Source organism: Neobacillus sp. NPDC093127, from assembly GCF_044754175.1.
Taxonomy (GTDB): domain Bacteria; phylum Bacillota; class Bacilli; order Bacillales; family Cytobacillaceae; genus Neobacillus.
In genome coordinates this window covers 115,343-173,013 of record NZ_JBIVOP010000008.1, presented here as the reverse complement: position 1 = coordinate 173,013, position 57,671 = coordinate 115,343, and the positions used below count along the sequence as shown (strand labels likewise).

Below are 57,671 nucleotides of genomic sequence, written 5' to 3'. Positions count from 1 at the left end.
TCCGAGAAGCTCCCGTTTTCGTGTCAACGCCTATCATCAAAGAAAAAGTGTATCTATAGCCCTTAGGGTTGTCGCCTCAATGGTTCCGTCGATTGAGGAATTGGACCTTCCGGAAATTATTCCCAAGTTAGTGGAGAAACCTCAAGGTCTAATTCTCGTCACAGGGCCAACAGGGAGCGGGAAATCAACCACACTTGCATCGATGATTGACTATATGAATCGTACGATGCGTAAGCATATCATTACTTTAGAAGATCCAATCGAATATCTCCATCGACATGGAAATTCGATAATTGATCAACGTGAGGTTGGTTTTGATACTAATACTTATGCAAGCGGCTTAAAGGCAGCACTTCGTCAGGACCCTGATGTCATTCTTGTTGGCGAGATGCGTGACCTAGAAACAATGTCGATTGCGATTACAGCAGCTGAAACAGGCCACCTTGTGTTAGGGACGCTTCACACTTCAAGTGCCCCGACAACTATCAATCGGATTATCGATGTGTTCCCATCAGGTCAGCAGCCGCAAATACGAATCCAGTTAGCATCTGTCTTAGTCGGGGTCATTTCACAGCGTTTATTTCCTACCGCTGATAAAAAAGGCCGAAAAGCGGCCACCGAAATTTTGGTTAATAATGCCGCCATCGCCAATTTGATTAGAAATGAAAAGATTCATCAAATTCAAAGCACGATGCAAACGTCCCGCGCCCAAGGGATGCATACGCTTGAAATGAGTATTCGAGACCTAATAGACAGAAACCTGATTCAAAAGGAATCGGCAGTGCAATATTTACAAGAAAAGATGTTGATGAATGGCTAGATTTAAATATGCTGGACGAGACCGAAAAGGAAAACGGCAGGGCACCGTTAATGCAGGTTCAAAGCGTGAAGCAATGGTCAAGCTTAAAGAAGAGGGTATTCGGGTAATTGAAATGACTGAAGTTCCTGAGACCCTAATGACCAAAGATATATCATTAGGGAATCCAGTGAAACTGCAGCATTTTGTCATTTATTTAAGACAATTTTCGACATTAATTAAAGCAGGGGTAACGGTTGTCGAAGCTACAGAGATTCTCGCATTTCAAACAGAGAGTAAGGCCCTTAAGAAGGCATTGCTCAATGTGGAGCAGGAACTACGAGAAGGAAATCCACTATCTGAAGCCGTTGCTAAGCATAAGAAAATATTCACACCAATGTTTATTAATATGGTCAAAGCGGGAGAAGTCAGCGGTAATTTAGATGAGACTCTTGATCGCTTGGCTGAACATTTTGAAAAACAGCATTACACTAAGCAGAAAATAGTATCTGCTCTAGCATATCCTTCTGTTGTAGGAATCATTGCGATAGCAGTTGTTATCTTTTTGCTGGTTGCTGTTGTCCCAACATTTGTTACAATGTTTGCTGATTTGGGTGGACAACTGCCTGCAATCACAAGGTTTGTCCTTGCAGCTAGTACTTTTATGCAATCATTCTGGTGGTTAGTAATTGGTTTTATTTTTGCAATAATATTTTTAATTACGTATCTAAAAAGTAACAAGCAAACAAAATACTATTTAGATTACATGTTATTAAGAATGCCGATTTTCGGAAATTTGCTACAAAAAGCGGCATTAGCTCGAATGATGCGCACTTTAAGCTCTTTATTTTCAAGCACCGTACCAATTCTTCAAGCAATGGCCATTGTCGAAAAAGTTGTTGAAAATGAGGTCTTGGCCAAAGTTATTCGTGAGTCTCGCGATTCACTTGAAAAAGGACGATCAATGACGGAACCGATGCAAAAACATTGGGCATTCCCACCGCTTGTTACACAAATGATTGCGATCGGTGAAGAGACAGGTGCATTAGATGCGATGCTTTCAAAAATTGCCGAGTTCTATGAAAAAGAAGTTGAAACAGGCACTGATAGACTTAAATCATTAATAGAGCCATTAATGATTGTGGTGTTAGCAGGACTCGTTGGTACGATAGTTACAGCAATTATGGTACCTATGTTCGACATGTTCAATCAATTTCAACAACATAACCAGTAAACCGTCAATAAAACAAAATAATTGATGAAAAGTGACAAAATACCAAAAATTCCTCTGTTCTTTTACATGTAAATTCTTGTATAATAAAAATGACTATATTACTAGGTTCAAGAATTATAAAGGAGATGAAGGAATGCTTCAAAGTCTAAAAAACAAAATAAAAGACCAACGTGGATTAACATTAATTGAATTACTCGCAGTAATTGTAATTTTGGGAATAATAGCCGCAATTGCAATACCATCAATCATGGGTTTAATCGATAATTCAAAAAAAGATGCACACGTTTCTAATGCTATTCAAATGGTGAATTCAGTAAAAACTGCTGTTTCAGCTGATAAAAGTTTAATACCAGCAGATGAAAGTAACCCAGTTTATTTGTCCTTAGATTATTTATTGCAAAAAGGGTATATAGAAGATTTTAAAGATCCTGATACAGATGGTAATTACGTAAAAGGAACTTATACTGAAAGTGGAAATGATAAAACCGTTTTAACAGTAAAACCAACTGATGTCTCTTACGTTAAAATCGAGAAAGTGGATAAAACCCTTGTTTATAGTGTTCAACTAATAGGAAATGAAAGAAAAATACTCGAAATTCCTTCTACTGATTTAGAAAGATCTAAAGTTGAGTAAGTTCAAATATAAAGATACTACCACACCATCTGTTAAGGGCACGTCATAAAGCTTAGTTGATTCAAAGATTTATTAATTAGAATAATATTCATAGATTGAATTATTTACAAAGGAGATGAAAATATTGTTACAAAAATTAAAGAATAAAATAAAAGATCAACGTGGTTTAACTTTGATTGAATTACTGGCGGTTATCGTAATTTTAGGAATTATTGCAGCAATTGCAATACCATCAATTATGGGTTTAATTGATAATTCTAAAAAAGATGCTCATGTAGCAAATGCACAACAAATGATTAATTCTACCAAGATTGCTGTTACATCGGATAAGTCTCTATTACCAGCTTCAAATAAGACTAAATTAATTAACCTTGCTTACTTAGAAGAGGAAGGTTTTGTAGAAGTAATAAAAGATCCAGATAATACTACTGGATATAAAAAACAGGCTAAAAGTGCTGCAGATATAACAACTGAACCAACAAATGATTCCTATGTTTTAATAATAAATACTAATGATAAACTGTCGTATAAAGTAAAGCTTGTAAACCAAAAAAGAGGTGTACAAACAACAGATAAGGCAGCTTCAGGCGAATCAACTTTATCTAGAAAAGATGTAATTGACAATTAAATGATTAATTTTTTATTAGTAACTTATGGTTTATTCTTCGGATCCTTTTATAATGTAGTCGGCCTCCGAGTGCCATTGAAAAAATCAATCATCGCCCCACGTTCGGCTTGTCCAACCTGCGGGCACCAATTAACACCATTAGAACTCATCCCAGTGGTTTCATATATGTTTCAAAGGGGAAAATGCCGCGGCTGCAAGTCGCGGATTTCTCCTATCTATCCAATTATGGAATTGCTTACTGGTATACTATTTGTAACATCATCCTATGTGGTTGGCTGGTCAGGGGAGTTAGTTGTAGCATTAACGCTAGTTTCGATGTTTATGATTATCGTTGTTTCGGATATTCACTATATGCTCATCCCTGATAAAATTCTGATTTGGTTTGCAGGGATTTTTTTATTGGAGCGTTTTGTTTGGCCGCTTAACCCATGGTGGGACAGTCTAATAGGGGCTGTAACAGGTTTCACACTGCTCTTACTCATTGCTATTGTCAGTAAAGGCGGCATGGGCGGTGGGGATGTTAAACTTTATGGCTTACTCGGCTTTGTCTTAGGATTTAAGCTAGTGTTATTATCGTTCTTTTTATCAACCCTATACGGTGCCGTACTTGGTGGACTGGCACAGCTTTTTAGAATCGTTAAAAAGCGGCAGCCGATTCCATTTGGGCCATTTATTGCCGCGGGAACCTTGTCAGCATATTATTGGGGACCGGAACTCATCGACCTATATTTACGTTTTCTTAATCACGGATTTTAACTAAGGGGTTATTTAAATGGCTTTTTCCCTCTTCAACTCTAAAAACCGAATAATCAACCTTGTGCTAAATGACCACTCGATTCGCTGTGTTGAATTGAAGCAGGCAAACCCGCCACAGGCACAAAAATGGGGCGAACGCTTTTTACCGCCGGGTATCATTGTTGACGGCAAAATTGCTGATATCGATTCCTTAGCGAATATCTTGGATGAGTGTATTGATGAGTGGAAGATTCAACGGCGCTCGATTCGCTTTGTGGTACCCGATCAATTAGTCATTATCCGAAAGGTATCTGTTCCAGCTGAAATCCAGGATGATGAAATGAAGGGCTATCTTTATTTGGAGCTTGGTGCCAGCATTCATTTACCATTTGAAGAACCGATATTTGATTTTTATCCACTGACGGATAACGGAAAGACAAAGGATCTGCTTCTGTTTGCTGCTCCAGAGCAATATGTCATGGAATATGCGGATTTATTTTCAAGCCTGAAGCTGCATCCTGTGGCTGCGGATATTTCTCCGCTGGCACTCTATCGTTTATACCATACGCTTGGTCAAGGGGATGCAAATGAAAATCTATTTACGATTCAATTTGATTTGACCAGTGTTAATTTGTGTATTTTTGAAGGTGTTGTCCCTGTTGTCATGCGTCCGTTTGCCTTGCCGTTTGAGCTAAATCAATGGGAAATAGGGCGGGATAGCTCGGGAGTGATGGTCTGTAAATATACAGGTGAAACAGATGAATTGGTGATTCAGTTTGAAGAAATTTTTAAAGAATTAACGAAATTACTGGATTTTTATCGCTATTCATTGAGCAATGAGAAACATGATATTACCAAGTTTTTATTAACTGGGGACCATCCCATGCTTAAAGCCGTTGCTGAAGAAATGAATGAGCGCTTTGAGGTTCCGATTGAATTGCTTTCACTTAATCCAGTTTTACAAGGAAAAACAGGAAGCGTACCGGCTAATTTATTGCTATCTTTAGGTCTCGCTTTAAAAGAGGTGCAATGATGTTAGTAGAAATTAACCTCCTTCCGCAAAAAGAACCGAAAAAATTTGCCTTTATCATTACGTTATCCAGTTTGCTTGCTGTATTTTTAGTAATTGGCGGATTCTATTTTTGGCAGACGCAATCGGTTAAAGATGAATTGACTTCTTTAGACCGGGAAATTTCGACGACGAAAAAGATTGCCGAGAAGGAACAGCAAAATAACGAAACGGTTATATCTTCCGGCTCTATCAGCCAACTAAAGAGCGCGATTGAATGGGCAAATGATTATCCCATCCAAACAGTGCCGGTCATGCAGCATCTAACCTCGTTGCTGCCAGAGCGCGGTTTTATCCAATCCTTTGGCTATACAGAATCAGGAGCTGTTACCCTTACCGTTCAATTTGACAGTGCGAGAGAGGCAGCCTACTTCTTAAATAGCCTTAATCACTCGAAATGGATTGAGGAAGCAAGCCTGAATTCATTAGCAGCCGCAGAAACGAATACTGAAACTGACACTAATGCTGCTGGCAGCACAGCAGCTTCAAATAGCCAAGCGAATACAACCAGTACAACAACAAGTGCTACTAATCAGACAACAACCGATTCAACAACAACTGTTGATAATCAAAACAATCCAGCAACAGATACAGCATTGAATCAGAATAACACCACGAGTACAACTACAAATCAGAACACGGTAAGCAATAATACAGCGGCTGCCTCTAAAAGTAATACAAGTAACTATCTGCCACGATATACAGGGCAATTTGAAATAACCTTTAACAAGGTAGAAGTTAAGAAAATTTTACAACAGGGCAAGAAGGATGGGGAAGGAGTGAAGGGATCATGAAGCTTCGTTTCTCCAAGAGAGACCAACTTATTGTTGGAGCCTGCATTCTTTTGTTAGTGTTACTCATCGTCTATGCTCAGTTCTTTTTCCTAACTCCATTGAAATCAGACCTGGCCATCAAACAGCAAGAATTATCGTCGGAACAAAAGCTGTTAGATATTATTAGTCAAAAAAAGGCAGACAACACAACCGCTTCTGCTGAAGATACAAGAGAACTACAGAAAAAGGTTCCTGTCGAACCGCTTCAGGAACAGTTTATTTTAGACTTAGAGAAGGCAGAAAACGTCTCTAATAGTGAAATAAAATCAATGAGTTTTAGTAAGGATGCTGAAGCCGCTTCAGGGGATCAAGCGAATCCGCAACCCTCAGATGCCGCTCAAAACACCACTGCAGACCCAAATGCTGCCCAAAACACTTCTGCAGACCCAAATGCGGCAAATGAAAGCAGCGGGGATAAGCAACCGGCACCAACGGCACCTGTTGGTATGAAAAAGCTAACAGTTCAGTTGAGTGTGGAATCTCCGACCTATGAGAATTTGGAGAAATTCATCGAAACCCTTGAATCGTTAAAACGGATTGTCGTGGTTGAGGCGATTACTTATTCAGGTGGCCAAGAAATTACTAGCCTTGATCAAGAAGATCAGCCAATTAGCTACAGTCTTACTATTTCTGCGTACTATCTACCTGAACTAGCTGACTTGAAGGCAGAACTGCCAAAAATCGATGCCCCGGCACCAGCTGGTAAAGCGAATCCATTATCGCAGTTTGCACCAACGGCACAGACACAGCCATAGTTCGTTAATGGCGAAGGAACAAATAATTTGACGAAAGCATTCGATAACAAGACGACAAAAGTCTTGTTATTTTTTTTTGCCGTTATGTTAGGATGAAACCAATTACACTTCGATTGGGAAAGGGGTACGATTAGTGGACAAGCCTAAAAAAGGCCATACAATTAAAATCAAATTGAATGTTGAAGACAAAATAATTCAGGAAGAACCGCAAAAGAGTGAGCCGGAAGTCAGCCGTGAACCATTTACTAAAGTAATAAAAATAAATCCAGAGCGACTGGAAACGGATGGATTTTTGGAGACAGCGGCTGCCCAGGAACCTGTCGATGAAAGCTTTGACTGGATCATTCCAGAATCCTCGGAAAATGATATTGAAGAATTTAACGTTTCCAGCCCTAAAAAGACGAAAAAAAGCGGGTCGAAAAAACTGACATCCTTTTCATCAAATTTTAAAAAGAAGGATCGTCAGCCAGTTGGGTCGATTTTGATTCCGGCAATATTTGCTATCCTCATTGGACTTACGATTGGTGGTATTATGCTGAAGCTGTTTATAATGGATCCGAGTGAAAAGGCAGCGACTGAACCGAAGACCGTTGAAGCAAACGGGATTGACAACAAAGCAGCGGCTAGTAAGACAACCTCATTGACCATCAATCAATTAACCACTTTTGTCATCCAAGGGGGTTACTATACTTCAAAAGATGGTGCCAAGGAAGTTTCTAATGGACTGGTTTCAAAAGGGATTCCCTCACAGGTAATTGAAATAAGTGGGAAGCATTATATCTTTCTTGGTGTCGCAGATTCGATTGAAGCAGCCAAAACACTGGCTGGCCAAAATAAAGAAAATGGTGTCGAGGGGGCATTTGCCAAGCCGTTATTATTAGAGGAAAAGAAATTTTCAGATATCACGCAAAAGGAAAAGAGTTTTCTCGAAGCGGTACCTGGCATCTATCAGACGCTATCCGCCGCTGCAGCAAACGCTCTTGTCAGCAAGGAAATCGCTGAAGAATCCAGCAAAGCACTTGCACCCATTGAGGAGCAATTGAAGGATAGCACGATTAAAAACAAAAAGGTTAAGACGCTTCAGGCAGAATTATCAAATGCGGATGCGAAGCTAAAGGCGTTCGAAAAATCTAAAGATATCAAAAGCCTAACAGAAGCCCAGCAGCACTTATTAAACTTCCTGTCCTTCTACTTTTCAGTGTAAACGACATAACTCGATATTTTCTGGGAAATAAGGCCTGCCCGAAATCAAGGCAGGCTTTTTATGCGGGTATTAAAAGATAGTTACCGCATAAATTTACAAATTTCATCAAACTTTAATCATATAAAAATTGTTTGATTCTACAATTTCTGATACGATTAACTTGTATCTCCCAAATGATAACGATAAAGGTAAGGTGATTGAATGCAGAACCTCATTTTAGCCTCTTCATCTCCACGGCGCAAAGAACTTCTAGAAAATCTCCACTTAACATTCGCGATGAATAGCAGTGAAGTTGATGAAAGTTTTGATCCCGCTCTCTCCCCCGAGGAAGTAGTGATGGAGTTAGCCAATCGGAAAGCACAGGCGGTTTTTAAAGACAACAGGAATGCCTTTGTGATTGGTTCAGACACGATTGTCGTTGCGAATAACCAAATCTTAGGAAAGCCAAGCGATGAGGCCGAAGCCATTAGGATGTTAACAACTCTTTCAGGATGTCAGCACGAGGTGTTCACAGGTGTTTCAATTGTGTCTCCAACTAGTTCGACGAAATTCTACGAAAAAACTGAAGTTTGGTTTTGGGAGTTGACGGACGAAGAGATACGCGCATATGTGAAAAGCGGCGAACCGTTTGATAAAGCTGGTGCATATGGGATTCAACAGCTTGGAAGTATGCTTGTCAAAAAAATAAATGGAGACTATTTTGCGGTTGTCGGTCTTCCTGTTTCAAGGACCATTAGGGAATTAAGACAGGCGGGTTACCAGTTGCCGTATTAACAATTTTTTCAAAGTTCATTAACTCCCAGCTAATAAGGGAGGAAAAAGAGTGTCCACAAATACATTAATGATCCGTGATTTCCCTCAAGACGAAAGGCCTAGAGAACGATTTATCCAGAATGGTCCGCAAAGCTTATCGAATCATGAACTGGTTGCCATCCTGCTGCGAACAGGAACAAAAGACGAATCGGTCCTGCAATTATCGAATCGTCTGCTGACCCATTTTGAAGGGTTAAGGCTGTTAAAGGCGGCTACGTTGGAAGAAATGACTGAAATTAAAGGAATTGGTTCGGCTAAGGCGATTCAAATTCTTGCTGCTGTCGAAATTGGCCGCAGAATTTCTAATCTTTCCTATAATGACCGCTATGTTATCCGCTCTCCTGAAGACGGAGCGAAGTATCTCATGAACGATATGCGTTTTTTATCGCAGGAGCATTTTGTCTGCCTCTATTTAAACACGAAGAACCAGGTCATTCATAAACAAACGGTTTTTATTGGAAGCCTGAACGCCTCGATTGTCCATCCAAGGGAGGTATTCCGCGAAGCATTAAAACGCTCAGCGGCCTCGGTTATCGCGGTGCATAATCATCCAAGCGGCGACCCTGCACCAAGCAGGGAAGATATTGAGGTTACCAAACGCCTGGTTGAATGCGGGAAAATAATTGGCATCGATCTTCTCGACCATCTGATTATCGGCGATAATAAGTTTGTCAGCTTGAAGGAAAAAGGGTATTTATGACACTATGTTTTTATTTGACGTTTCTATATAATATTAGTTATGATTTTTTAGGATTGTTTTTGAAATAGTTATATAAATAATAGGAAAACAGACATGATATAATAGGTAAATTACCTGACTAATGGAGTTTTTGCATTTCGTATCAGAAAGAAAGGGAGATACAACACTATGTTTGGAATTAGATCTAGAGATCTTGGGATTGACTTGGGGACTGCAAATACCCTCGTTTATGTAAAAGGAAAAGGCATTGTTTTACGAGAGCCATCGGTTGTAGCGATGCAGACTGATACAAAGAGTATTGTCGCTGTTGGGAACGATGCAAAAAATATGATTGGACGGACCCCGGGAAATGTCGTCGCCATGCGGCCAATGAAGGATGGCGTCATTGCTGACTTTGAGACGACGGCTTCGATGATGAAGCACCATATCCGCCAAGCTCAACGAAGTAATAACCCATTCTCTGGAAAGCCATATGTCATGGTTTGTGTGCCATCAGGGATAACGGCGGTAGAGGAACGAGCTGTAATTGATGCAACAAGGCAAGCGGGGGCGAAGGATGCCTATACGATTGAAGAGCCATTTGCAGCAGCTATCGGCGCCAACCTGCCAGTCTGGGAGCCAACCGGCAGTATGGTCGTTGATGTTGGCGGTGGAACAACGGAAGTGGCGATTATTTCCTTAGGGGGAATTGTAACAAGCCAGTCTATTCGTGTGGCCGGCGATGAGATGGATGATTCTATCATGTCATATATTCGTAAAAATTATAATTTGATGATTGGTGAGCGGACGGCAGAAACAATTAAAGTCGAAGTTGGGTCTGCCGGTACACCTGATGGTATCGAAAATATGGAAATTCGCGGCCGTGATTTATTAACAGGTCTGCCAAAAACGATTGAAATAACGGCAAAAGAGATTGCGGCAGCCTTAAATGACACCGTCTATGCGATTGTTGAAGCCGTTAAGAATACCTTGGAAAAAACACCGCCGGAACTTGCCGCCGATATTATGGACCGTGGTATTGTGTTAACAGGCGGAGGTGCGTTACTGCGCAATTTGGACAAGGTGATAAGCGAAGAAACAAGAATGCCAGTACTAATTGCCGAAAACCCGCTTGATTGCGTAGCAATCGGAACAGGCAAGGCACTCGACCATATCCATTTATTTAAAAACAAAGCGAAGGACTCGCGGTAAGAAGAAAAAAACATTAACCAAATCAAACTTATCAATTAAAAAATTGGTGTGTTAAAGAACAATGTTGATTGGAGTGGAAGGCGCGAGACTCCTGCGGGAGCAGCGGGACAGGTGAGACCCCGCAGGCGCTTTAGCGCCGAGGAGGCTCACCGCCCGCCCCGCGAACCGCTCGCGCCTGGAACGGAAATCAACATTCACTTTTAACACTGCCCTAAAAAATAGAGGTGTATAATCATGCCACAGTTCTTTTTGAATAAACGTCTGATTATTTTGCTTGTCAGCATTATTGTTCTCGTGGCATTGATTGGGTTTTCTTTAAGGGAGAGAAGTAAACTATCCTGGCCGGAGCAATTTGTTAAAGATACGACCGGCTGGGTTCAATCCCTGGTTTCAAAGCCTACTAACTATATTGCAGGCTTTTTTGAAAATCTCCAGGACTTACAAAATACATATAATGAGAATAAAGAATTAAAATCGCGGCTTGACAATCTTGTCAGCCTTGAATCACAGGTTCAAGCGCTGAAAAAAGACAATGAAGAATTGCGTGCGGTTCTCGATGAAGAAAAGACCCTGAGAGATTTCGAACCACTGCCAGCTACCGTAATTGGCAGGAATCCTGATCGTTGGCATGAAATGATTATTATCGACAAAGGCAGTTTAAACGGACTAAAGAAAAATATGGCGGTTGTGACAGCAAACGGCCTAATTGGAAAAGTAAAAAGTGTGAATAAATTCAGCTCAACCGTGCAGCTTCTGAGCGCAACCGATCCGAAGAATCGGATTTCTGCCATTGTCCAGGGCAAAACCAAAGTGTATGGTCTTGTTGAGGGCTATGATAAAGAGAAAAAATTACTAATGGTCAAAGCAATTCCCGCAGGTGCGGAAATTGAAAAGGGACAAACGGTGATAACGTCAGGATTAGGCGGTATCTTTCCTGAAGGGCTGCTAGTAGGAAAAGTGGTCGAGGTTAAACCGGATCAATATGGATTGAATCTGACAGCACTTGTGAAACCCGGGGCAGATTTTTATGATATTAAAAATGTAATGGTCACGAAAAAAATCATGCGAGAAGCGGATGTAACAGATTTAACCGATGGGAAGGAGGAGGGATCGTGAAAAAGTTCCTTCTTCCTCTTTTGTTTCTATTCTTGTTTTTATTAGAAAGTCTTTTTGTGCAATATTTACCCGAAGATGTTTTTGGTCACAATCCAATCTTGGTGCCGCACTTTCTATTTGTTGCGATTCTCTTTCTTACGATTTTTGTTGACAAGAAGCAGGGAATTATTTATGCGGCCATTTTTGGATTATTATTTGACATTGTTTATGTCGAAATTATTGGCATTTACCTATTTGTTTATCCATTTATTTCCTATATTATTTCGAAAATCATGCAAATCTTGCAGACAAATATGATCATTGCCTTTCTCTCTACCCTTTTTGGCATTGCCTTATTAGAGGTGGGTGTTTATGAAATGAATCATTTAATACATGTTACAAACGTTGATTTCATGAGCTTTATTAATTTGCGGTTATACCCAACCCTGATCTTAAATGCAGCCTTTATCATCATTGCCGGTTACCCATTAAAAAGGCTATTTGAAAAACATGCCGAGGCACTAAGAGTAGAGTGAGATTTTTTAAAAAAAAGAGGAGAATGGACGCATCGTGTCGAATTTTAAAAAAAGAATAGTCTGTACTTCCGATTTGGAGGGGAGCATGAGGACTTGCAATTTCTGATGGAATTGCTTGTTTTGAACTTGCTTGCTTAATTATGAGGTGAATTTTCTCCATGAAAAAACGGCAAAATGTTACAATAAAAGGAACGAAGGAAGGTCTTGTCCTTCATCTTGATGATAGCTGTTCTTATGAGGAACTAAAAAGGGAATTGGATCAAAAGCTTTCAGCCAACTTAAAGACGCAGGATGAGCGCCATATCATCTCTGTTAAAGTGGAAATCGGCAATCGCTATTTACCCGCGAATTTGCAGGAAGAGCTAAAAAGCTTAATTCGACAAAAGAAAAATTTAGTTGTTGATGAAATCATCTCGAATGTCATCACAAAGGAAGAAGCGAAGGCATTAAGGGCTGATACGGAAGTTATCACGGTTTCGAGAATCGTTCGTTCGGGCCAGGTGCTTGAAGTTCCGGGTGATATCCTGTTAATAGGCGATGTCAATCCGGGTGGAACAGTGATTGCCGGTGGAAACATCTTTATAATGGGCGTGTTAAAGGGAATGGCCCATGCCGGCTGCTTTGGGAATGAGCAGGCTGTAATTGCTGCTTCTAGTATGAAACCGTCCCAGCTGCGGATTAGTGATTACCTAAATAGAGAGCCAGAATCCGTTCAAACCAATGAAAAACAAGAAATGGAATGTGCTTACATAGATGAGAATCGTCAAATCGTCATTGATAGATTGCAAGTTTTAATTCGATTAAGGCCTAATTTGACAAGATTAGAAGGGGGACAATAAGGTGGGAGAAGCAATCGTAATTACATCTGGGAAGGGCGGCGTTGGGAAAACCACAACTTCCGCTAATATTGGTACATCGCTGGCCCTTCAAGGGAAAAAAGTCTGTTTAGTCGATACAGACATCGGCCTTCGAAACTTAGATGTTGTAATGGGACTCGAAAATAGAATTATTTATGATCTTGTTGACGTAATTGAAAAAAGATGCAAAATCCATCAAGCCTTGGTTAAGGACAAACGTTTTGATGGTTTATTATACTTACTGCCAGCCGCACAAACCGTTGATAAATCAGCTGTAAAGCCGGAGCAAATGAAGGAATTAATCACGGAATTGAAACAAGACTATGATTATATCATTATTGATTGCCCCGCTGGTATCGAGCAAGGATTTCAGAACGCGGTGGCCGGCGCAGACCGGGCGATTGTCGTGACAACGCCGGAGGTTTCTGCCGTTCGTGATGCAGATCGAATCATTGGCCTGCTTGAAAAGCAAAGGAATATGGAAGCCCCTAAATTGGTGGTCAACCGGATTCGCAATCATATGATGAAAAGCGGCGACATGCTTGAAATTGATGAAATAACCCAGCATTTATCAATTGAACTGGTGGGCATTGTCGCTGATGATGAAGAGGTTATTAAAGCCTCCAACCACGGCGAACCGATTGCCTTAAATCCAAACAGTAAAGCATCAATTGCATATCGTAATATTGCCCGAAGGATTCTCGGTGAATCCATCCCCCTTCAACCGCTAGAAGACACAAACAAGAACGTCTTTGCTAAAATAAAAAAGTTTTTTGGTGTTCGTTAATAGATTAGCCTGCCCACTGATTCGTGGACAGGCTGTTTTTATTTTAAAGGCATACTCTTTGAAACCCCTTCATAAACTTGTACAAAAAGTGGGAAAAGGGTTGATGGTGATGGCTCGGTCTACACCGGAGGAAATACGGCGACGAATCGCAAAGCGGAAAAAAGAGCAGGGTCCTGCAGCAAAAACACCAGAACGGCAGATTGCTTGGCCTGGTGATGATGAAAAATACGGCTATAATTATATTGCTCCTTCCGGAAAGTCAGGGGGAGATGATGGACATCCATTATTTAAAAAAGAGATTTTCTTTTTCAAAATATTGGCTTCGATTCTGTTGTTTTTAATGGTGGCTCTATTGTTTCGGAATTATTCTGCGACCTTGAAACCGGCAAGGGATTTCATCACAAGCACAATGAACAAGGATTTTAAGTTTACTGTCGTTACAGAATGGTACGAAGGCAAGTTCGGCAAACCATTGGCTTTACTTCCTTTTTCGGAAGATGATAAAACGGGAAAAAAAGCGACAGCGGAAACACCGAATTTTTCCGTTCCGGCAATGGGGAAAATCCTCGAAAATTTTGAGAAAAACGGTCAAGGCATCATGATCGAGACAAGTAAAGGGGCTGCGGTCCAGGCGATTAATGGCGGAAATGTCAGCTTTGCCGGGGTTAAGGAGGGCTTGGGGAAAACCGTCATCGTTCAGCATTCCGATTCAACGGAAACTTGGTACGGAAATTTGGATGAAATAAAAGTAAAATTATGGGAATACATCGAAAAAAGAACAGTAGTCGGCACGGTTTCCGCTTCTACAGGTGATGATAAGACGAAAGGCAAGTATTATTTTGCGATTAAAAAAGACGATGATTTCATCGATCCGATTCAGGTGATTCGCTTTGAATAGAGCTATCCAATTACTAAGACTGATTTCTATTCATCCTTTGCTGTGGATCATCATGGCACTGTCGATTGCGACCGCACATTTTCTTGAGGTATGTTTATTACTTGGCATTATTTTTATTCATGAAATGGGGCATGCTGCTGCGGCTTCATTTTTTTCATGGAGAATCAAAAAAATTACCCTTCTGCCATTTGGCGGCGTTGCTGAAATGGATGAGCACGGTAATCGACCCTTAAAGGAGGAAACGATTGTCGTTATTGCCGGGCCGCTCCAGCATCTGTGGATGGTGGCATTAGCATACGGCTTATTTTCCTTTCACTTGATCCCGGAAGATTTATTTCGATTATTTATAAGCTATAACGTGATGATTTTCGTATTTAATCTTTTTCCAGTGTGGCCGCTTGATGGCGGGAAACTGGTTTTCTTACTGCTCTCATTAAAAAATTCCTTTCCGAATGCACATCGGCTGACACTGATTATTTCGTTTTTTAGCCTGCTTCTTTTTTCACTGATTATTTTACTTTCCGCACCAACTCATATAAATGTCTGGGTCGTGATTGCCTTCTTGTATTTCTCGCTTTACAAAGAATGGAAGCAGCGCCGCTTTATATTTATGAGGTTTTTATTGGAGCGCTATTATGGGAAGAAGTCAAGCCTGCGTGCGCTGAAACCAATTCAGGCTGATGAACAGGATTTGCTCATCCACGTTTTGGAAAAATTCCAGCGCGGCTGCAAACATCCAATTATTGTCGAAGCTGGCGGCAGGGAAAAAGGGCAATTAGATGAAAACGAACTCCTGCACGCCTACTTCACTGAAAAGCGCTTAACCGATAAAATCAGCGACCTTCTTTTTTTATACTAAACTGATATAGCGTTTCACACCACCAATAACTATGGTAAATTATTCAGAGAAACATCCCTGCCAATAAAGGCGGTGTGAGCAGAGCTATACTTTACTCAATTCGAAGTGATAAACGAAAAAATTCCACTAAATTTAAAGATACTGATTCGTTTATGCGGAGCTCCGCCCCTTTTCCATAAAAAAGAGTATAATGAAAAGAAAAAAGTGAGGAAGTTTGGTTTGGAAACATTAATCATCAATTACATGGCACGCGAGAAGCGGTTTGCCTATCTCAGAAACAAGCTTGTTGAACAGATCATTTTTGACCGGCCAGACCATCGCTCGCTGGTCGGTAATATTTATTATGGCACGGTGACAAAGGTGTTACCGGGGATGAATGCAGTGTTCATCGATATTGGCGAGGAGAAAAATGCCTATTTGCATCGTGACAGCCTGCCGTCATACGTGCTAGCCCAAGATAAACAAAAGAATGTTACTTCCTACGTGCATCAAGGAGAAAAAATGCTCGTTCAAGTGGACAAGGATGCAACCGGTACAAAGGGACCGAAAGTAACAGGTATTATTGAAATCCAGGGAAACCATCTTATTTACATGCCTAAAGGACGTTATGTAGCCGTTTCGAAGAAAATCGCCGATGAATCTGAGCAAAAAGGACTCCGCCGCCTTGGCAGCCGTCTTAAAACAGAAGAAGAGGGCATCATTTTTCGGACATCAAGCATTTCTAGTACGGAAGAAGAAATCCAAGAGGAGCTGCAAACATTAAGGCAAGAATGCAAGGAACTCTTGCGGAAAATCCCCAAAAAGCCGGGATTAATTTTTCAAAAAGATACCTTTATAGAGATGATTTTGAACCAGACAATGAAAATGAAGTCTGGCGAAATTATCGTTGATGACCTAGCGTTAAAAAAAATCCTCGAGCAGGCCAACTCCAAGGTGAAACACAGCTACTACAATGGAAAAGAGAATATTTTTTCCGCAAACAATGTCGAGCATGAAATTGATAAAGCCCTAAAGAAGATTGTCTGGCTCAATCACGGTGCCTATCTTATTTTTGATGAAACGGAAGCTCTTACGATAGTCGATGTCAATACGGGTAAATTTTCTGGAAAAGCCGATTATCAGGATACGGTCCTGAAAACCAATCGGCTCGCTGCTCAAGAAATCATCAGGCAGCTCCGCCTCCGCGATATCGGCGGGATCATCCTGATTGATTTTATTGACATGAAACGAGAGCAGGACAAGCAGGCGATTCTCGACACCGTCGAAACGGAATTATCCAAGGATGAGAAAAGAACAAAAATCATCGGCTTTACACCATTGGGAATCCTGCAACTAACACGGAAAAGGACAAAGGTCGCACTGTCAGAGGCGCTTCAAGTGAAATGTCCTGTCTGTGAGGGCACAGGCCGCATTCTAAGTACCGAAACGATTGCATTCCGGCTTGAGCGCGAGCTGTTAGAGCACCGCCATGGTGAATTTGAAGCCATATTAATAGAAACAACAAAAGAGGTTAAAGAGGCGCTGCTAGGCCCGAATGAAGCCCATAAAGAAGTGTTAACAGGTATGCTGAATGTAAAACTTTATTTTTCCATCCAAGCAGCAGAAAAACCATATTATGTCCTGAAACAATTTGGCGAGGAACGTGATATCTCCCTAAAGGCTATTGACACTCTTCCTTGAACTATGTTAGTATTCTAATGTTATGTTTGTAGCGCACCCGTGCTACAACCGCACAGAACAGGTAGTAAGCTTTTGCGAGTCTTCGCAAGACGCCTGGGGATGGCGAGTCTGAGTTTATAAGGAGGTGCAGTTCATGTACGCAATTATCGAAACTGGCGGTAAACAACTTAAAGTCGAAGAAGGCCAAGCTATCTACATTGAGAAATTAGATGGTGAAGCTGGTGAAACAGTTACTTTTGACAAGGTTCTTTTCGTTGGCGGTGAAACTGTAAAAGTTGGAAGCCCTGTTGTTGCAGGCGCTACCGTTACAGCTAAAGTTGAAAAACAAGGCCGTGCGAAGAAAATCGTTGTTTTCAAGTACAAAGCGAAGAAAAACAACCGTAAGAAGCAAGGTCATCGTCAACCTTACACAAAAGTAGTCATCGAAAAAATCAACGCGTAAGGTGTTGGAGTATAGATGATTGGAATTATGATTACCCGTACTGAGTCCGGAATAATTCAATCCTTTGAAATAAGCGGTCATGCGTTGTTCGCAGACCGGGGGAAAGATATCGTTTGTGCAGGCGTATCTGCCGTCTCCGTTGGTGCCATCAACGCAGTGCACGAACTAACTGGTATCACACCCGACCTTGAACATCGGGCAGATGGATTCCTCCGCTGCGTCGTTCCGGAAGATCTTCCGGAAGACACTAACGAGAAAATCCAGCTTATCCTTGAAGCAATGGCTGTCTCATTACGATCGATTGAAGAACAATACGGTAAGCACATACAAATAACCTTCAAAAAGCAGGAGGTGGAATAAATGTTATTAAAATTAGATCTTCAGTTGTTTGCATCTAAAAAGGGAGTAGGTTCTACAAAGAACGGACGTGACTCTATCGCTAAGCGCCTTGGTGCGAAGCGTGCAGATGGTCAATTCGTAACTGGTGGTTCAATCCTTTACCGTCAACGCGGTACAAAGATTTACCCAGGTGAAAACGTAGGCCGCGGCGGAGATGACACACTATTTGCGAAAATCGACGGCGTTGTGAAATTCGAGCGTTTAGGTCGTGACCGTAAACAAGTGAGCGTTTATCCAGTAGCTCAAGAAGCTTAAGAACTGCATCGGAAACTCTAACCTGATTGGTTAGAGTTTTCTTTTTGCTAGCGAATATTACCTTCCATTCAATTCTTCAGGGGAACTACTTCGTTATAGCTTCTTTTTAACCTCTAAAACACATCATTTGGATAAAAATGCTTACTCATGATTGTTTTTTTGATATACTAACAGCATCACTTAATGTGGGAGTGTACGTATGGGGAAAGAATGGGATATCGTTGAAGTGCTGCGGCATTCACGACATGACTGGTTAAACAGACTCCAGTTAATAAAGGGAAACCTCGATTTAAATCGGCTTGACCGGGCAAAAGCAGTCATTGATGAAATTGTAATCGAAGTCCAGCATGAGACAAAGCTATCCAATTTACATATACCTTTGTTTGCTTCGCTGCTTCTTAAAGCCAATTGGGAGAATCCTTTCTTTAAGCTGGAATATGAAGTGCTTCTCGACTCGGAATCGATAAAAGTTGATGATGCAGTCTTAACGAATTGGACGAAGTCATTTTTTACCTGCTTGACTCAGGCAACTGAGGCTTTCCAGGAAAATCATTTATCAATCACAATTGAACCGCAATTAAATGGTGTTCGTTTCTTTTTTGATTTTAGCGGGATAATAAAACATAAGGAACTGCTGGAACAATTTCTTGCCGACCAAGAACCATCATTGGATATAACGGTCAAGGAATACAGCGAAAGTGAACTTGCACTTGAAGTGTTTATGCCGGTTTTATAACTAGTGGCAATCAGTGCAAATGGGAGGAATAAGATGTTTGTCGATCAAACGAAGATCTATGTAAAAGGCGGAGACGGCGGTAATGGCATGGTTGCGTTTCGCCGTGAAAAATATGTACCAAAGGGCGGCCCGGCCGGTGGTGACGGCGGTAAGGGTGCCAATGTTGTCTTTGAAGTTGCCGAGGGTCTAAGGACACTGATGGATTTCCGCTATCAGCGCCATTTCAAGGCACCGCGCGGTGAGCATGGGATGTCCAAGGGGCAGCATGGCCGCGGCGCTAAAGATATGATTGTTAAGGTACCGCCCGGAACGGTTGTAATGGATGCGGAAACTAATGAGGTGATTGCTGATTTAGTGGAAGATGGACAGCAGGCCGTTATCGCAAAAGGCGGGCGCGGCGGGCGCGGAAATACTCGGTTTGCGACACCGGCTAATCCGGCACCTGAGATTGCTGAAAATGGGGAACCAGGACAAGAGCGCGATGTGATTCTAGAATTAAAGCTCTTAGCAGATGTTGGTCTTGTTGGATTCCCAAGTGTGGGGAAATCGACGCTGTTGTCGGTTGTTTCTTCAGCGAAGCCGAAAATTGCTGAGTATCATTTTACCACGATTGTTCCAAATCTTGGCATGGTGGAAACAGAGGATGGCCGAAGCTTTGTCATGGCCGACCTGCCTGGGTTGATTGAAGGTGCCAGTGAAGGCGTCGGTCTTGGCCATCAATTTCTAAGGCATATTGAACGGACACGGGTTATTGTCCATGTTATCGATATGGCTGCGATGGAAGGCAGGGACCCATACGAGGATTATCTGACAATTAATAAGGAATTAAATGAATATAATTTACGCTTGACAGAGCGGCCGCAAATCATTGTTGCTAATAAAATGGATATGCCTGAAGCAGAAGAAAATCTGCAAAAGTTTAGAGCTCAGCTCGAAGAGGATTTTCCGATTTTTCCAATTTCAGCTGTTACGAGAAAAGGGCTTCGTGAGTTGTTATACGCTGTTGCCGATAAGCTTGAGACGACACCCGAGTTCCCGCTTGAACATGAAGAAGAGGATACAGGGGTACATCGTGTTCTTTATAAGCATGAAGCTGATCCAGAGGCATTTACGATTACGAGAGAACCGGACGGCTCGTTTGTTGTCTCAGGTGAAAAGGTCGAAAAGTTATTTAAGATGACCGATTTTTCAAGGGAAGAATCAGTCCGCCGTTTCTCACGGCAGCTTCGCGGGCTTGGGGTTGATGATGCCCTAAGACAAAGAGGAGCAAAAGACGGGGATATCGTGAAACTATTAGAATTCGAATTTGAGTTTATTGAGTAGTGTTCCTGAAGAGGCAGTGTGATAAAAGTGAATAATGCAGACAAGAAATATTACTTGGTTCGTGAGGATGTATTACCGGAAGCAATGAAGAAGACGATTGAAGTGAAGGACATGCTGGAAAGAGGAAAGGCAGAATCGATTGCCATTGCTACACAAATGGTTGATTTAAGCAGGAGTGCCTATTATAAATACAAGGATACTGTTTTTCCGTTTTCAACGATTACGAAGGAAAAGCTGGTTTCGCTGTTCTTTCATTTGGAAGATCGCTCGGGGACATTGTCTAAATTGTTAAGTGTCGTTGCTTCGTCTGGCGGGAATGTGTTAACCATCCACCAAACGATTCCCTTGCAAGGCAGAGCAAATGTGACACTGTCTTTAAACACTTCAAATATGACGGTGGAAATTGACCATTTACTCGCGGACCTAAAAAAACTTGAATTTGTCGAGAAGGTTGAGGTGCTGGGAACAGGTGCATAATGAACGGTTTGTTCATTATGGAGGCTGTTCACGGCTTTCTTTTTACAATGATTAGACGCAAAATTTAGAAAAAGAGTTTTTGTGCTGAACAAGCGCTTGCTCAGTCGGAAAAGGGACTTCGCTGTGCAAAAGTGAAACAGTTTGGCCAAGTATAAGGAGTGGGGAAGGAATGAAAGTAGGTTTTTTGGGGCCAAAGGCTACGTTTACGGAATTAGCAGTGAAAAAGGTTTTTCCAGGATTTGAACTTGAGCCATATCAGACGATTCCGGAGAGTATGGATGCCTTAGTGGATAAAAAAGTAGACCTTGCCGTCGTTCCGGTTGAAAATGCCCTAGAAGGTTCAGTAAATATTACCCTTGATTATTTAACGCACGTCGTGCAAATTCCAATCGTTGGCGAAATCACGCTGCCAATCAAGCAGCATTTAATGGTTCACGCCAAGAATCAGGATGATTGGCGGAAGGTAAGCACGGTTTACAGCCATTCTCACGCAATTGCCCAGTGCCATAAGTTTTTACATACGCAATTAAAAGGGGTGCCAGTCGAGAGTGTGTCATCGACAGCTGCGGCGGCAAAGATGGTGATGGAGCAGCCTGACTCGAAATTAGCGGCGATTGCTAACGAATTGGCAGCGCAGGAATATGGGCTGGCTATCGTTCAAAAAGATATTCATGATTTTGATTATAACCATACCAGTTTTTTTGTTCTTTCCGAAATGGACTTGGATTTTGCATCGATCAGTGGTTCAGCGCATTTCAAAACAACACTCATGGTTACACTGCCTTCGGACATGGCCGGGGCACTTCACCAAGTGCTATCTGCCTTTGCTTGGCGAAAAATAAACCTATCAAAAATTGAATCAAGGCCAATGAAAACTGGCATTGGCAATTATTTTTTCATTATTGACTTGGAAATGAAGCTCGATGAGGTTTTGATTCCAGGAGCGATTGCCGAGCTTGAGGCTTTGGGCTGCGGCGTGAAAGTATTAGGAAGCTATCCTTCCACGATGGTCGAATTAACTTAAAAAATGACCCGGTTAATCCGGGTCATTTCTATGCTTCCAATAAAATTCCTTCTGCTTTAAGAGCGGCTTCAGCTTTTTCAAGGGCTTTTTCGCTTGATGCTGAAATCGTATGAAGATGAACGCCGCCGGTTAATTCCGATAATAAGGAGGCTTTAGTTGTTTGCAGCCGTTTGACAAATTGTTTCACTTCCTGGCGGTTCGAAACCATGATGGCTGCTGTTAAGTCGCCATAAACTGCGTGCTCGATTTTAACATCCTTCACCAATACCCCGTGATCGACAATTAAATTAAGTTCCGTTTCTGTTTCTTTTGGCGTATGCTTGCAGGCGATTGTCCTTTCAACCATAGGAATGCCTGAGCTCTGCTTTAAAAAAATGTAACCTTGACTCGTTGCAATAATCGGTTCATTTTTTGCCTTCAGAAGTGTAATATCTCCGACAATCACTTGCCGGCTTACATTCGTTTTCTCAGCTATATCGCCCCCGGTAATCGGGACATTGCTGTCTTTTAACAATTGTAAAATATACTTTCTCCGCTCTTCCCCTAGAATCTTCATTTTTCAAAAAACGCTCCTTATCATTAGCATGATTACCAATTTTAACATACCGGATATAAAAATAAAACTTTCCCTAATAGCGCAGTAAATTAGAATTTCCACTCGTACCATTCATATTTTTTAGAAAGGCTGCATAAGTTTTTCTGAAGAATGTTAGCACATTGCCCATTTTCACATACACTATATGGACTTATGCCATAGGAGGGAAATCAGAGTGAAGATCCATATCGTACAGAAAGGGGATACTCTTTGGAAGATCGCCAAGAAGTACGGCGTGAATTTTGAAGAGCTGAAAAAGATGAATTCACAGCTCAGCAACCCTGATATGATTATGCCCGGTATGAAAATAAAGGTTCCAACTGCAGGCGGAACCGTTAAAAAAGAGGGGCCAATCCATATAGGAAAAAAAGAAGTTCCCATTGCTGAGCATCCGTTTGCTAAAGAGAAGCCGAAGGAAATGCCGATTAAAGAAATGCCAATCAAGGAAATGCCAATCAAGGAAATGCCGATAAAGGAGATACCAAAAAAGGAGATCCCGATAAAGGAGATACCAAAAAAGGAGATCCCGATAAAGGCGGTCCCAATAAAAGAAGTCCCAATAAAAGAAGCGCCAATCCTTAAAGAAGCACCTAAAGCGCCATACACTCCAAAAATGCCTCTAAAAGTAGTTCCAGAAAAGGATATTAACAATTATTATATGTCAAACATGACAAATATGACGCCAAATCTGCCGCCGAATATCCTTCCAGAGGTAAAAGAAGTGCCAATTCCTGTACCAATGCCAGTTCAGGAAGCTTGCGTACAGGATTATTGTGTTCCAGTTACACCTGTAATGCCTGGGCCAGGATTCTGTCCTCCGTTTGGAGGATATCCAATGCAGCCTATGCCATATCCGCAAGTGCAAGGTGCGGCCTATGCACCGACACCGAATTACCCAGGGATGGTCCAAGGAAATCCGGGTGCTGCGCCATTTACAGCTGGTGCGCCAGTTATGGCTGGGCAATACTACCAGGATGAATCATCGTCGTTTATGCCGCAAATGCCTATTATGAATCCTGCTTATAACCCTGGTGCTGTGATGGGCGCCCAAAACCCCGGGGTTCAAACACCTTTTATGGCCCCAGGATCCTACGGTCAAATGCCAACAGGATACGGGGAAATGCCAGGATCCTACGGTCAAATGCCAACAGGATACGGGGAAATGCCAGGAGCCTATGGTCAAATGCCAGCGGGTTGCGGAGAAATGCCGGGAGCTTACGGACAGATGCCAGCAGGTTACGGGGGAACACCAGGGGCCTATGGTCAAATGCCAGCAGCAGGTTACGGGGGAACGCCGGAACCCTATGGTCAAATGCCAGCAGGTTACGGGGGAACGCCAGGAGCATACGGACAGATGCCAGCAGGTTACGTGGGAACGCCAGGAGCCTATGGTCAAATGCCAGCAGGTTACGGAGAAATGCCGGGAGCTTACGGACAGATGCCAGCAGGTTACGGGGGAACGCCAGGAGCCTATGGTCAAATGCCAGCGGGTTACGGAGGAACGCCAGGAGCCTATGGTCAAATGCCAGCGGGTTACGGAGAAATGCCGGGGGCCTATGGTCAAATGCCGCCTTCAGGTTACGGAGGAATGCCGGAGGCCCTCGGCCAAATGCCAGCAGGTCAAACGCCTCCCGGAAGAAACGGAAATCCGTACGGGATGGGAACACCATATGGTTACCCGCAAATGAGTGGTTCAGAACCACAAGTACCTGACTTTGAAGCTTCACAAGGAGCTGCAACTGCAGTAAGTGCTCAGGCGCCATACATGCAGGCACAGAGCCTCCCAGTTGGAGCAGGGGGTGACTGCGGCTGCGGCGGTCCAGGACCTTCCATGGACAAAATGCAGCCAGCAGGAGCACGTCCTAATGAATTACCAGTAAACTTTGTCCCGCCAACTCCGCCCATTTACAGTGCGCCATATACGGGACCTGTCAATGCTGCACAACCTCCATATATGAATCCATATGGCATGAGTCCGGCTGGAACAAATTACGGTATGCCAGGTTACCGTGATGAAAGCGATTAACCCGTCAAAGAAGCAAAAGGGAGACGATGATTATCTCGATCGTCTCTTCTCTTATTTTCAGTCGCAGTTTTTTGAAAAAATAATTCAGCTGGTTCCGATTCGAAAGTCGGTATTTTTTCTAAAAACCGTTAAAAATACTTATATTGTGAAAGGGTATCAGACGAACCGCAGACTAAAACTCCAAGAAGCTTTTACAGCCACACTGAGAAAAGAAGGGTTTAACAAGACCTATCAATATTTAACTTCCCCCATGAGAGCTCAGCTGTTTTTTGAAGGAACCTATTTTGGCTGTATGGAGTATATTACTCCCGATAAAACCGCTTTTTCGTTTCACACTCAAAACGATCGCCAAGAAGGAATGGTACTCCTTGACCAATTCCACAAGGTGACAGCGTCGTTTGAAACTCGGTACCGAACATTACTTCCAAAAGGTAATGTAATTGAAAAATGGACAGAGCGGTTTACGATTTTCTCAACTAATCTTCCCTTTCTCAAATACTTTATTAATGAACCGTTTATCTCAGAAATGGTGTCATGGGCCAATTGGTCATTAGATGGTATGGAAAAAAATAGTGACTTTTTTCAAAAAAAACCGTTTGTCATCCTTCATGGTGACTTGGCCCATCATAATTTTTTACGGGATGAACACGGGAAGCTGCATTTAATTGATTTTGATTTAATCAGCATCGGTACTCCTGCATTGGACTATTTACAATATGCGAATCGAATCCTTCCCTATATGGACTGGTCATTTGAGAAGCTTAAGACTAGTAAACAAATGCGGAAATATTTGGAGGATGAGGCTTTTTTGTACGCCCTTGCCTTTCCGGCAGATATTTTTCGGGAATGGAATCGAATGATTCGCGAAAAAACCTATACAGATGATGTGAAATTTAGGCAGGTAATGGATTTAACAATTGGCCAGTTTTATACGCGGAAAAAATTTATTAACCATTTAGAAAGTCGGCTGACCTGAACATTGCTTTGGTGATTTCTGGCAGAATGAATTCCCCTCGAAAATAACACCCTATAAATGAGCATATGAACAATGCTCAGGATGTTATTATGAGGGGGTTTTTCGCTTGAACAAGAAACAGTGGATGATTCCTCTTTCGGCCCTAATCATAATGGGCACTGCGGGCTGCGCCAAAGACAATAATCGTGCGGGTGTTAATAACTCAACTAACAATTCGTTACGGCCGGTTGGTTATTATTCAAATGAAAACCACCCGAATAATGGAAATGATATGTTTCGGGATAATGATGGTGCGATAACGGAAATGATGGATCATACACTTGGCGATGAGGACAAGCTGGTAAATGAACAAAAGAGAAGACAGCTGCAAGCAAGAGACAAAAATGGGAATCCAATAAATCCAACAAAGCCATTAGCTTCAAAAGATCGTAATTTTTTTCAGCGCGATGACCGTTTTAGTACGAGTGATATGAATTATCACGGTCATTTGAATAAAAATATCAGAAATACAGGGGTAGTGACCGACCCCAATTTCCAGGATGATTTTTCCAATAAAATTAGAGACAAAGTAGCAAGCATTAACAATGTTAGCGATGTTCGATCCGTTTCCTACGGAAATACGATCATGGTTGCGGTGAAGTTAAATGATAATCGCAAAGCAGCCGCTACCAAAAGGGCAATTAAGAATATGGTGAAGCCTTATGCTGATGGGAAAACGGTCACCGTTATGATTGATGAAGGCGCCATTGGCAATGACGCCAACAAAGAAAATCATATACAGCGCAATAAAGGCGGAAGATAATGTAAAGGGGCAAAGCGTCCAAGCTTTGCCCTTTTAAAAATTGCCTATTTCAACAACGGATAAAAAGGCAAAATAAGGCTAAAATAGTACTGTAAAGGATGTTCAATATTTAACAAATAAGAGGTGAGCGCCATGAAGTTCTATTGGATAGCAATGTCTCGGTTATGTATTCCTGTATTCGCTGTTATTCTCTTCATGTTTATCGGCGAGGCACCGTTCATTGTGAATACAAGCTCCGCTGCACAACTGGATAGCCGGCAATCACAGCAAAAGGTTGAACCGCTAAACATAACGGTGATTTTGGAACGAGTCTATCTCGATGGAGAAATCAGTCAAGAAGTAATTCATGAGACATGCTGGTCAATGGAGAATTTTTGGGCAAGGTATGACCAGTGGCAGCTTACCGGTACGGATGAATCGACATATGTTTTTAGGAAACAGGTGGACGATATTTCCCCATTACTGAAAGCAAATGGCTTTTTTGGTATTTCCGAAAATGGGGTGTTGACGATTTTTAATGGCAGACCCGATCAATCACGAATCATTCAATCCTTTTTTCAAATAGATATCAAAAGGCTGGAAAGTAATAAACAGGAACAGCTGATCCAAGGGATCCCAATCAGGTCGAAAGATCAATATGTGCAAGTTTTAGAAACATTTAAGCCCTATTCAGTAGAAAAAGAATAGAAACATTCCCAAAAATAGACTGATTGAGCCAAATCAGCCTGTTTTTTTTTGTAAATCTTTCGGTTTGAGCATTTTTTCTAGACTTATTTTAAGTTTATCAGCGAATTTCAGGATTTATCAGCGAATTTCGAGTAGATATTAGCGAATTTCAAACATTTATCAGCGAATCGCTTAAAACTGAATAATTCGACCATTCCTGGAGCCGCTATTTTCTATAACTAACATGAATTTGTATGGTAGAATGGAAGACAGTGAACAACCAAGGGAGAGAAAACGATTGTACGAATTTATTAAAGGAACCGTCGATTTTGTCGGTCCGGAATATATTGTGATTGAAAACAACGGGATTGGTTACCAACTATCAACACCAAATCCGTTTATTTTTGCCAGTAAAATGGAAACAATGATTACCATCTATACTTATCATTACGTTCGCGAGGATACAATCGCATTATATGGCTTCGAAACAAGGGAAGAGAAAAAGCTTTTCACGAAATTATTAAATGTTTCAGGCATCGGGCCGAAAGGGGCACTCGCCATCCTTGCTTCCGGTGAGGTACAGCAAGTGGTCACAGCGATAGAAAATGAAGACGAAAGCTTCCTCATCAAATTTCCCGGCGTCGGCAAAAAGACAGCCAGGCAGATGATTCTTGACCTAAAAGGAAAATTGCAGGATATCGTTCCAGACTACTTCCCGAATTTATTTAATGCAGATACACTTCCGCTACATACACAAACAAATAACACGGCTTTAGAAGAAGCAATCCTCGCCTTGAAAGCTCTGGGCTACTCAGAAAAAGAAATTAAAAAGATTTCTCCAGAGTTAAGAAAAGAACAGCTGACCACAGACCAATACATTAAAAAAGCCCTGCAAAGGCTTTTAAAATAGGTGATGTTCCATGGAAGAACGAATTATTTCGAGTGAAGTGAATGAGAGCGATCTCAGTTATGAACAAAGTCTTAGACCGCAAACCTTAAAGCAATACATTGGACAGGATCAGGTGAAGGGCAATCTAGAAATATTTATCAAGGCAGCTCGTCTCCGAAAGGAAACGTTGGACCATGTTCTCCTATATGGTCCGCCTGGATTGGGGAAGACGACTCTCGCAGTCATTATTGCCAACGAAATGGGTGTGAATATCCGGACAACTTCAGGACCGGCCATTGAAAGGCCGGGTGATCTGGCTGCCATCTTAACGGCGCTAGAGCCGGGAGACGTTTTATTTATTGACGAAATTCACCGCCTTCCGCGTACAATTGAAGAGGTGCTTTATCCGGCGATGGAGGACTTTTGCCTTGATATCGTGATTGGCAAAGGCCCGAGTGCAAGGTCCGTCCGCCTCGACCTGCCGCCATTTACCCTTGTCGGTGCAACGACTAGAGCGGGCTCGCTGTCCGCGCCGCTCAGGGACAGATTTGGAGTTTTGAGCCGGCTCGAGTATTATAAGGAAGATCAGTTAAAAAGTATTGTCATCCGAACGGCTGAATTGTTTGGTACCGAAATCGACGGCGCCTCAGCTGCAGAAATTGCCCGGAGAGCAAGAGGGACCCCGAGGATTGCCAATCGTCTGCTCCGCAGGGTGCGAGACTTTGCTCAGGTTAAAGGAAATGGTACAATTGACCTTGCCCTCGCAAGGGAAGCTCTAGAACTGCTTCAGGTTGACCGCCTTGGTTTAGATCATATTGATCACAAGCTGTTAAAAGGCATTATTGAAAAATTCCGCGGCGGCCCCGTAGGTCTTGATACGATTGCCGCATCCATCGGTGAAGAATCGGAAACGATTGAAGATGTGTATGAACCGTATTTATTACAAATTGGTTTTTTACAACGGACGCCAAGAGGGCGAGTGGTCACCGGAGCCGTATACGACCATTTTGGTATCGAGATGCCAGCCCAATGATTCGTTATTTTAAAAAGATTAGGATGTTATAATATGAAAGTAGATTTATTTGATTTTCATCTGCCTGAAGAATTAATTGCCCAAGTACCGTTAAAAAATCGGACTGACAGCCGATTAATGGTCTTGGATAAAGAAACAGGCGATATCAAGCATGAAGTTTTTAAAGATATTACCGAGTATTTGCGTGAAGGGGATTGCCTTGTCTTAAATGACACAAAGGTATTGCCTGCACGCCTTTTTGGTGTCAAACCTGATACAGGGGCCAAAATTGAAGTCCTGCTGCTGAAACAGCTTGAAGGCGATCAGTGGGAAACCCTTGTAAAGCCGGCCAAACGGGTGAAGGAAGGAACCGAAATTGATTTTGGCGACGGCTTGCTTACTGCCGTCTGCACTGGAACCTCTGACCATGGCGGCAGGGTGTTGGAATTCAAATATGAGGGGATTTTTTACGAGGTGCTTGATCAATTAGGCGAAATGCCGCTGCCCCCCTACATAAAAGAGCAGCTCGAAGACCGCGATCGATATCAGACCGTGTTTGCCCGTGAACCTGGTTCTGCGGCAGCACCGACGGCAGGTCTCCATTTTACAGAAGCACTGTTGGCTGAAATTAAAGAAAAAGGGGTCCATATTGCATTTATCACCCTTCATGTTGGCCTTGGTACCTTCAGACCTGTGAGTGTTGAGGATGTGTTGGAGCATGATATGCATTCGGAATTTTATATCGTAACGGAGGGAACTTCCCGGCTCCTAAACGAGGTAAGAAATAATGGCGGCAGAATCATCACCGTCGGTACGACCTCAACAAGAACGCTGGAGACTATTGCTTCCGCTAATGAGGGACAGTTTGTTGAAGGCAGCGGCTGGACCAATATTTTCATTTATCCTGGCTATGAGTTTAAGGCAATCGATGGAATGATCACCAATTTTCATTTGCCAAAATCAACCTTGATTATGCTCGTCAGTGCCTTAGCCGGCAGGGAGAATATTTTGCACGCCTACACGACAGCAGTGGAGGAGCGATACCGATTCTTTAGCTTTGGTGATGCGATGTTTATCATCTAGTGGAAAAGGGGCGGAGCGCCGCAAAAGTGACTTATTTTATTCAATGGAAGTGAAAATATAAGTTTGCAGATTAATGTAGTGAAGCTTAGCTCTGCTCACACCGCCTTTATTAAGTGACTACGGCTAGGTCTCTGTATTTATCTCCATTGTGTAAGGTAGTGTGAAACGTTATATAGGTTTAGTAGGAAGGAGACAACAATTTGACTGCAATTCGTTATGAATTAATTAAAACATGTAAACAAACGGGGGCTCGGCTTGGCCGCGTACATACACCGCACGGATCTTTTGATACACCTGCCTTTATGCCGGTTGGAACACTGGCGACGGTGAAAACGATGTCCCCTGAAGATTTAAAAGAAATGGGCGCCGGGATTATTTTGAGCAATACCTACCATCTATGGCTTCGCCCTGGACATGAAATCATTAAGGAAGCAGGCGGGCTTCATAAATTTATGAACTGGGACAGGGCTATCCTAACGGATTCCGGCGGGTTTCAGGTATTCAGTTTAAGCGAATTCCGCAAAATTGAAGAAGAAGGGGTTCATTTCCGTAATCATATGAGCGGGGAGAAATTATTTTTATCGCCGGAAAAAGCGATGGAAATTCAGAATGCCCTTGGCTCGGATATTATGATGGCCTTTGATGAGTGCCCGCCATATCCGGCAACATTCGATTATATGAAAAAGTCAGTCGAGCGGACATCGAGATGGGCGGAGCGCTGTTTAAATGCGCATGCACGCCCTGAAGACCAAGGTTTATTTGGCATCGTTCAAGGGGGAGAATATGAGGAACTTCGTAAACAAAGTGCAAGAGACCTGACATCTCTTGATTTCCCTGGATATGCAATCGGCGGCCTGTCGGTGGGCGAACCGAAAGACATCATGAATCGAATGCTTGAATACACGACTCCGCTATTACCGTCCAATAAACCCCGCTATTTAATGGGGGTAGGTTCACCGGATTCATTAATTGACGGCTCGATCCGCGGAGTTGATATGTTTGACTGCGTGCTGCCAACAAGGATTGCCAGAAACGGTACCTTGATGACAAGTACGGGCAGGCTGGTTGTGAAGAATGCAAAATTTACGAGGGATTTTGGCCCGATCGATGAAAACTGTGACTGCTATACATGCCGAAATTATAGCCGGGCTTACATTCGTCACTTAATAAAGTGTGACGAAACATTCGGAATTCGATTAACGTCTTACCATAATCTCTATTTTCTGTTAAGATTGATGGAGAAAGTCAGACAAGCCATCATGGAAGACCGGCTTGGTGATTTCCGCGAAGAATTTTTTGAACGTTACGGCTTCAATAAACCGAACGCGAAAAATTTCTAATAGATACTTTTTGAAAGGAGGGAAACAGTTATGGCAGGAGGACTTGGAACAATTGGTCCATTAATATTAATGTTTGTGTTGTTTTATTTCTTATTAATCCGCCCCCAGCAAAAACGCCAAAAAGCAGTTCGGCAAATGCAAAACGATTTGAAGAAGGGTGACAAAATCGTTACGATTGGTGGATTACATGGGATTATCGACTCAATCGATGATAATAAAGCTGTAATTAAATGTGGAGACGGAAGCCGTCTTACATATGACCGCAATGCAATTCGTGAAGTCACGGAAGTAGGCGGAGAGAGCGTAAGCCTTTCAAAGTAACACATAAAAAAGGAAGCCATTGGCTTCCTTTTCTTCATGCAGACCGTCTAGAATTATTCGTTGAGATATTAACCCCTAAAATTCCACCCATCATCGCGATTAATGTATAGCAAGTGTGGTAGATGACTTGCTGTGTGTCAAACAAGCGATCATAGCCCAAGTATTGAAATAAAAAAACCACTAGCGAGTAAATTAGCCCAGTTATTCCGCCGATAAGCCAGCCTTTTTCTTTGCGCTTGCCACCGGAAAGAAAACCGCCCCCGAATAGCGCGATAAATGATAAAGCCGTTATGATATATTGAAGCGATCCCTCCCCGGCGGACGTAAACCTTAGTATAAATGCAAATATCAGGCTGCATAACACAGCAAAAGCAAAGATAAAAATTAATCCGTACATAATGGAAGTCCCAAAGCTTTTTGATTCGATTTTACCTCTCCCCCTTCAGCATCCTCCCAGGCCGTTTTCCTCTTTCCTCTACCAGGCCGGGCCATAGATACAAATTTCTTTCCTAGTACAAGCGTATTCATGAGAAGAGGAAAGTAGAATGAAAATTTGTCCGCTTTTCACAAAGAAAACGAATGATTCGCCGAAAACTAGCGGACAATAGTACGGAATGGATAAAAAGGGGCGATTAGTAAGTGGAAGTTTATTTGAATATTATTTTTCGAACCATATTTTTATATTTACTGATGCTCGTCATTTTCAGGATCATGGGGAAGCGGGAAATTGGCGAATTAAGCATCCTTGACCTAGTCGTTTTTATCATGATAGGTGAGATGGCTGTTATTGCAATTGAAAATACAAAGGACCCGCTATTTCATACGGTGGTACCGATGGTTCTCTTGATGTCTATTCAAATCACGCTCGCGATCATTTCGCTGAAAAATAAAAAATTTCGTGATCTTGTTGATGGGCAGCCAAGTATCATCATCAATCGAGGAAAAATTGACGAGGTCGCAATGAAAAAGCTCCGCTATAATTTTGATGATTTAATGTCACAATTAAGAGAAAAGGACATTAGAAGTATTGGAGATGTTGAATTTGCCATTTTAGAAACCTCGGGCAAACTATCTGTTTTAGAGAAAGTTGACGACCCGAACCAGCCTAAAACTCCTGCTAATAATGGGGATATTACCATTCCGCTCATTATGGATGGAACGATTGAGGAAGAAAATTTAAAAAGGATAAATAAAACCAATCTATGGCTCCGCCAGGAACTTAAAAAAAAGGGCTACCGTGACATTAAGAAAATCTCCTTTTGCAGTTATGAAAACGGCAAATTTTTCATTGATACTCATGATTGAAGGAAGAGACACGCCGGAAAACTGCGTGTCTTCTAATTTTTTCACAAAAGCTTCCCAATCCACGGAATTCTGTGAAGTTCATCCTTTTTAATCAGTCCGAATAGCAGGAGCATGACTATATAGGAAATCCCCATGCCAGTAATCGAGCTTAGTACCCTTAACAGCAAATGCTCATTTAGGAGGATATTCTCAAATAACCAATACCCGAACCAGCCGGATGCCCCCATGACGAGAAAACCTTTTAAATAATCGCGAATGTAAAATGGAAAGGAAACCTTTTTCAATACAGTGGCAAAGTGAAGAATTGATACTAACACAAAACCGACAATAATTCCGAGTGCCGCCCCTGTAATGCCGAAGGAAGCCTGTGAGGCAAGAAAAAAGATCACAGCCGTTTTGACAACGGCGCCAATAAGACTATTGATCATCGCCGCTCTGGCAAGATTTAACGCCTGAAGAACAGCCTGTAATGGCCCCTGATAGTAATAAAACAAGAAGAATGGCGCCATTAACCGAATAAAATAGGACCCTTTTGTTGACCCGTACATTAACTGCATCAGGGGGTCGGCCAATACATAGAGGACAATGACGGCAAGCCCGCCGGTTAAAAACGTTAATCTTAACGCCTGCTGGAGCCGGTAGGCGATTAACTTATGGTTATTACGGGAATTGGCCTCGCTGATGGCGGGAACCAAAGATGTTGCCAGTGAAAAGGTGACAAAAGACGGGAGCATTAACAGCGGCATCGCATAGCCCGTCAACAACCCATATTGTTTAGTACCATTCACCGCTAAAACACCTGCTAGGGCTAAGCTGTGGGCAACGACGATAGGTTCAAAAAACCAGGCCACAGAACCAATCATTCTGCTTCCCATCGTCGGTAAAGCAATTTCCATTAAATCATAAAAGGTCTGTTTTCCTTTATTAACAAATTGGAAAAAATTCTTTCTAAGCGGAAATCGCTTTTTCAATTTAAAGGTCGTCATTAGATATACGAGTGATAATAGTTCACCTAAAACGGATGCCGCCATTGCCGCTGCTGCCGCATAATGAACGCCATAAGGAAGAAATGCTTTTGTCATCACGGCGATTAAGGTAATTCTGACAACCTGCTCTAAAATCTGCGAAACGGCTGAGGGCCGCATATTTTGTCTTCCTTGAAAGTAGCCTCTTAACACAGAAGAAACCGCGATAATTGGAATCGAGGGTGCAATCGCAATTAACGGATAATAGGTCCTTGGGTCGGTGAACAGTGTCTTTGCTAGAATGGGTGCCAGCAGGATGATGGCCGGTGTAAGAATGATCGATAAGCTAATTGTAGTGGCCAGGGAAACAACAAGGATTTTTTTTATTTCAGCATAATCACCTCTTGCTTCAGCCTCGGCAATATTTTTTGAAATCGCCACCGGAAGACCCAGCTGCGTAATGGTTACGACAAGAATAAAGGTGGGATACGCCATCATGTATAAGCCCACACCTTCTTCGCCAATGCTCCGCGCTAAGACAATCCGATAAATAAAACCGAGGACTCTGGTAATGAATCCGGCAATTAATAGGATAAAAGTCCCCTTTAAAAACTTCGACATGCTAATTCCCACCTTCTCAAAAAAGAAGAATTCATATACAATTAACTATATGCAACGTGGTGGACAAAGCATGACAAGTAGTAAGACCTTTTTGATTGCAAGTAACTATAGGGGGCAGAGTGAATGGATAATAACCACCGATACGATTATTTTCGTACCAAAGTACAGCCGGCAATAGCAAGTAAACTTTCAGAGTTTCGCTTACTCGGTTACGATTCGGTAACGGAACAAGAGCTTTGGGAATTCTTAATTAAGAAAAAGTGGAAGAAGATTAAGCATGAATTAATGTTACACGAAATTATCCAAGCAATTCTCTCTGTTAAAGTAAGTGATTATCTCAGCTTCGCAGCAATTGAGACATATAAAACGGCTGAGTTCTCACTGGATGATGAAAATGAATTGAAAGAGTTATTGAAATAATCCCACCATTTTCAAATTGACAGCATTTCTAAGTTATTCCATAATAGTAGCAGTGACTTTTTTATTATTTGGACGTAAAAGTGCTAAGGCACAGGCACTAAGGAGGAACATTACATAATGGTAAAGCGCAGCAGAATTATTGCTTTCTTTCTTCTGGTTCTCATTATCGGAAGCACAGCGGGAGCAACAGCAAAGAACATTGTAAACAACATTAAGCTTGGACTTGACCTCCAAGGCGGATTTGAGGTTTTGTACGAGGTTGAACCGGCGAAAAAAGGACAAAAAATTGATAAAGAGGTATTAGCCAATACGGCTGAAGCGCTCGACAGACGGATCAACGTCCTTGGGGTTAGTGAACCAAGCATTCAAATTGAAGGAACGAACCGAATCCGCGTTCAGCTTGCAGGGGTCACTGACCAAAACGAAGCTCGTGAGATTTTGTCTACCCAGGCAAATTTATCCTTCCGCGATGCAAATGACCGTCTGATGATGGACGGCACAGACTTAAAGCAAGGCGGGGCAAAGCAAACTTTTGACGAAACTGGCGCACCAAGCGTTTCTTTAACATTAACCGATGCGAATAAATTCCGTAAAGTATCTGAAGAAATTATGAACACGAATCCAAATGTCCTTGTTATTTGGATGGATTTTGAAGAAGGAAAAGACTCCTTTAAAACGGAGGCAGCAAAACCAAATCCAAAATATATTTCAGCTCCAACTGTAAAGCAAGTATTTAATCAAAATACGGTTTCAATTGTCGGCAGTTTCACTACAAAAGAAGCTAATACCTTAGCGAATCTGTTAAATGCTGGTTCATTACCAGTAAAACTTACGGAAGTGTATTCTACTTCTGTCGGTGCAAAATTTGGAGAGCAAGCATTAAATGAGACGATTTTTGCAGGAATCATCGGTGTCGCCATCATTTTCTTGTTTATGATTTTCTATTATCGTTTTCCAGGATTCATTGCAGTTGTTGCGTTAAGTTTTTATATTTACTTGATTCTATTGGTTTTTGATTGGATGAATGGAGTTTTAACACTGCCGGGAATTGCCGCGATTATTCTTGGGATTGGGATGGCAGTTGACGCCAATATCATTACCTACGAGCGGATTAAAGATGAGATAAAAGTTGGTAAATCGATTAAATCAGCGTTCCAGGCTGGTGAAAATCATGCGTTTAGGACCATTCTTGATGCCAACTTAACTACGATGTTGACAGCAGGTGTTTTATTTTTCTATGGGACAAGCTCTGTAAAAGGGTTTGCTACCATGTTACTCGTAAGTATCTTTATGAGCTTTCTTACCGCTGTTTACGGCTCGAGGTTTATGTTGGGGCTATGGGTTCACAGTGGATTATTTAATAAGAAACCTAGCTGGTTTGGCGTGAATCCGGCCAAAATTCATAATATTGCTGAAAATTTTGATACAATCGATCTCCCAACCAGATTTGATAAGCTAGATTTTATAAAAATGAAAAATAAATTCTTCATTATTTCAGGTGTGCTTCTCGTTGCTGGAGTAATCATTCTTTCCGTTTTCCGTTTGAACCTAGGAATTGATTTCTCAAGCGGTACGCGCGTTGAAATCCAATCAAAAACACCTTTAACAACCACTCAGGTTGAAAAAGCTTTTGAAAAGCTTCATTTAAAAACAGATGACGTGGTCATTTCAGGGGATAAAAAACAAATTGGTGCTGCTCGAATGGTTGGTGTTTTATCGAAAGATGAAATAGCCCATTTAAAAGCAGAGATTAATAAGGAATTCGGCTCAGAACCGAATGTCAGCACTGTTTCGTCAGAAGTTGGGAAAGAGCTGGCGAAAAATGCCTTTAAAGCCGTTTTGATTGCATCGATAGGAATAATTCTCTACGTTACGATTCGCTTTGAATTGTATATGGCGATTGCGGCCGTAATATCCTTGCTTCACGATGCGTTCTTTATAGTTGCCTTCTTCAGTCTTACAAGACTTGAAGTCGATTTAACCTTTATTGCTGCTATTTTAACAATTGTTGGTTATTCGAACCACGATACAATCGTCACCTTTGACCGGATTCGTGAAAACCTGCATAAGAAAAAGCGTCTCAAAACCGTTCAGGAGATTGCTGACGTGGTAAATGTTAGTATCCGTCAAACATTAACGCGTTCGATCAACACTGTTTTAACCGTATTAATTGCTACTACATGCTTAATGATTTTCGGAAGTGCATCGATCCGTAATTTCTCTATCGCCTTGTTTGTAGGATTAATTGTCGGGGTGTATTCGTCCCTCTTTATCGCAAGTTCACTATGGTTTGTTATGAAATGTAGAGAGCTAAAGAAAAAGGGAGTTATCAAAACAGAAAAGGTTAAGAAGAAATATTCAGATCAACCACAAGTGTAATATTTGGAAAAAACCGCAGAAGCTCTGCGGTTTTTCTTTTTCGCCGATCGGAAAGTAAAACTTTCCGATCAGGCATAAGTGCAACTACGCTTCTGTCTTCGCCTAACGGCTCGCCAATCAGCGAGTTTTCTATATTGAAAGCTTTTTAACGCTCCTGTATAATAAGAAAGTCTGAGGGGTGAACAAGCAAATGTTAAAGTCAAAATCAAGATGGATTGTTCGCAGTTCTGATCATAATTTAGTAAAGCTGCTAGCTCAGGAATTGAAAATTACACCTCTTGTTGCGTCGCTGCTTGTCAACCGTGGTTTAGAAACGGAAGAATCTGCACGGTGTTTTTTATTTGGCAAGGATGAATTTCATGACCCGTATCTATTAAAAGGGATGGATATCGGGGTTAACAGAATTCGAGAAGCAATTGAAAGGCAAGAACCGATCCTTATTTTTGGTGATTATGACGCTGATGGTGTAAGCAGTACATCGGTGTTGATGATTACCCTTCGTGAACTTGGAGCAAATGTACAATTCTACATCCCTAATCGCTTTACTGAAGGGTATGGGCCGAATGAATCAGCCTTCCGTCAAGCAGCGGAAAATGGAATAAAGTTAATTATTACTGTTGATACTGGAATATCTGCTCTCCATGAAGCAGCAGTGGCAAAAGAAATTGGAATTGACCTAATCATTACCGACCACCATGAACCGGGGCCGGTCTTACCAGAAGCACTTGCGATTATTCACCCGAAGCTTCCTGATAGCCACTATCCATTTCGGGAACTTGCAGGAGTCGGAGTCGCCTTTAAACTTGCTCATGCACTTTATGGTGAAGTTCCTGAGCATTTACTTGAAATTGCCGTCATTGGGACGATTGCCGATTTAGTTTCATTAAAAGGTGAAAATCGGCTGATTGCGAAAAAAGGTCTTGAAAAGTTAAAGGCTACCAATAATATTGGCATTAAAGCGATTTTAAAATTGGCTGGGGTCGATCCGCTTTCAATAAATGAAGAAACGATTGGATTTACACTTGCACCAAGGATTAACGCCGTGGGCCGCTTAGAAGATGCAGACCTCGCTGTTCAGCTAATCCTCACTAAAGACCCGGAGGAAGCACAGCATTTAGCAGAAGAAATGGATGCGTTAAATAAGACAAGGCAAGCGATTGTCAATGCAATTACCGCTGAAGCAATTGAAGAGGTGGAAACAAATTATCCGACCGAGTCCAATAAGGTTCTCGTTATCGGTAGAGAAGGCTGGAATGCTGGTGTGATAGGCATCGTCGCCTCAAGGCTTGTTGATAAATACTACCGTCCAACGATTGTGTTAAATTTTGACCCGGATAAAGGGGTCGCAAAGGGATCTGCCCGGAGCATTGCCGGCTTTGACCTGTTTAAAAATTTATCGGCCTGCCGTGAGATTCTTCCTCATTTTGGCGGCCATCCGATGGCTGCAGGGATGACCTTGAAATTAGAGGATGTTGCTGAACTAAGGACAAGATTAAATACCCTTGCTGAGGAGCAGTTAACTAAAGCGGATTTTGTCCCCGTAACTTATCTTGATGAGGAAATCCGTCTAGAAGACATTAGTTTATCGACAGTCGAAGAAATGAGTCTGCTTTCTCCTTTTGGAATGGACAACCCTAAACCAAAAGTTTTAATAAATAATGCTGCTATTGCCAGTATGAGAAAAATTGGCAGTGAACAAAACCATTTAAAGGTGTTAGTGAATGAAGCTGATGCCAATCTTGATGGAGTAGGTTTTGGGTTAGGATCTTTAGTTGACCAAATTTCACCTGCTTCAAAAATTTCATTCATTGGAGAATTATCTATTAATGAATGGAACAATATACGTAAACCACAAATTTTCATTCACGATATCGCGGTGAATTCTTGGCAGTTATTTGACTATCGCGGGCAAAAGCGGATAAGCACCATTGCTCAGTCCGTACCTGCAGAAAACAGGAAATTCATTATTTTTAATAAGGAACATCTAGAAAAAATGAGCCCTGAATTGATGGCTGATACCATTTATGTTCAAGATATCGAAGAAGCAAAAGCTCTCAATTGTAACCAGGTAAATATTGTCTTAGTTGACTTCCCGCCCTCAAAAGAGATTCTCGAGGTTTTATTAAAGGGAAAACAGCCGGCAAGGGTGTATGCCTATTTTTATAAGCAATCCAGTGATTTCTTCAGCACGATTCCAACCCGTGACCATTTTAAATGGTTCTATGCCTTTTTAGTAAAGAAAGGTCCAATTGATCTTAAGCGATATGGCGAAGATATCGCCAAACATCGCGGCTGGTCACAGGAAACGATAAACTTTATGTCAAAGGTGTTTTCTGAACTGGATTTTGTTACAATAAACAATGGATTTATTTCTTTAAAACCCGGCGCGCAAAAGCGTGATTTAAGTGACTCTAGAACTTATCAAACCAAACAGAAGCAATATGCTCTTGAACGGGATTTATTGTTTTCGTCCTTCCAAGAATTAAAGGGCTGGTTCGATCAAGTTATCCAAGAGTCGGTAGAAACTGAGGAGGCAATAACAGAATGGATTTAAAGCAATTTATTACCATCGTACCCGATTGGCCAAAGCCAGGAATTAAATTTAAAGATATTACCCCATTAATGAATGATGGTGAAGCATATAAATATGCAACTGACCAAATCGTTTCTTATGCAAAAGAGAAACAAATTGATATCATTGTAGGACCTGAAGCTCGTGGCTTTATTATTGGCTGTCCTGTTGCTTATTCGCTGGGAGTAGGCTTTGCCCCAGTCCGTAAAGAGGGCAAACTTCCGCGTGAAACGATTAATGTTAGCTATGGCCTGGAATACGGAAAAGACGTTCTGACGATTCATAAGGATGCGATTAAACCTGGACAACGCGTGTTAATAACGGATGATTTGTTAGCAACCGGCGGTACGATTGAAGCGACCATTCAATTAGTGGAAGAACTTGGCGGAGTAGTCGCTGGTATCGCTTTCTTAGTTGAGTTAAGTTATTTAGATGGCCGGAAAAAGCTTGACGGCTATGATATTTTAACACTTATGCACTATTAAAAAACGAGCTGGAGGGCACTCAGATGAGGGTGCTCTCTTTATATAATATAAAAATAATTTTCGACACATCTCGATATTTTTCAGAAATTACTTCACAATCTCTTTACATCTTCGCTATTTTTTTCGATAATAGAAACAATCATTCTAATTGTGTAACAATATTTTTAAAATAACATTGAATAATAAAATGAGACGAAAATAAAGGTGATTTCATGGCGAATGATCAAGTGTTAACAGCCGATCAAGTCATCGACAAGACCAAGACCTATTTAAATGAAGAGCATGTTGAATTAGTTAAAAAAGCATATGAATTCGCTAAACATGCTCATCGTGAACAATACCGAAAATCGGGGGAGCCGTACATTATTCATCCCATCCAGGTTGCAGGAATTCTAGCTGACTTGGAGATGGATCCTGCAACGGTTGCTGCGGGTTTTCTTCACGACGTCGTGGAAGATACAACGATATCCTTAAAGGATATCGAGGAAGCTTTCAATGACGAAGTGGCGATGCTTGTCGATGGGGTAACGAAACTTGGGAAAATTAAATATAAATCTCACGAGGAACAGCAGGCCGAGAACCACCGAAAAATGTTTGTGGCCATGGCTCAGGATATTCGAGTGATTCTGATTAAGCTTGCAGACCGTTTGCATAATATGCGAACACTGAAGCATCTTCCTGTGGAGAAACAGCGCCGAATTTCAAATGAGACACTTGAAATTTTTGCACCTTTAGCACATCGTCTTGGTATATCTAAGATTAAATGGGAGCTGGAAGATACAGCATTAAGATATTTAAATCCGCAGCAATATTACCGGATTGTTAACTTAATGAAGAAGAAGCGGGCGGAACGGGAGCAATATCTAGAGGATGTCATCGAAGAAGTCAAAGCACGGATGGGTGAAGTTTCCATTAAGGCTGAGCTTTCCGGCCGACCAAAGCATATTTACAGTATTTATCGAAAAATGGTTTTGCAAAATAAACAATTCAGTGAAATCTATGATTTGCTTGCAGTCAGGATTGTCGTCAACAGTATTAAAGATTGTTACGCGGTTCTCGGCATTATTCACACTTGTTGGAAGCCAATGCCCGGCCGCTTTAAGGATTATATTGCGATGCCGAAGCCGAATATGTATCAATCGCTGCATACAACCGTGATTGGACCGAAAGGCGACCCGCTTGAGGTGCAAATTCGTACCTATGAGATGCACCGGATTGCCGAATTCGGGGTTGCAGCGCACTGGGCTTATAAAGAAGGCAAAGCCATCAGCGACAGCTCTTCTTTTGAGCAAAAATTAACCTGGTTCAGGGAGATCCTTGAGTTCCAAAATGACACCGCCAATGCCGAAGAATTTATGGAGTCATTGAAAATTGACCTGTTCTCCGATATGGTGTTTGTGTTTACGCCAAAAGGCGATGTCATTGAGCTGCCCTCTGGTTCTGTTCCAATCGATTTTGCTTATCGAATCCACTCGGAAATAGGCAATAAAACAATTGGTGCAAAAGTGAACGGCAAAATGGTGACGCTCGACTATCAACTAAAGACCGGGGATATTATTGAAATATTAACCTCGAAACATTCCTATGGTCCAAGTCAGGATTGGCTGAAGCTGGCTCAGACTTCGCAGGCGAAAAACAAGATTCGCGCCTTCTTTAAAAAGCAGCGCCGTGATGAAAATGTCGTTAAAGGGAAAGAGCTAGTTGAAAAAGAAATCCGTAACATGGAGTTTGAGCTGAAAGAAATATTAACATCAGACAATCTAAAAAAGGTTGCGGAAAAATTTAACTTTTCCAATGAAGAAGATATGTATGCCGCCGTTGGCTATAATGGGGTCACGGCCTTGCAGGTGGCAAACCGGTTAACGGAGAAATGGCGCAAGAAACGCGACCAGGAACAGTCAGCAAGCATTACTAATGTGATTTCGGATTTGAAAACATTTCCATCTAGCAAGAAACGGGAATCCGGTGTCCGCGTCCAAGGGATTGACAATCTGTTAATTCGCTTATCAAGATGCTGTAACCCGGTTCCCGGCGACGAAATTGTCGGCTTTATAACGAAGGGCCGCGGTGTCTCTGTTCATCGCTCTGATTGTACGAACATCGACTCGAATGATGCTCAAACAAGGCTAATTCCGGTAGAGTGGGAATCTTCCTTGAATGACCGGAAGGAATATAATGTTGATATCGAAATCAGCGGCTATGACCGCCGCGGACTGCTTAATGAAGTGCTTCAAGCCGTTAATGAGACGAAAACAAATATTTCTGCCGTCACAGGTAAATCAGACCGCAATAAAATGGCGACGATTAGCATGTCGATTGCAATTCACAATGTGAACCATTTGCAAAGGGTAGTCGAAAGAATTAAACAAATTCCGGATATTTATTCGGTTCGCCGGATTATGAATTAAGGAGTATTGGAATGAGAGTAGTTGTTCAACGCAGCAAAGCCGCACGGGTAACGGTTGCCGGTGAAGTAACAGGTGAAATTACCAAAGGACTTGTCCTGCTTGTCGGTGTGACCCACGACGACAAAGAAGAGGATGCGGTTTACTTAGCTGATAAAATTGCCAATTTACGGATCTTTGAAGATGCGGATGAAAAAATGAATTTGTCATTATTGGATGTCGGCGGTGAAATTCTATCCGTTTCACAATTTACCCTTTACGGCGATTGCCGCAAAGGGAGAAGACCTAGTTTCATTGAGGCAGCTAGACCAGAGCAGGCCGTCGGGCTATATGAGGCTTTGAACCGGCTCCTGCGTGAAAAAGGTATTCGCGTTGAAACAGGACGGTTCGGCGCCATGATGGATGTCGAATTAACCAATGACGGTCCGGTGACGTTGATTTTAGAAAGTAAGGCATAAAAAGGCAAAAAAAAAGGCTTGGCACTTGAACTAAAGTGCCGAGCCTTTTTATATTTATTTAATTACTTTTAAAATACCTTGCTAATCCATCATACAAACCTGATGCGGCACTTTCTTGGAAGCCGCTGGATTTTAGCGTCATTTCTTCTTCAGGATTACTCAAATAGCCAAGCTCCATTAGGACAGCCTTTTGGCTATTTTCACGAACCACATGGAAATCACCAAAACGGACGCCGCGATTTTTCAATTTCGTTTGCCCTACAGTTGAAGCATAAAGCGTATCAGCAAGTGACTTTTGATAAGAATGATAATAATAGCCGGTCATACCACGGACACTGCGATCTAAATTACTATCATAATGCAGGCTGATAAACGCATCAGCATGATAAGCATGCGCAGTATTTACTCGGGATGGAAGCGGAAGGAAAGAATCATTGTTTCTAGTTAAATAGACATTTGCTCCAGCAGCCCTTAATTTATCATACAAAAGCTTAGCTGTTCGGAGTGTTAACTCCTTCTCTACTGTTCCGGCTGCCCCCGTTGCCCCGTTATCCCCGCCGCCATGTCCTGGATCAAGAACAATGGTTTTATTTTTCAAATAACCTTCGGCTCCTGACTTCACAATCTGCTGTTTAGTGCCATTAGTGGAAACAATCCAGCCAGCAACAAAGCCCGTTTTACCGTTCTTTAATTTCACTTCATACCAGTCATTCGCTAAACTTTGTACTAAGAAGGTATCGCCTTCGTTAGCCCGCTCCACAACATCCGATTGAACATTTGGAGCTTTTCGGATATTTGTTCCATTTTGCAGTATGGTCACTTTGCTTTCCTTTACAGCTTGTCCAGTATTGGTTTTCACTGCGGACTTTTCAAGATACCAGCCGGCAACCCAGCCAAAACTACCAGACTTAAACTCTATTTTTGCCCAATTATTATACTCTTCTAAAATAGTAAAGCTTTGGCCCAGCGATACCATCCCAATGATGCTTGAATCCAATGATGCTCCTTGACGGACACTTAGACTGCTGGCAGTTACCGTCCCGTTCATGCCGCTCGATTCTTTTTTTGCGGAGTCCTTTGCAGGGCTTGAGGCAGATGTGTCAATAAACTCCGCGCTAACCCAGCCTCTTAGTGTTGAAAAACCAACCTCCAGCCAATTATTTTGTTTCGAATAAATGGTTACAGTCGTGCCTTTTGTTAATTTTCCAACTAACGTGCTTGAAGAAGATGGCTCTTTACGAACATTTAAGGTATCACCATTCACCACGCCGCTGCTTACGGTCTTCGCAGGCGGAGGTGCTGGAGTATTTTCCTGCTTAATGGTTTTATACTCTAAAAAATCGCTTGCAACCCAGCCTTCAGTGTTGGCTGAGCTGATTTTACACCAGTTTTCATTTTGGTCAAGAACCGTTACTTGCTGTCCTTTATTCAAGAACCCGACGATTGGGAAGCTTGTCCCAGGTCCCGAGCGAACCCGTAATTGATCAGTTTTGGCAGCGGCGGTTGTGCTTTTTGAACCAGAAGCTTTGGCGGTATTGACTGTGTTCACCGCATTTTCTTTTGAAACAAGCCAATTGACGACCCAGCCTGTTTTGCCAAATGATAATTGAATTTCAATCCAATCATCTTTCTCTGATACAATGGAATACTTTTCGCCCCGTTTCGCTATTTTCATAAGGGGATAGCTTAAGCCAGGGCCGCCGCGAACATTGACAGTATCGGTGGAAATGGTTATAGAACCGGTTGCAGCGATACTTTTCCCCTGCGGCAGGAAGGCCGCAAAAATAAGAATGATGCTTAATTGGAGCAGGCTAAACTTTTTGAACATCGGCAACCTCCTTTGCTGTTTGTCTAGCTCCAGCGCCTAGGGGCTCGGGTCATAAGCCAATTAGTCAAGAAGGTTAAAGAACAACCTTCTCGCCTGCTCGTCTTATGCCGGTCGCCCCTGGACAAGGCGCTTACGCTTTTCTACTTCTTTTATTTTAGCGTAAAAGATGGTGAAAATCATTCCTAAAATGTTAAATAAGGGCAACAAAGCAACGAATTACCCATCTTTGATGCAATTTTTTCCGGTTGTGTGGAAATAATAACGATAGAGAAGAAGGAGACAGGGGTGATTTATTTGCGATCAAGTGAAAAAGGAATGAACATTCAATCAATGGATGGCCGTCTTTTTGGCGTCGATTTTCATGATTTTATTCAAAAAGAACAGCAGTCAAACTCGTTTGAACTAGCCTCTGAATTCGGTTTATCGATTGGTGATGTCAGAAAGTTAAAAAAACATTTAGAAAGGTCGTAAAACGCTCTTGACATTGCCTTCAATGCTCCGTATTATTATATAAATATAAAACAAATAGGGAAATAACCATTGATGGAGCATAGTAATTAAGCTAACCCATGAAAAGAGAGGAAATGCCTTGGGCTGAAAGCATTTCTGCATGTGCCTTAATGAATGAACACTCCGTAGGCTTCTCTCTGAAAAAGCTCAGGCTCTAATAGGAGAAGGACGTAGCAGGCGTTAACTGTTAAAGAGGAATAGCTTTTTTGAAGGCTATTCAACTAGGGTGGCACCGCGGGACTACAAACTCTCGTCCCTTGTATTTAATACAAGGGATGGGAGTTTTTTTATTTATCGCTAAAAATTTTTTACATAAATCAGTTTTGAAGAGGAGGTTTCTGCTATGTCGATAAGCATTCCAAGAGGCACGCAGGATATACTGCCAGGTGAAGTAGAAAAGTGGCAGTTGATTGAAGCAAAGGCGAGAGAACTTTGTGAAAACTATCAATACCAAGAAATTCGCACCCCTATTTTTGAATCAACTGAATTATTCTCACGAGGGGTTGGCGACAGCACTGATATTGTTCAAAAAGAAATGTACACCTTTGAAGACCGAGGGAAACGCAGCCTTACGCTTCGCCCCGAAGGCACAGCGGCAGTCGTTCGCTCGTTTGTCGAGAAAAAAATGTTCGGCTATGCTAACCAGCCTGTAAAACTTTATTATATGGGACCGATGTTCCGCTATGAACGTCCGCAGGCAGGCCGCTTCCGCCAATTTGTCCAATTTGGCGTTGAGGCGCTCGGCAGTAACGACCCGGCGATTGATGCCGAAGTCATTTCTTTGGCGATGAACCTGTATAAAGAAATGGGTTTGCGGAAATTAAAGCTAATCATCAACAGCCTTGGTGATAAGGAGAGCCGCATCGCACACCGTGATGCGCTGGTGAAGCATTTCCAACCAAGAATCGGCGAGTTTTGCCATGACTGTCAGAACCGTTTGGAGAAAAATCCGTTGCGAATCTTGGATTGTAAACAGGACCGTGACCATGAATTAATAAAATCAGCACCTTCCATCCTAGAATTTTTAAACGATTACTCTAAAGCTTATTTTGAAAAATTACAGCAGTATTTAACCCAGCTCGATATTCCGTTTGAAGTTGATGCCAACTTGGTCCGAGGCTTGGATTATTATAATCACACCGCCTTTGAAATTATGAGCAATGCGGAAGGCTTCGGGGCGATTACTACTTTATGCGGCGGCGGTCGTTATAACGGTTTAGCGGAAGAGATTGGCGGTCCGGAAACACCTGGTATCGGCTTCGCTTTAAGTATTGAACGGTTTATTGCCGCGCTAAATGCAGAAGAAATCGAATTGGAAACGGATCAAGGGATTGATTGTTACCTGGCTGCTCTCGGGGAGGAAGCGAAGGATTACACTGTAGGCCTCCTGCAGCAGCTGCGCATGGCTGGTATTTCAGCTGAAAGAGATTACTTGGATCGAAAATTTAAGGCGCAATTTAAAGCGGCGGACCGCCTGAAAGCCAAGTATGTTGCCGTTCTTGGAGACGATGAGCTTAAGAATAAAAAAATTAATTTGAAAAATATGGCGACGGGTGACCAAGTTGAAATAGAACTTGATTCTTTTGTTCATTATTTTCAGGAATTAAAGGGGGAGTAACAATGTTTGGGAGATCCTATTTTTGCGGTGAAGTACCAGAGTCGGCAGTTGGGGAAAAAGTTACATTAAAGGGCTGGGTGCAAAAACGACGCGACCTTGGCGGCTTAATTTTTATCGATTTGCGCGACCGTTCAGGAATTGTTCAGGTAGTCTTTAATCCTGATTTATCAAAGGAAGCACTTCAAACGGCGGAAAAAATCCGCAGTGAATTTGTTCTTGATATTGTCGGGACAGTCGTTGCCCGTGAAGCTGGAACTGTTAATGAGAACCTGAAAACAGGTAAAATTGAAATCCAAGCGGATACAGTAACGATTATCAATGAGGCGAAAACGCCGCCGTTTACGATTTCTGATAATACGGATGCATCAGAAGATGTTCGCTTGAAATATCGTTATTTAGACTTCCGCCGTCCGGTTATTTTTGAAACCCTAAAAATGCGTCATCAGGTAACGAAGCAAATTCGCGATTTTCTCGATGGCGAAGGCTTCTTAGATATCGAAACACCCATTCTGACAAAAAGTACACCGGAAGGAGCACGCGATTATTTAGTTCCAAGCCGTGTTCATCCAGGTGAGTTCTACGCGCTGCCGCAATCACCGCAGCTGTTTAAACAATTGCTGATGGTCGGCGGAATTGAGCGCTATTACCAAATTGCCCGCTGTTTCCGTGACGAGGACCTGCGTGCTGACCGCCAGCCTGAATTTACACAAATCGATATTGAAACAAGCTTCTTAAGCCAAGAGGACATCATGGGCATGATGGAAAAAATGATGACTCAGCTGATGAAAGAAGTAAAAGGTGTTGAAGTGCCGGCAGCCTTCCCGCGGATGACGTATGATGAGGCGATGAGCCGATTTGGTTCCGATAAACCGGATACCCGTTTTGGCCTTGAGCTTGTCGATGTGTCAGAAATCGTCAAGGATTCAGGCTTTAAGGTGTTTGCCGGTGCGGTTGCCGGTGGCGGTCAAGTTAAAGCTTTGAATGTAAAAGGTTGTGCAGATAAATATTCCCGTAAAGATATTGATGCGTTAACCGAATTCACGGCAGTTTACGGCGCGAAAGGCCTTGCCTGGTTAAAAGTGGATGCAGAAGGGTTGAAGGGACCGATTGCGAAATTCTTCTCGGCTGAAGATGCGCAAGCACTTAAAGCGACTCTTGAGGCTTCTGAAGGGGACTTACTCCTGTTTGTTGCCGATAAGAAAAGCGTTGTCGCCGACGCCCTTGGTGCGTTAAGACTTAAGCTTGGAAAAGAATTGGGGTTAATCGATACAAGTCTTTTCCATTTCCTTTGGGTAACGGACTGGCCGCTGTTTGAGTACGATGAAGAAGAAGGCCGTTATTATGCTGCCCACCATCCATTCACGATGCCATTTAGGGAAGACCTTGAATACTTGGATTCTGATCCTGGAAAGGTACGGGCCCAAGCCTATGACCTTGTTCTGAACGGCTATGAACTTGGCGGCGGATCACTAAGGATTTTTGAAAGGCCAATCCAGGAAAAAATGTTCAGTGTCCTTGGTTTTTCACCAGAAGAAGCGAAGGAACAGTTTGGTTTCTTAATGAATGCATTTGAGTATGGAACACCACCGCATGGGGGAATCGCGCTCGGTCTTGACCGCTTGGTCATGCTGTTAGCCGGCAGCTCCAACTTACGCGATACGATTGCCTTCCCGAAAACCGCTAGTGCAAGCTGTTTATTAACGAATGCACCGGGTGAAGTTTCCGAGGCCCAATTAGTTGAATTAAATTTGTCTCTAAATGTTAAAAAATAACAGGAATTCGCTTTCATAAAACCTTGAATCAAGCGAGATAATATGATAATATAAAAACAATTAAAGAAGAGTCCTGAGATGTACGTTGTGTTACCTGAAGTTTTGACCGAACATTATTTATCCGGGAGTCTGGAGTTTTCTGATTGCGTAAATGCCTCACCCTTTGACGGGTATGGGGACTTACAATACGGAAACAGGACACCCCCCTGCTGAAAGCGGGATCAAAACTAAGGACCTTGAAGCAACGGCACCATTGGGACTCTTTTCTATTTTTAAAAAATCAACCTCCTGACTGCAATTCTGCGGCGGGAGGTTTTATTTTTGCTTTTATCTAGATAATTCCTATAAAAATACTTGTTTTTATCGAATAGTATGATATATTTTTTAGGTGAAAAAATAACTTGAGTTTCGAAAATGAATTTATGATAAATGAATTGTGTATTAATGAAATATGAAATTGAATTTGGAGTGAAGATAAATGCTGCATCAATTTTCCCGTAATGAGCTTGCTGTAGGTAAAGAAGGACTAGAAATTATGAAAAACAGCACGGTTGCTGTTTTAGGAGTAGGCGGCGTCGGTTCGTTTGCTGCTGAGGCATTGGCTCGGTCTGGAGTCGGCCGATTAGTATTAATCGATAAAGATGATGTCGATATCACAAACATTAACCGTCAGTTGATTGCCTTGTTGTCAACGATCGGCAGACCGAAAGTAGACATTATGCAGGAGCGGATAATGGATATTAATCCCGATTGCGAAGTAATTGCACTGAAAATGTTTTACACAGAGGAGACGTACGAGGAGATTTTTGGCTACAACTTGGATTTTGTCGTCGACGCCTCTGATACGATTGTTTATAAAATTCATTTGATGAAAGAATGTTTAAAACGTGATATTCCAATTATTTCAAGTATGGGGGCTGCCAATAAAATGGATCCAACCCGTTTTATGATTGCAGACATCTCCAAAACCCATACAGACCCGATTGCGAAGGTGATTCGCACCAAGCTGCGGAAGGAACGAATCCATAAAGGAATTCCGGTTGTCTTTTCAGATGAAAGTCCAATTGTCATTCGCGAAGATATTAAGAAAGAGGTCGGCAATGAAAATGCGGCCATCCGCAAAGCGCAAATGCCGCCAGCCTCCAATGCCTTCGTCCCATCCGCCGCTGGTTTAATCATGGCGAGCTATGTGGTAAGGGAATTACTTAAAGATATTAAGATACACCGTGTTTCGGATGAGAAGTGATCGCAGTGCCCTAAATCTAGATGGTTTAGGGCCTTTTTTAATTTAGGAGGGTATGTGGAAAGGTTTGACGGGTAAATCATTAAAAGTGAAGGGTAAAGGTAAATTTCAACGAATTCATACTTAAATTAGTTAAACTCAGTCTTCAGGCCTAGAAATGTTTCCGCCCCCCGGCGTTTTTAGAAAAGAGATTAACAAGGTTATACTTATGATAGGAAATTTTTTCAACAATCAGTTAAACTAAGTTGGGATACATAGAGAGGAGAGAGAGTTTGGAAACAATTGTGGAACTAAAAAATGTAACGAAAGTGATTAAAGGAAGAACGATTATTGACGATATCAGCTTCCAAGTGAATAAAGGTGAGGTTTTTGGATTCTTAGGTCCAAATGGTGCCGGGAAAACGACAACCATTCGAATGATTGTCGGATTAATGGGGATTACATCGGGAGATATTACCATTGGCGGGTCAAGTATTAAATCCGAGTTTGAAAAGGCAGTAGGCCACGTTGGTGCTATCGTTGAGAATCCAGAAATGTATAAATTTTTAAGTGGTTATCAAAACCTCGTCCATTATGCAAGAATGTCAAAAGGGATTACAAAGGAAAAAATCCGCGAAACAGTGGAACTGGTTGGCTTAACTGACAGAATCAAGGACAAAGTGAAAACATATTCACTGGGAATGCGACAACGCTTAGGCTTAGCGCAATGTCTGTTACATGATCCGGATGTATTGATCCTTGATGAGCCAACAAATGGCCTCGACCCTGCGGGAATCCGGGAAATCCGCGACTATGTCCGCCAGCTGGCGCGTGAAAAAAATATGGCCGTAATCGTCTCCAGCCACTTGCTTTCCGAAATGGAAATGATGTGTGATCGGATTGGGATTATTCAAAATGGACGGCTAATTGATGTCCAACATATGAAGGAATTTGTCAACGGCAGCGAAGTTATGTACGAGCTGGAGGTCACCCCGAGTGAAAAAGCTCTATCGATATTGCGGGCAAATTATCCAAATGCTAGCGCAACCCTCTCTAGCAATGGAGTGGCTGTAGAGCTTGCGAAAGTAGAAATTCCGAATATCGTGAAAGTTTTTGTTCAAGAAGATATAAAGGTTTTCGGGGTAAAAGAAGTGGCAAAAACATTAGAAGATCGCTTCCTTGAAGTGACATCGGAAAAGGGGGCAGCAACCCGTGGTTAATCTAATTAAAAATGAATGGATGAAGATTTTCAAACGCCCTGGAACCTTTGTGATGATTGGGATTCTTATCGTTTCTATTGCCCTAGTGGGGATTATTATTAAGGCACAACACAATGATAATAATTTTGTCCAGGATAGCAATTGGCAGCAAGTTTTACAAGAGGAAAATAATGCATTAAAGCAGCAGATGGCGCAAAGTCGGACAAAGATGGAAAAGCAATTTTTCAAAAAAGAAATCGCCATTAATGATTACCGCATTGAGCATGATCTTCCGTCAAAAGAAAAATATACAGTTTGGTCATTCGTAAAAGATTCATCACAGCTGATTATGTTAGCGGGATTATTCATCATTATAGTTTCTGCCGGAATTGTTGCCAGTGAATTTAACTGGGGAACGATTAAGCTGTTATTGATCCGGCCCATCAATAGGACAAAAATCCTCCTATCGAAATATTTAACAGTTTTATTGTATGCCTTGTTCTTATTGGCCATTCTGTTTGTTTTCTCAACTGCACTTGGCGCCATTCTTTTTGGCAGCCCTGACAAAGCGATTCCGTATTTAAATTATTACAATGGGCAAGTCACCGAGCAAAACATAGTTGTCCATTTGTTAATCCATTATGGTTTAAGTTCAATTGACACGATTATGCTTGTGACAATGGCATTCATGATTTCGTCTGTATTTCGAAATAGCTCATTGGCCATCGGATTATCATTATTTTTATTGTTCACCGGCGCTCAATTTACAACTTTGTTATCAATGAAATTTAACTGGGCAAAATACCTTTTGTTTGCGAACACAGATTTAAAGCAATATTTTGAAGGAACACCAATGGTCGAAGGAATGACCCTTCCCTTCTCCATCACCATGCTCCTGATCTACTTTGCCATATTCCAATTCCTAGCCTTCTACGTCTTCAAAAAACGAGACGTGGCCGCTTAGTTGGTTCCAGAAATTAACAAAAGGTGTCAGGCACCATGTGAAATTTTCACATGGTGCCTGACACCTTATTTACTATTTCGAGCGTGTTAATTTTGCGTATACGACGGCGAGTGCCTGCTCGAATTTTCCGGTTTTTTTGGGCTGGTAGTATTGTTTGTTTTTTAGTTTGTTTGGTAAATATTGCTGCGGGACCCAGCCGTTTTCGTAGTCATGCGGATACTTGTAGCCAATCCCTCGGCCAAGCTCTTTTGCACCTTTATAATGGGCATCGCGCAGATGATCCGGTATTTCTCCGACCATTCCTTTTTGAATATCCTCAAGTGCGGCAGAAATGGCTAAGACGGCAGAATTGGACTTTGGTGAAAGGCATAGTTCAATCACAGCATTGGCTAGCGGTATCCGCGCCTCGGGAAAGCCAATTCTTTCAGCAGTTTCAATTGCGGCAAGCGTCCTAGCGCCCGCCTGTGGATTAGCAAGGCCCACATCTTCGTAGGCAATTACAATCAAGCGCCGGCTGATACTTGGCAAGTCACCAGCTTCAATTAATCTTCCAAGATAATGGAGGGCAGCATTAACGTCACTTCCGCGAATTGATTTTTGGAAAGCAGACAAGACATCATAGTGGCCATCCCCGTCTTTATCGGCCACCAAGCTTTTCTTTTGCAGGCATTCCTCAGCTGTTTTCACATCTATATGGATAATATCATTCTCATCTTTATCCGTGGAAAGTACTGCTAGCTCCAGAGCATTTAAGGAGCTCCTGACATCCCCATTGGAGCCTTGGGCAAAATGGAGTAAAGCTTCATCGGAAATCTCAACTTTCAACCCCCCTAACCCCCGTTCTTCATCTTCAAGGGCACGAGTTAAGGTTTGTTTCACTTCATCAGGTGATAACGGCTTCAGTTCAAAAATTTGACAGCGGCTTCGAATGGCAGGATTAATCGCATGATAGGGATTGCTCGTTGTTGCCCCAATTAACACAATCATTCCGTTTTCCAAATAGGGCAGTAAAAAATCCTGCTTCGCTTTATCCAAACGATGGACTTCATCGAGAAGCAGAATTACTTTCCCCGACATTTTCGCCTCAGCAGCGACAATTTCCATATCTTTTTTATTATTCGTAACGGCGTTAAGCGTTCGAAAGGCATATTTAGTACTGCCGGCAATCGCGCTGGCAATCGAGGTTTTGCCAATGCCCGGCGGTCCGTATAAAATCATTGATGTAAGCTGTTTTGCTTTTACCATTCTGGCAATAATTTTTCCGTCACCAACCAAATGTTCCTGGCCTGCGACTTCTTCAATCGTTCTAGGACGCATCCGATAGGCTAAAGGCTTTTGCTGCATATACATCTCTCCAAAAAAATATTCACCTTTATCTTACCATTTTCACTGCTAAAAGCATATTGGTGAAGAATGTGTTATAATTTCTAATGCCTATCAATTTACTAAGGATTTTTCTTTTTTTATATAGATTACAAATCGAGGTGCGTATTATGAAAATTTCTACTAAAGGACGATATGGTCTGACGATCATGATTGAACTTGCTAAAAAACATGGTGAGGGACCTACTTCATTAAAAACGATTGCCCAGGCAAATGATCTATCGGAACATTATTTAGAGCAATTGATTGCTCCGTTACGGAACGCCGGGTTGGTCAAAAGTATTAGAGGGGCGTACGGCGGATATATTTTAACAAATGAACCGTCAAAAATTACCGCAGGAGATGTGATTCGTGTTCTTGAAGGTCCAATCACTCCTGTTGAGGGAATTGAAGACGAAGAACCGGCGAAGCGCGAGCTATGGATTCGCATCCGCGATGCCATCAAAGATGTCCTCGATAACACGACACTAGAGGATCTAGCCAATCATAGTGATGACAATGAGCCTGATGGTTATATGTTTTATATTTGATGTAAAAGATAATAATAGAGAATTATTTTGATTGAAGGTGTAATAATGGAACGAATTTATCTCGATCATGCCGCGACGACTCCGATGCACCCAAGGGTTACTGGAAAAATGCTAGAAGTCATGAATTCTACTTTTGGAAATCCTTCAAGTATCCATTCATATGGCAGAGAGGCGCGTCATCATATTGATTTAGCACGCGCGGCGCTAGCTCGAAGCATTGGGGCGAAGGAAAGCGAGATTATTTTTACCGGCGGTGGAACCGAAGCCGATAATATGGCTTTATTTGGGGTGACTGAAAGCTATCAACATAATGGCAGGCATATCATTACAACTCAAATTGAACACCATGCCGTGCTTCACGCCTGCAAAAAGTTAGAAAAAATGGGCTTTGAGGTGACTTATCTGCCAGTGGATGAAACCGGGAGAATTTCACTTGAGGATCTCCAGGCTGCCTTAAGGGATGACACCATTCTCGTTTCTGTCATGTATGGAAACAATGAAGTTGGAACGATTCAGCCGATAACGGAAATTGGCGAGCTTTTGAAAAATCATCAAGCTATCTTTCATACGGATGCTGTTCAGGCTTATGGAGTGGAAATCATCGATGTCAATGAAAGCTTAATTGATTTATTATCAGTATCCGCTCATAAAATTAATGGTCCAAAGGGAACGGGATTTCTCTACTCAAGGTCAACGGTAAAAATGGCTCCTCGTCTATTTGGCGGTGATCAAGAAAGAAAACGACGTGCGGGAACGGAAAATGTGGCAGCAATTGCCGGATTCCATGAGGCAGTTTTGATTGCAAGCGAAGAACGGGGCGCCAAGCGAAAAAGGTTCATAGGTTTTAAAGAAGACTTTTTGCAAAAGTTGCGTGAACTAGATGTGGAGTTTGAGATAAACGGATTGCTTGAGTTTTCCCTGCCGCATGTATTAAACTTAAGCTTTCCAGGGACAAGTGTAGAGCCCATGCTCGTTAATCTCGACTTAGCTGGAATTGCTGTTTCGAGTGGCTCGGCTTGCACAGCGGGTTCGATTGAGCCTTCCCATGTCCTGGTTGCCATGTTTGGTAAACAGTCAGAGCGCTTAATTAACTCGATCCGTTTTAGTTTCGGCTTTAATACGACCACAGAAGAAATCATTAAGGCGGCTGAAGAGACGGCAAGGGTTGTTTCGCGTTTGAAAAAATAAATTCAGTTTGATTTGCGTCAAATGAGAGGTGAAACGAAATGGAACAAAAAGATCCAAAAAATATCCGGGTTGTTGTCGGGATGTCAGGCGGGGTGGACTCCTCGGTAGCAGCGCTTTTATTAAAGCAGCAAGGCTATGATGTCATCGGTATTTTTATGAAAAACTGGGACGACACCGACGAAACCGGTTTTTGTACCGCTACCGAAGATTATGAGGATGTCATTCGCGTTTGCAATCAAATTGGCATTCCATACTATGCGGTTAATTTTGAAAAACAATATTGGGACAAGGTGTTTACCTATTTCCTTGATGAATATAAAGCGGGCAGGACGCCTAATCCTGATGTGATGTGCAATAAAGAAATTAAATTTAAGGCGTTTTTGGAGCATGCTGTTAAACTAGGTGCGGACTATTTAGCCACAGGACATTATGCCCAAGTAGAGTTTCGTGACGGGGAATACAAAATGCTCCGCGGCCTTGACGAAAATAAGGACCAAACCTATTTCTTAAACCAATTGAATCAGGAACAGCTAAGTAAAGTGATGTTCCCAATTGGCAATCTGGAAAAACCACGAGTTCGGGAAATTGCCCGCGAAGCGGAGCTAGCAACTGCGACCAAGAAGGATAGTACCGGGATCTGCTTTATCGGCGAACGAAATTTTAAAGATTTCTTAGGTCAATACCTGCCAGCACAGCCAGGAAATATGGAAACATTTGATGGCGAGGTAAAGGGCAAGCATGAAGGCTTAATGTATCATACCATCGGCCAGCGCCATGGTTTGGGAATTGGCGGATCGGGCGAGCCTTGGTTTGCAATTGGTAAGGATTTAAAAAGAAATGTTCTTTATGTCGGACAAGGTTTTCACAACGAGAAATTATATTCTGACTCGATAACCGCTGACAGCGTGAGTTGGGTTTCTAATCGAGAAAAACCGATGGAATTTGAATGTACGGCCAAATTCCGCTACCGTCAGGAAGATAATAAAGTAACTGTTCGTCTATTAGAAGGGACGAAGGTGGAGGTTATTTTCCACGAACCGCTTCGGGCGATAACACCGGGACAAGCCGTCGTTTTTTACAATGGCGATGAATGTCTTGGCGGCGGAACAATTGACGAAGTTTTTAAAAATGGTGAAAAGTTAACGTATGTTGGCTAATATTTAGACCCCGATTCCTGCTGTGGAGTCGGGTTTTTTTTACGCGAAATTTCGGTTTGGCGAAATAAATGTGAAGTTGGCGATATTATTGCTCGGTTTGGCGAGATAAGAGGCGAAGTTGGCGATATTCAACTGCAGTTTGGCGAAATAAACGATAAAATCGGCGAAATCCTGGTTGCTTTTTGGAAGAAAACCTGGCTTTGGCGAAATAAACCATGAAGTTGGCGATATTATTCCTCGGTTTGGCGAAATAAGAGGCGAAGTTGGCGATATTCAACTGCAGTTTGGCGAAATAAACGATAAAATCGGCGAAATCCCCCGGCAGTTCTGCAAACTAAATCAGTACAGGAACCCATTCAATCTCTTAAAGTAATTTTAATAAAAAATATGATATACTTTCTCTTAGGATTGGAGTTGAAATAATGGATAAAAACCAATTAGGTGTACAATACATGCAGGAAGGCAACTGGGAAGAGGCAGCAAAAGCCTTTAATGAAGCCATCGAAGAAAACCCGAACGACCCAGTTGCATACATTAACTTCGGCAATGTGCTTTCAGCTGTCGGCGACGATGAAAAGGCACTCAAATTTTATCAAAAAGCAATTGAAATAGATGAAAATGCTGCGGCTGCTTATTATAGCATCGGCAACTTATTATTTAGTAAGGATCTCTTTAACGAAGCCAAAAATCTGTTTGAAACAGCTATGAAAAAAGGGCTCAACACAAGTGACAACTATTTCATGTTAGGGCTAACACTTGTTCAACTAAATCAGGGACGTTTTGCCCTTCCCTATTTACAAAGAAGTGTTGAACTCAATGAAACCGATGCGGAAGCGCGCTTTCAGTATGGTTTATGTTTAGCACAATTAGAACTAATTGACGAATCAATGGTTCAATTCAATAAATGTATTGAGCTGGACCCAACCCATTCAGATGCCTATTATAATTTAGGGGTTTCCTATGCCTTTAAAGAAAATGCTCAAAAGGCAATTGAAATGTTTAATAAAGCACTCGACATTC

The 57,671-nt window shown here is 42.0% G+C and carries 58 protein-coding genes, 1 other RNA gene and 2 other annotated features (2 of these 61 running past the window's edge); of the genes, 54 read left to right on the top strand and 5 right to left on the bottom strand.

Going from position 1 to position 57,671, the window contains the following annotated elements; genetic code table 11:
• From ACIQCO_RS13440 to pheA, 26 genes are all read left to right on the top strand, one after another.
• Positions 1–820: the 3' portion of a type IV pilus twitching motility protein PilT gene (locus tag ACIQCO_RS13440; protein ID WP_400429209.1), read on the top strand. Its footprint begins 230 nt before the window's first position; only the last 820 of its 1,050 coding nucleotides appear in the window; its start codon lies off the left edge, out of view; its stop codon occupies positions 818–820.
• Positions 813–2,030: a type II secretion system F family protein gene (locus ACIQCO_RS13435; RefSeq protein WP_400429207.1), complete on the top strand. Its 1,218-nt coding sequence runs from the start codon at positions 813–815 to the stop codon at positions 2,028–2,030. The genes ACIQCO_RS13440 and ACIQCO_RS13435 overlap by 8 nt, the downstream gene beginning before the upstream one ends.
• Positions 2,031–2,163: 133 nt before the next feature.
• Positions 2,164–2,664 carry a prepilin-type N-terminal cleavage/methylation domain-containing protein gene (locus ACIQCO_RS13430; RefSeq protein WP_400429205.1) on the top strand — a complete coding sequence of 167 codons (501 nt, stop codon included), beginning with the start codon at positions 2,164–2,166 and terminating at the stop codon, positions 2,662–2,664.
• A gap of 124 nt (positions 2,665–2,788) precedes the next feature.
• Positions 2,789–3,292, top strand: a complete 504-nt coding sequence (locus tag ACIQCO_RS13425) for a prepilin-type N-terminal cleavage/methylation domain-containing protein (protein WP_400429203.1) — start codon at positions 2,789–2,791, stop codon at positions 3,290–3,292.
• Positions 3,293–4,048, top strand: a complete 756-nt coding sequence (locus tag ACIQCO_RS13420) for a prepilin peptidase (protein WP_400429201.1) — start codon at positions 3,293–3,295, stop codon at positions 4,046–4,048.
• Between the two features lie 16 nt (positions 4,049–4,064).
• Positions 4,065–5,060, top strand: a complete 996-nt coding sequence (pilM, locus tag ACIQCO_RS13415) for a type IV pilus biogenesis protein PilM (RefSeq protein ID WP_400429199.1) — start codon at positions 4,065–4,067, stop codon at positions 5,058–5,060.
• A complete protein-coding gene (locus ACIQCO_RS13410; RefSeq protein ID WP_400429197.1) occupies positions 5,060–5,890 on the top strand; it encodes a PilN domain-containing protein in 831 nt (276 codons plus the stop codon). The genes pilM and ACIQCO_RS13410 overlap by 1 nt, the downstream gene beginning before the upstream one ends.
• A complete protein-coding gene (locus ACIQCO_RS13405) occupies positions 5,887–6,684 on the top strand; it encodes a hypothetical protein (protein WP_400429195.1) in 798 nt (265 codons plus the stop codon). The genes ACIQCO_RS13410 and ACIQCO_RS13405 overlap by 4 nt, the downstream gene beginning before the upstream one ends.
• 133 nt (positions 6,685–6,817) lie before the next feature.
• On the top strand, positions 6,818–7,888 hold the full coding sequence (locus tag ACIQCO_RS13400; RefSeq protein ID WP_400429194.1) for a hypothetical protein: 1,071 nt from the start codon (positions 6,818–6,820) through the stop codon (positions 7,886–7,888).
• A 201-nt stretch (positions 7,889–8,089) separates the two neighbouring features.
• The gene (locus tag ACIQCO_RS13395) at positions 8,090–8,662 is read left to right on the top strand and encodes a Maf family protein (RefSeq protein WP_400429192.1); all 573 of its coding nucleotides are present in this window, start codon (positions 8,090–8,092) and stop codon (positions 8,660–8,662) included.
• 49 nt (positions 8,663–8,711) lie between these two features.
• Complete coding sequence (gene radC / locus ACIQCO_RS13390; protein ID WP_400429190.1) at positions 8,712–9,401, top strand: RadC family protein; 690 nt, start codon at positions 8,712–8,714, stop codon at positions 9,399–9,401.
• Between the two features lie 168 nt (positions 9,402–9,569).
• A complete protein-coding gene (locus tag ACIQCO_RS13385; protein WP_400429188.1) occupies positions 9,570–10,592 on the top strand; it encodes a rod shape-determining protein in 1,023 nt (340 codons plus the stop codon).
• A gap of 234 nt (positions 10,593–10,826) precedes the next feature.
• Entirely contained in the window at positions 10,827–11,708 is an 882-nt protein-coding gene (gene mreC, locus ACIQCO_RS13380) for a rod shape-determining protein MreC (RefSeq protein ID WP_400429187.1), read from the top strand.
• The gene (mreD, locus tag ACIQCO_RS13375; RefSeq protein WP_400429186.1) at positions 11,705–12,223 is read left to right on the top strand and encodes a rod shape-determining protein MreD; all 519 of its coding nucleotides are present in this window, start codon (positions 11,705–11,707) and stop codon (positions 12,221–12,223) included. Before mreC ends, mreD begins: the two co-directional genes overlap by 4 nt.
• A gap of 158 nt (positions 12,224–12,381) precedes the next feature.
• Positions 12,382–13,062, top strand: a complete 681-nt coding sequence (gene minC / locus ACIQCO_RS13370; protein ID WP_400429184.1) for a septum site-determining protein MinC — start codon at positions 12,382–12,384, stop codon at positions 13,060–13,062.
• 1 nt (position 13,063) lies between these two features.
• Positions 13,064–13,867 (top strand): septum site-determining protein MinD, encoded by an 804-nt coding sequence (gene minD / locus ACIQCO_RS13365; protein ID WP_066090486.1) that lies wholly within the window; start codon positions 13,064–13,066, stop codon positions 13,865–13,867.
• Positions 13,868–13,976: 109 nt separating this feature from the next.
• The gene (locus ACIQCO_RS13360; RefSeq protein ID WP_400429182.1) at positions 13,977–14,765 is read left to right on the top strand and encodes a peptidoglycan DD-metalloendopeptidase family protein; all 789 of its coding nucleotides are present in this window, start codon (positions 13,977–13,979) and stop codon (positions 14,763–14,765) included.
• A complete protein-coding gene (locus ACIQCO_RS13355; RefSeq protein ID WP_400429180.1) occupies positions 14,758–15,624 on the top strand; it encodes a M50 family metallopeptidase in 867 nt (288 codons plus the stop codon). Before ACIQCO_RS13360 ends, ACIQCO_RS13355 begins: the two co-directional genes overlap by 8 nt.
• Before the next feature lie 243 nt (positions 15,625–15,867).
• Positions 15,868–17,304, top strand: a complete 1,437-nt coding sequence (locus tag ACIQCO_RS13350; RefSeq protein ID WP_400429178.1) for an Rne/Rng family ribonuclease — start codon at positions 15,868–15,870, stop codon at positions 17,302–17,304.
• Positions 17,305–17,340: 36 nt separating this feature from the next.
• Positions 17,341–17,424 (top strand) — a sequence feature (ribosomal protein L21 leader region).
• A gap of 13 nt (positions 17,425–17,437) precedes the next feature.
• Positions 17,438–17,746 carry a 50S ribosomal protein L21 gene (rplU, locus tag ACIQCO_RS13345; RefSeq protein ID WP_024027457.1) on the top strand — a complete coding sequence of 103 codons (309 nt, stop codon included), beginning with the start codon at positions 17,438–17,440 and terminating at the stop codon, positions 17,744–17,746.
• Positions 17,747–17,761: 15 nt separating this feature from the next.
• A complete protein-coding gene (locus ACIQCO_RS13340; RefSeq protein WP_400429176.1) occupies positions 17,762–18,106 on the top strand; it encodes a ribosomal-processing cysteine protease Prp in 345 nt (114 codons plus the stop codon).
• Positions 18,107–18,400, top strand: a complete 294-nt coding sequence (gene rpmA, locus ACIQCO_RS13335; RefSeq protein ID WP_101652028.1) for a 50S ribosomal protein L27 — start codon at positions 18,107–18,109, stop codon at positions 18,398–18,400.
• A 199-nt stretch (positions 18,401–18,599) separates the two neighbouring features.
• Positions 18,600–19,136 carry a Spo0B C-terminal domain-containing protein gene (locus ACIQCO_RS13330; protein ID WP_400429173.1) on the top strand — a complete coding sequence of 179 codons (537 nt, stop codon included), beginning with the start codon at positions 18,600–18,602 and terminating at the stop codon, positions 19,134–19,136.
• 33 nt (positions 19,137–19,169) lie between these two features.
• Positions 19,170–20,459 (top strand): GTPase ObgE, encoded by a 1,290-nt coding sequence (obgE, locus tag ACIQCO_RS13325; RefSeq protein WP_400429171.1) that lies wholly within the window; start codon positions 19,170–19,172, stop codon positions 20,457–20,459.
• A gap of 27 nt (positions 20,460–20,486) precedes the next feature.
• Entirely contained in the window at positions 20,487–20,936 is a 450-nt protein-coding gene (locus ACIQCO_RS13320) for an ACT domain-containing protein (protein WP_400429295.1), read from the top strand.
• Positions 20,937–21,105: 169 nt separating this feature from the next.
• Positions 21,106–21,960: a prephenate dehydratase gene (gene pheA / locus ACIQCO_RS13315; protein WP_400429169.1), complete on the top strand. Its 855-nt coding sequence runs from the start codon at positions 21,106–21,108 to the stop codon at positions 21,958–21,960.
• 28 nt (positions 21,961–21,988) lie between these two features.
• Here pheA and ACIQCO_RS13310 read toward each other — a convergent pair whose 3' ends face one another.
• Positions 21,989–22,516 (bottom strand): transcription repressor NadR, encoded by a 528-nt coding sequence (locus tag ACIQCO_RS13310; protein ID WP_400429168.1) that lies wholly within the window; start codon positions 22,514–22,516, stop codon positions 21,989–21,991.
• A 214-nt stretch (positions 22,517–22,730) separates the two neighbouring features.
• Between ACIQCO_RS13310 and safA the strand changes: the two genes are divergently transcribed.
• The 9 genes from safA to yajC all read left to right on the top strand — a co-directional run bounded on the left by safA (position 22,731) and on the right by yajC (position 31,670).
• A complete protein-coding gene (gene safA, locus ACIQCO_RS13305; protein WP_400429166.1) occupies positions 22,731–24,581 on the top strand; it encodes a SafA/ExsA family spore coat assembly protein in 1,851 nt (616 codons plus the stop codon).
• A complete protein-coding gene (locus ACIQCO_RS13300) occupies positions 24,568–25,557 on the top strand; it encodes a phosphotransferase (protein WP_400429164.1) in 990 nt (329 codons plus the stop codon). The genes safA and ACIQCO_RS13300 overlap by 14 nt, the downstream gene beginning before the upstream one ends.
• Before the next feature lie 106 nt (positions 25,558–25,663).
• Positions 25,664–26,359, top strand: coding sequence for a YhcN/YlaJ family sporulation lipoprotein (locus ACIQCO_RS13295; RefSeq protein ID WP_400429162.1), 696 nt, complete (start codon positions 25,664–25,666; stop codon positions 26,357–26,359).
• Positions 26,360–26,491: 132 nt separating this feature from the next.
• The gene (locus tag ACIQCO_RS13290) at positions 26,492–27,046 is read left to right on the top strand and encodes a BofC C-terminal domain-containing protein (protein WP_400429160.1); all 555 of its coding nucleotides are present in this window, start codon (positions 26,492–26,494) and stop codon (positions 27,044–27,046) included.
• A 277-nt stretch (positions 27,047–27,323) separates the two neighbouring features.
• Positions 27,324–27,935: a Holliday junction branch migration protein RuvA gene (ruvA, locus tag ACIQCO_RS13285; protein WP_400429158.1), complete on the top strand. Its 612-nt coding sequence runs from the start codon at positions 27,324–27,326 to the stop codon at positions 27,933–27,935.
• 10 nt (positions 27,936–27,945) lie between these two features.
• Positions 27,946–28,947, top strand: a complete 1,002-nt coding sequence (gene ruvB / locus ACIQCO_RS13280; protein ID WP_400429156.1) for a Holliday junction branch migration DNA helicase RuvB — start codon at positions 27,946–27,948, stop codon at positions 28,945–28,947.
• A gap of 33 nt (positions 28,948–28,980) precedes the next feature.
• The gene (gene queA, locus ACIQCO_RS13275) at positions 28,981–30,009 is read left to right on the top strand and encodes a tRNA preQ1(34) S-adenosylmethionine ribosyltransferase-isomerase QueA (RefSeq protein ID WP_400429154.1); all 1,029 of its coding nucleotides are present in this window, start codon (positions 28,981–28,983) and stop codon (positions 30,007–30,009) included.
• Between the two features lie 200 nt (positions 30,010–30,209).
• Positions 30,210–31,349, top strand: coding sequence for a tRNA guanosine(34) transglycosylase Tgt (gene tgt, locus ACIQCO_RS13270; RefSeq protein ID WP_400429152.1), 1,140 nt, complete (start codon positions 30,210–30,212; stop codon positions 31,347–31,349).
• Between the two features lie 30 nt (positions 31,350–31,379).
• Positions 31,380–31,670: a preprotein translocase subunit YajC gene (gene yajC / locus ACIQCO_RS13265; protein WP_024030160.1), complete on the top strand. Its 291-nt coding sequence runs from the start codon at positions 31,380–31,382 to the stop codon at positions 31,668–31,670.
• A 34-nt stretch (positions 31,671–31,704) separates the two neighbouring features.
• Here yajC and ACIQCO_RS13260 read toward each other — a convergent pair whose 3' ends face one another.
• Positions 31,705–32,067 (bottom strand): TIGR04086 family membrane protein, encoded by a 363-nt coding sequence (locus ACIQCO_RS13260; protein ID WP_400429151.1) that lies wholly within the window; start codon positions 32,065–32,067, stop codon positions 31,705–31,707.
• A 242-nt stretch (positions 32,068–32,309) separates the two neighbouring features.
• Between ACIQCO_RS13260 and ACIQCO_RS13255 the strand changes: the two genes are divergently transcribed.
• Positions 32,310–32,975, top strand: coding sequence for a DUF421 domain-containing protein (locus ACIQCO_RS13255; protein ID WP_400429149.1), 666 nt, complete (start codon positions 32,310–32,312; stop codon positions 32,973–32,975).
• A gap of 41 nt (positions 32,976–33,016) precedes the next feature.
• Here ACIQCO_RS13255 and spoVB read toward each other — a convergent pair whose 3' ends face one another.
• Positions 33,017–34,561 (bottom strand): stage V sporulation protein B, encoded by a 1,545-nt coding sequence (gene spoVB, locus ACIQCO_RS13250; RefSeq protein ID WP_400429148.1) that lies wholly within the window; start codon positions 34,559–34,561, stop codon positions 33,017–33,019.
• Between the two features lie 123 nt (positions 34,562–34,684).
• Here spoVB and ACIQCO_RS13245 point away from each other — a divergent pair, with 123 nt between their 5' ends.
• The 6 genes from ACIQCO_RS13245 to dtd all read left to right on the top strand — a co-directional run bounded on the left by ACIQCO_RS13245 (position 34,685) and on the right by dtd (position 43,280).
• On the top strand, positions 34,685–34,981 hold the full coding sequence (locus ACIQCO_RS13245) for a post-transcriptional regulator (RefSeq protein ID WP_400429147.1): 297 nt from the start codon (positions 34,685–34,687) through the stop codon (positions 34,979–34,981).
• 117 nt (positions 34,982–35,098) lie between these two features.
• Entirely contained in the window at positions 35,099–37,360 is a 2,262-nt protein-coding gene (gene secDF / locus ACIQCO_RS13240) for a protein translocase subunit SecDF (protein ID WP_400429145.1), read from the top strand.
• Positions 37,361–37,550: 190 nt separating this feature from the next.
• Positions 37,551–39,914 (top strand): single-stranded-DNA-specific exonuclease RecJ, encoded by a 2,364-nt coding sequence (recJ, locus tag ACIQCO_RS13235; protein ID WP_400429144.1) that lies wholly within the window; start codon positions 37,551–37,553, stop codon positions 39,912–39,914.
• A complete protein-coding gene (locus ACIQCO_RS13230) occupies positions 39,905–40,417 on the top strand; it encodes an adenine phosphoribosyltransferase (protein WP_024030153.1) in 513 nt (170 codons plus the stop codon). The genes recJ and ACIQCO_RS13230 overlap by 10 nt, the downstream gene beginning before the upstream one ends.
• Positions 40,418–40,629: 212 nt before the next feature.
• A complete protein-coding gene (locus ACIQCO_RS13225; RefSeq protein ID WP_400429141.1) occupies positions 40,630–42,825 on the top strand; it encodes a RelA/SpoT family protein in 2,196 nt (731 codons plus the stop codon).
• An 11-nt stretch (positions 42,826–42,836) separates the two neighbouring features.
• Positions 42,837–43,280, top strand: a complete 444-nt coding sequence (dtd, locus tag ACIQCO_RS13220) for a D-aminoacyl-tRNA deacylase (RefSeq protein WP_400429139.1) — start codon at positions 42,837–42,839, stop codon at positions 43,278–43,280.
• Positions 43,281–43,338: 58 nt separating this feature from the next.
• On the opposite strand, the gene ACIQCO_RS13215 is transcribed toward dtd, so the two are convergent.
• The gene (locus ACIQCO_RS13215) at positions 43,339–45,108 is read right to left on the bottom strand and encodes an N-acetylmuramoyl-L-alanine amidase family protein (RefSeq protein ID WP_400429137.1); all 1,770 of its coding nucleotides are present in this window, start codon (positions 45,106–45,108) and stop codon (positions 43,339–43,341) included.
• Between the two features lie 315 nt (positions 45,109–45,423).
• Here ACIQCO_RS13215 and ACIQCO_RS13210 point away from each other — a divergent pair, with 315 nt between their 5' ends.
• The 7 genes from ACIQCO_RS13210 (at position 45,424) to ACIQCO_RS13180 (ending at position 52,393) form a co-directional block, all read left to right on the top strand.
• The gene (locus tag ACIQCO_RS13210) at positions 45,424–45,579 is read left to right on the top strand and encodes a hypothetical protein (protein ID WP_400429300.1); all 156 of its coding nucleotides are present in this window, start codon (positions 45,424–45,426) and stop codon (positions 45,577–45,579) included.
• 60 nt (positions 45,580–45,639) lie between these two features.
• Positions 45,640–45,879, top strand: a binding site (T-box leader).
• Positions 45,880–45,961: 82 nt separating this feature from the next.
• Entirely contained in the window at positions 45,962–47,236 is a 1,275-nt protein-coding gene (hisS, locus tag ACIQCO_RS13205; protein ID WP_400429135.1) for a histidine--tRNA ligase, read from the top strand.
• A 2-nt stretch (positions 47,237–47,238) separates the two neighbouring features.
• The gene (aspS, locus tag ACIQCO_RS13200) at positions 47,239–49,008 is read left to right on the top strand and encodes an aspartate--tRNA ligase (RefSeq protein WP_400429133.1); all 1,770 of its coding nucleotides are present in this window, start codon (positions 47,239–47,241) and stop codon (positions 49,006–49,008) included.
• Positions 49,009–49,075: 67 nt separating this feature from the next.
• Positions 49,076–49,272: non-coding RNA, 6S RNA (gene ssrS, locus ACIQCO_RS13195), on the top strand.
• 214 nt (positions 49,273–49,486) lie between these two features.
• Positions 49,487–50,254, top strand: a complete 768-nt coding sequence (locus ACIQCO_RS13190) for a tRNA threonylcarbamoyladenosine dehydratase (protein ID WP_400429131.1) — start codon at positions 49,487–49,489, stop codon at positions 50,252–50,254.
• Between the two features lie 269 nt (positions 50,255–50,523).
• Positions 50,524–51,450 carry an ABC transporter ATP-binding protein gene (locus ACIQCO_RS13185; protein WP_400429129.1) on the top strand — a complete coding sequence of 309 codons (927 nt, stop codon included), beginning with the start codon at positions 50,524–50,526 and terminating at the stop codon, positions 51,448–51,450.
• Positions 51,443–52,393 carry an ABC transporter permease gene (locus tag ACIQCO_RS13180; protein WP_400429127.1) on the top strand — a complete coding sequence of 317 codons (951 nt, stop codon included), beginning with the start codon at positions 51,443–51,445 and terminating at the stop codon, positions 52,391–52,393. The genes ACIQCO_RS13185 and ACIQCO_RS13180 overlap by 8 nt, the downstream gene beginning before the upstream one ends.
• Positions 52,394–52,465: 72 nt before the next feature.
• Here ACIQCO_RS13180 and ACIQCO_RS13175 read toward each other — a convergent pair whose 3' ends face one another.
• Positions 52,466–53,737 (bottom strand): replication-associated recombination protein A, encoded by a 1,272-nt coding sequence (locus ACIQCO_RS13175; RefSeq protein WP_400429126.1) that lies wholly within the window; start codon positions 53,735–53,737, stop codon positions 52,466–52,468.
• 149 nt (positions 53,738–53,886) lie between these two features.
• Here ACIQCO_RS13175 and cymR point away from each other — a divergent pair, with 149 nt between their 5' ends.
• The 5 genes from cymR to ACIQCO_RS13150 form a co-directional block, all read left to right on the top strand.
• Positions 53,887–54,306, top strand: coding sequence for a cysteine metabolism transcriptional regulator CymR (gene cymR, locus ACIQCO_RS13170; protein WP_400429124.1), 420 nt, complete (start codon positions 53,887–53,889; stop codon positions 54,304–54,306).
• 45 nt (positions 54,307–54,351) lie between these two features.
• Positions 54,352–55,494, top strand: coding sequence for a cysteine desulfurase family protein (locus tag ACIQCO_RS13165; RefSeq protein WP_400429123.1), 1,143 nt, complete (start codon positions 54,352–54,354; stop codon positions 55,492–55,494).
• Between the two features lie 38 nt (positions 55,495–55,532).
• The gene (mnmA, locus tag ACIQCO_RS13160) at positions 55,533–56,651 is read left to right on the top strand and encodes a tRNA 2-thiouridine(34) synthase MnmA (RefSeq protein ID WP_400429121.1); all 1,119 of its coding nucleotides are present in this window, start codon (positions 55,533–55,535) and stop codon (positions 56,649–56,651) included.
• 175 nt (positions 56,652–56,826) lie between these two features.
• Positions 56,827–57,024, top strand: coding sequence for a hypothetical protein (locus tag ACIQCO_RS13155; RefSeq protein ID WP_400429120.1), 198 nt, complete (start codon positions 56,827–56,829; stop codon positions 57,022–57,024).
• Positions 57,025–57,073: 49 nt separating this feature from the next.
• A protein-coding gene (locus tag ACIQCO_RS13150; protein WP_400429118.1) for a tetratricopeptide repeat protein crosses the window boundary here: on the top strand, positions 57,074–57,671 show its 5' portion. 56 nt of this gene lie beyond the right edge of the window; only the first 598 of its 654 coding nucleotides appear in the window; it begins with the start codon at positions 57,074–57,076; its stop codon lies beyond the right edge, outside the window.

What these genes read in the sequence shown, in the direction of transcription:
- ACIQCO_RS13435 (WP_400429207.1), top strand. Translation starts at nt 813, where the DNA reads ATGGCTAGATTTAAATATGCTGGACGAGACCGAAAAGGAAAACGGCAG.
- ACIQCO_RS13430 (WP_400429205.1), top strand. Translation starts at nt 2,164, where the DNA reads ATGCTTCAAAGTCTAAAAAACAAAATAAAAGACCAACGTGGATTAACA.
- ACIQCO_RS13420 (WP_400429201.1), top strand. Translation starts at nt 3,293, where the DNA reads ATGATTAATTTTTTATTAGTAACTTATGGTTTATTCTTCGGATCCTTT.
- pilM (WP_400429199.1), top strand. Translation starts at nt 4,065, where the DNA reads ATGGCTTTTTCCCTCTTCAACTCTAAAAACCGAATAATCAACCTTGTG.
- ACIQCO_RS13410 (WP_400429197.1), top strand. Translation starts at nt 5,060, where the DNA reads ATGTTAGTAGAAATTAACCTCCTTCCGCAAAAAGAACCGAAAAAATTT.
- ACIQCO_RS13405 (WP_400429195.1), top strand. Translation starts at nt 5,887, where the DNA reads ATGAAGCTTCGTTTCTCCAAGAGAGACCAACTTATTGTTGGAGCCTGC.
- ACIQCO_RS13395 (WP_400429192.1), top strand. Translation starts at nt 8,090, where the DNA reads ATGCAGAACCTCATTTTAGCCTCTTCATCTCCACGGCGCAAAGAACTT.
- ACIQCO_RS13385 (WP_400429188.1), top strand. Translation starts at nt 9,570, where the DNA reads ATGTTTGGAATTAGATCTAGAGATCTTGGGATTGACTTGGGGACTGCA.
- mreC (WP_400429187.1), top strand. Translation starts at nt 10,827, where the DNA reads ATGCCACAGTTCTTTTTGAATAAACGTCTGATTATTTTGCTTGTCAGC.
- minC (WP_400429184.1), top strand. Translation starts at nt 12,382, where the DNA reads ATGAAAAAACGGCAAAATGTTACAATAAAAGGAACGAAGGAAGGTCTT.
- ACIQCO_RS13360 (WP_400429182.1), top strand. Translation starts at nt 13,977, where the DNA reads ATGGCTCGGTCTACACCGGAGGAAATACGGCGACGAATCGCAAAGCGG.
- ACIQCO_RS13350 (WP_400429178.1), top strand. Translation starts at nt 15,868, where the DNA reads ATGGCACGCGAGAAGCGGTTTGCCTATCTCAGAAACAAGCTTGTTGAA.
- rplU (WP_024027457.1), top strand. Translation starts at nt 17,438, where the DNA reads ATGTACGCAATTATCGAAACTGGCGGTAAACAACTTAAAGTCGAAGAA.
- ACIQCO_RS13340 (WP_400429176.1), top strand. Translation starts at nt 17,762, where the DNA reads ATGATTGGAATTATGATTACCCGTACTGAGTCCGGAATAATTCAATCC.
- rpmA (WP_101652028.1), top strand. Translation starts at nt 18,107, where the DNA reads ATGTTATTAAAATTAGATCTTCAGTTGTTTGCATCTAAAAAGGGAGTA.
- ACIQCO_RS13330 (WP_400429173.1), top strand. Translation starts at nt 18,600, where the DNA reads ATGGGGAAAGAATGGGATATCGTTGAAGTGCTGCGGCATTCACGACAT.
- obgE (WP_400429171.1), top strand. Translation starts at nt 19,170, where the DNA reads ATGTTTGTCGATCAAACGAAGATCTATGTAAAAGGCGGAGACGGCGGT.
- pheA (WP_400429169.1), top strand. Translation starts at nt 21,106, where the DNA reads ATGAAAGTAGGTTTTTTGGGGCCAAAGGCTACGTTTACGGAATTAGCA.
- ACIQCO_RS13310 (WP_400429168.1), bottom strand. Translation starts at nt 22,516, where the DNA reads ATGAAGATTCTAGGGGAAGAGCGGAGAAAGTATATTTTACAATTGTTA.
- ACIQCO_RS13300 (WP_400429164.1), top strand. Translation starts at nt 24,568, where the DNA reads ATGAAAGCGATTAACCCGTCAAAGAAGCAAAAGGGAGACGATGATTAT.
- ACIQCO_RS13290 (WP_400429160.1), top strand. Translation starts at nt 26,492, where the DNA reads ATGAAGTTCTATTGGATAGCAATGTCTCGGTTATGTATTCCTGTATTC.
- ruvB (WP_400429156.1), top strand. Translation starts at nt 27,946, where the DNA reads ATGGAAGAACGAATTATTTCGAGTGAAGTGAATGAGAGCGATCTCAGT.
- queA (WP_400429154.1), top strand. Translation starts at nt 28,981, where the DNA reads ATGAAAGTAGATTTATTTGATTTTCATCTGCCTGAAGAATTAATTGCC.
- yajC (WP_024030160.1), top strand. Translation starts at nt 31,380, where the DNA reads ATGGCAGGAGGACTTGGAACAATTGGTCCATTAATATTAATGTTTGTG.
- ACIQCO_RS13260 (WP_400429151.1), bottom strand. Translation starts at nt 32,067, where the DNA reads ATGTACGGATTAATTTTTATCTTTGCTTTTGCTGTGTTATGCAGCCTG.
- spoVB (WP_400429148.1), bottom strand. Translation starts at nt 34,561, where the DNA reads ATGTCGAAGTTTTTAAAGGGGACTTTTATCCTATTAATTGCCGGATTC.
- ACIQCO_RS13245 (WP_400429147.1), top strand. Translation starts at nt 34,685, where the DNA reads ATGGATAATAACCACCGATACGATTATTTTCGTACCAAAGTACAGCCG.
- secDF (WP_400429145.1), top strand. Translation starts at nt 35,099, where the DNA reads ATGGTAAAGCGCAGCAGAATTATTGCTTTCTTTCTTCTGGTTCTCATT.
- recJ (WP_400429144.1), top strand. Translation starts at nt 37,551, where the DNA reads ATGTTAAAGTCAAAATCAAGATGGATTGTTCGCAGTTCTGATCATAAT.
- ACIQCO_RS13230 (WP_024030153.1), top strand. Translation starts at nt 39,905, where the DNA reads ATGGATTTAAAGCAATTTATTACCATCGTACCCGATTGGCCAAAGCCA.
- ACIQCO_RS13225 (WP_400429141.1), top strand. Translation starts at nt 40,630, where the DNA reads ATGGCGAATGATCAAGTGTTAACAGCCGATCAAGTCATCGACAAGACC.
- dtd (WP_400429139.1), top strand. Translation starts at nt 42,837, where the DNA reads ATGAGAGTAGTTGTTCAACGCAGCAAAGCCGCACGGGTAACGGTTGCC.
- ACIQCO_RS13215 (WP_400429137.1), bottom strand. Translation starts at nt 45,108, where the DNA reads ATGTTCAAAAAGTTTAGCCTGCTCCAATTAAGCATCATTCTTATTTTT.
- ACIQCO_RS13210 (WP_400429300.1), top strand. Translation starts at nt 45,424, where the DNA reads ATGAACATTCAATCAATGGATGGCCGTCTTTTTGGCGTCGATTTTCAT.
- hisS (WP_400429135.1), top strand. Translation starts at nt 45,962, where the DNA reads ATGTCGATAAGCATTCCAAGAGGCACGCAGGATATACTGCCAGGTGAA.
- aspS (WP_400429133.1), top strand. Translation starts at nt 47,239, where the DNA reads ATGTTTGGGAGATCCTATTTTTGCGGTGAAGTACCAGAGTCGGCAGTT.
- ACIQCO_RS13190 (WP_400429131.1), top strand. Translation starts at nt 49,487, where the DNA reads ATGCTGCATCAATTTTCCCGTAATGAGCTTGCTGTAGGTAAAGAAGGA.
- ACIQCO_RS13175 (WP_400429126.1), bottom strand. Translation starts at nt 53,737, where the DNA reads ATGCAGCAAAAGCCTTTAGCCTATCGGATGCGTCCTAGAACGATTGAA.
- cymR (WP_400429124.1), top strand. Translation starts at nt 53,887, where the DNA reads ATGAAAATTTCTACTAAAGGACGATATGGTCTGACGATCATGATTGAA.
- ACIQCO_RS13165 (WP_400429123.1), top strand. Translation starts at nt 54,352, where the DNA reads ATGGAACGAATTTATCTCGATCATGCCGCGACGACTCCGATGCACCCA.
- mnmA (WP_400429121.1), top strand. Translation starts at nt 55,533, where the DNA reads ATGGAACAAAAAGATCCAAAAAATATCCGGGTTGTTGTCGGGATGTCA.